The sequence below is a fragment of the Clostridium sp. NkU-1 genome (assembly GCA_001312405.1).
On sequence record BBDR01000004.1, the window covers coordinates 57,453 to 113,237 of the forward strand.

Annotated in this window: 64 protein-coding genes and 14 pseudogenes (2 of these 78 running past the window's edge); 72 read left to right on the top strand and 6 right to left on the bottom strand. The window is 46.8% G+C overall.

Annotation, left to right across the window (positions count from 1 at the left end; all coding sequences use genetic code 11):
* The 20 genes and pseudogenes from JCM10519_RS27680 to JCM10519_RS27705 all read left to right on the top strand — a co-directional run.
* Nucleotides 1-177, top strand: the 3' portion of a protein-coding gene (locus JCM10519_RS27680) for a GGDEF domain-containing protein (RefSeq protein ID WP_347843682.1). Its footprint begins 33 nt before the window's first position; the window shows 177 of its 210 coding nt (coding positions 34-210); its start codon lies beyond the left edge, outside the window; its stop codon occupies nt 175-177.
* A 52-nt stretch (nt 178-229) separates the two neighbouring features.
* Nucleotides 230-520: a hypothetical protein gene (locus JCM10519_RS07935; RefSeq protein ID WP_054738504.1), complete on the top strand. Its 291-nt coding sequence runs from the start codon at nt 230-232 to the stop codon at nt 518-520.
* Nucleotides 521-633: 113 nt separating this feature from the next.
* Nucleotides 634-993: an HD domain-containing phosphohydrolase gene (locus tag JCM10519_RS07940; RefSeq protein WP_054738505.1), complete on the top strand. Its 360-nt coding sequence runs from the start codon at nt 634-636 to the stop codon at nt 991-993.
* A gap of 213 nt (nt 994-1,206) precedes the next feature.
* The gene (locus JCM10519_RS07945) at nt 1,207-1,476 is read left to right on the top strand and encodes a hypothetical protein (protein WP_054738506.1); all 270 of its coding nucleotides are present in this window, start codon (nt 1,207-1,209) and stop codon (nt 1,474-1,476) included.
* Between the two features lie 56 nt (nt 1,477-1,532).
* Complete coding sequence (locus JCM10519_RS07950) at nt 1,533-2,918, top strand: methyl-accepting chemotaxis protein (RefSeq protein ID WP_054738507.1); 1,386 nt, start codon at nt 1,533-1,535, stop codon at nt 2,916-2,918.
* The gene (locus JCM10519_RS07955; RefSeq protein WP_054738510.1) at nt 2,911-3,156 is read left to right on the top strand and encodes a hypothetical protein; all 246 of its coding nucleotides are present in this window, start codon (nt 2,911-2,913) and stop codon (nt 3,154-3,156) included. The genes JCM10519_RS07950 and JCM10519_RS07955 overlap by 8 nt, the downstream gene beginning before the upstream one ends.
* A 422-nt stretch (nt 3,157-3,578) precedes the next feature.
* Nucleotides 3,579-4,238, top strand: coding sequence for an ABC transporter permease subunit (locus JCM10519_RS07960; protein WP_054738512.1), 660 nt, complete (start codon nt 3,579-3,581; stop codon nt 4,236-4,238).
* Nucleotides 4,219-4,898, top strand: a pseudogene (locus JCM10519_RS07965) (amino acid ABC transporter permease). Before JCM10519_RS07960 ends, JCM10519_RS07965 begins: the two are co-directional and overlap by 20 nt.
* 5 nt (nt 4,899-4,903) lie before the next feature.
* A pseudogene (locus JCM10519_RS07970) lies at nt 4,904-5,657 on the top strand (amino acid ABC transporter ATP-binding protein).
* A 29-nt stretch (nt 5,658-5,686) separates the two neighbouring features.
* On the top strand, nt 5,687-6,556 hold the full coding sequence (locus JCM10519_RS07975) for a cysteine ABC transporter substrate-binding protein (RefSeq protein ID WP_347843525.1): 870 nt from the start codon (nt 5,687-5,689) through the stop codon (nt 6,554-6,556).
* A 235-nt stretch (nt 6,557-6,791) separates the two neighbouring features.
* Complete coding sequence (locus JCM10519_RS07980; protein WP_347843526.1) at nt 6,792-7,415, top strand: class I SAM-dependent methyltransferase; 624 nt, start codon at nt 6,792-6,794, stop codon at nt 7,413-7,415.
* Nucleotides 7,416-7,654: 239 nt separating this feature from the next.
* Entirely contained in the window at nt 7,655-8,062 is a 408-nt protein-coding gene (locus tag JCM10519_RS07985) for a VOC family protein (protein ID WP_054738513.1), read from the top strand.
* A gap of 278 nt (nt 8,063-8,340) precedes the next feature.
* Nucleotides 8,341-8,991: an extracellular solute-binding protein gene (locus tag JCM10519_RS27685; protein ID WP_347843527.1), complete on the top strand. Its 651-nt coding sequence runs from the start codon at nt 8,341-8,343 to the stop codon at nt 8,989-8,991.
* Nucleotides 8,988-9,461 carry an extracellular solute-binding protein gene (locus JCM10519_RS27690; RefSeq protein ID WP_347843528.1) on the top strand — a complete coding sequence of 158 codons (474 nt, stop codon included), beginning with the start codon at nt 8,988-8,990 and terminating at the stop codon, nt 9,459-9,461. Before JCM10519_RS27685 ends, JCM10519_RS27690 begins: the two co-directional genes overlap by 4 nt.
* A gap of 194 nt (nt 9,462-9,655) precedes the next feature.
* A complete protein-coding gene (locus JCM10519_RS07995; RefSeq protein ID WP_347843529.1) occupies nt 9,656-10,657 on the top strand; it encodes an ABC transporter ATP-binding protein in 1,002 nt (333 codons plus the stop codon).
* Nucleotides 10,651-10,893 (top strand): hypothetical protein, encoded by a 243-nt coding sequence (locus JCM10519_RS27695; RefSeq protein WP_347843530.1) that lies wholly within the window; start codon nt 10,651-10,653, stop codon nt 10,891-10,893. Before JCM10519_RS07995 ends, JCM10519_RS27695 begins: the two co-directional genes overlap by 7 nt.
* A gap of 138 nt (nt 10,894-11,031) precedes the next feature.
* Nucleotides 11,032-12,303, top strand: coding sequence for an iron ABC transporter permease (locus JCM10519_RS08000; protein ID WP_347843531.1), 1,272 nt, complete (start codon nt 11,032-11,034; stop codon nt 12,301-12,303).
* Nucleotides 12,304-12,622: 319 nt separating this feature from the next.
* Entirely contained in the window at nt 12,623-12,835 is a 213-nt protein-coding gene (locus JCM10519_RS27700; protein WP_347843532.1) for a hypothetical protein, read from the top strand.
* Nucleotides 12,789-13,991 carry a phosphoglucomutase/phosphomannomutase family protein gene (locus tag JCM10519_RS08005; RefSeq protein ID WP_347843683.1) on the top strand — a complete coding sequence of 401 codons (1,203 nt, stop codon included), beginning with the start codon at nt 12,789-12,791 and terminating at the stop codon, nt 13,989-13,991. The genes JCM10519_RS27700 and JCM10519_RS08005 overlap by 47 nt, the downstream gene beginning before the upstream one ends.
* Before the next feature lie 210 nt (nt 13,992-14,201).
* Nucleotides 14,202-14,348 carry a hypothetical protein gene (locus tag JCM10519_RS27705; protein WP_347843533.1) on the top strand — a complete coding sequence of 49 codons (147 nt, stop codon included), beginning with the start codon at nt 14,202-14,204 and terminating at the stop codon, nt 14,346-14,348.
* On the opposite strand, the gene JCM10519_RS27710 is transcribed toward JCM10519_RS27705, so the two are convergent.
* Nucleotides 14,345-14,830, bottom strand: a complete 486-nt coding sequence (locus tag JCM10519_RS27710) for a hypothetical protein (protein WP_347843534.1) — start codon at nt 14,828-14,830, stop codon at nt 14,345-14,347. The two genes, JCM10519_RS27705 and JCM10519_RS27710, sit on opposite strands and share 4 nt — an antisense overlap.
* A gap of 133 nt (nt 14,831-14,963) precedes the next feature.
* On the opposite strand from JCM10519_RS27710, the gene JCM10519_RS08015 reads away from it, so the two are divergent.
* The 7 genes from JCM10519_RS08015 (at nt 14,964) to JCM10519_RS08035 (ending at nt 20,265) form a co-directional block, all read left to right on the top strand.
* Nucleotides 14,964-16,028, top strand: a complete 1,065-nt coding sequence (locus JCM10519_RS08015) for an extracellular solute-binding protein (RefSeq protein WP_054738515.1) — start codon at nt 14,964-14,966, stop codon at nt 16,026-16,028.
* The gene (locus tag JCM10519_RS27715; RefSeq protein ID WP_347843535.1) at nt 16,025-17,035 is read left to right on the top strand and encodes a hypothetical protein; all 1,011 of its coding nucleotides are present in this window, start codon (nt 16,025-16,027) and stop codon (nt 17,033-17,035) included. Before JCM10519_RS08015 ends, JCM10519_RS27715 begins: the two co-directional genes overlap by 4 nt.
* A 31-nt stretch (nt 17,036-17,066) precedes the next feature.
* Nucleotides 17,067-17,744 (top strand): histidine kinase, encoded by a 678-nt coding sequence (locus tag JCM10519_RS27720; protein WP_347843536.1) that lies wholly within the window; start codon nt 17,067-17,069, stop codon nt 17,742-17,744.
* Nucleotides 17,737-18,369, top strand: a complete 633-nt coding sequence (locus JCM10519_RS08025) for a response regulator (protein ID WP_347843537.1) — start codon at nt 17,737-17,739, stop codon at nt 18,367-18,369. Before JCM10519_RS27720 ends, JCM10519_RS08025 begins: the two co-directional genes overlap by 8 nt.
* On the top strand, nt 18,356-18,499 hold the full coding sequence (locus JCM10519_RS27725; RefSeq protein WP_347843538.1) for an AraC family transcriptional regulator: 144 nt from the start codon (nt 18,356-18,358) through the stop codon (nt 18,497-18,499). The genes JCM10519_RS08025 and JCM10519_RS27725 overlap by 14 nt, the downstream gene beginning before the upstream one ends.
* A gap of 105 nt (nt 18,500-18,604) precedes the next feature.
* Nucleotides 18,605-18,979 carry a desulfoferrodoxin family protein gene (locus JCM10519_RS08030; protein WP_054738517.1) on the top strand — a complete coding sequence of 125 codons (375 nt, stop codon included), beginning with the start codon at nt 18,605-18,607 and terminating at the stop codon, nt 18,977-18,979.
* A gap of 128 nt (nt 18,980-19,107) precedes the next feature.
* Nucleotides 19,108-20,265, top strand: coding sequence for a DUF4317 family protein (locus tag JCM10519_RS08035; RefSeq protein ID WP_054738520.1), 1,158 nt, complete (start codon nt 19,108-19,110; stop codon nt 20,263-20,265).
* Nucleotides 20,266-20,299: 34 nt separating this feature from the next.
* On the opposite strand, the gene JCM10519_RS08040 is transcribed toward JCM10519_RS08035, so the two are convergent.
* Nucleotides 20,300-21,430, bottom strand: coding sequence for an acyltransferase family protein (locus JCM10519_RS08040; protein ID WP_054738521.1), 1,131 nt, complete (start codon nt 21,428-21,430; stop codon nt 20,300-20,302).
* 378 nt (nt 21,431-21,808) lie between these two features.
* Between JCM10519_RS08040 and JCM10519_RS27730 the strand changes: the two genes are divergently transcribed.
* From JCM10519_RS27730 to JCM10519_RS08135, 24 genes and pseudogenes are all read left to right on the top strand, one after another.
* Nucleotides 21,809-22,168 carry a restriction endonuclease FokI recognition domain-containing protein gene (locus tag JCM10519_RS27730; protein ID WP_347843539.1) on the top strand — a complete coding sequence of 120 codons (360 nt, stop codon included), beginning with the start codon at nt 21,809-21,811 and terminating at the stop codon, nt 22,166-22,168.
* Nucleotides 22,074-22,532 (top strand): restriction endonuclease FokI catalytic domain-containing protein, encoded by a 459-nt coding sequence (locus JCM10519_RS27735; RefSeq protein ID WP_347843540.1) that lies wholly within the window; start codon nt 22,074-22,076, stop codon nt 22,530-22,532. Before JCM10519_RS27730 ends, JCM10519_RS27735 begins: the two co-directional genes overlap by 95 nt.
* A gap of 71 nt (nt 22,533-22,603) precedes the next feature.
* Nucleotides 22,604-22,801, top strand: coding sequence for a hypothetical protein (locus tag JCM10519_RS27740; protein ID WP_347843684.1), 198 nt, complete (start codon nt 22,604-22,606; stop codon nt 22,799-22,801).
* A 26-nt stretch (nt 22,802-22,827) separates the two neighbouring features.
* Nucleotides 22,828-23,465 (top strand): annotated as a pseudogene (locus JCM10519_RS27745) (restriction endonuclease FokI C-terminal domain-containing protein).
* 20 nt (nt 23,466-23,485) lie between these two features.
* Nucleotides 23,486-24,154: a helix-turn-helix domain-containing protein gene (locus tag JCM10519_RS08050; RefSeq protein WP_054738523.1), complete on the top strand. Its 669-nt coding sequence runs from the start codon at nt 23,486-23,488 to the stop codon at nt 24,152-24,154.
* 111 nt (nt 24,155-24,265) lie between these two features.
* Nucleotides 24,266-25,904: pseudogene (gene sulP / locus JCM10519_RS08055) on the top strand (sulfate permease).
* A gap of 494 nt (nt 25,905-26,398) precedes the next feature.
* Nucleotides 26,399-26,554: a hypothetical protein gene (locus JCM10519_RS27750; protein ID WP_347843541.1), complete on the top strand. Its 156-nt coding sequence runs from the start codon at nt 26,399-26,401 to the stop codon at nt 26,552-26,554.
* 6 nt (nt 26,555-26,560) lie between these two features.
* Nucleotides 26,561-26,815 carry a DUF2292 domain-containing protein gene (locus JCM10519_RS08060; protein WP_054738525.1) on the top strand — a complete coding sequence of 85 codons (255 nt, stop codon included), beginning with the start codon at nt 26,561-26,563 and terminating at the stop codon, nt 26,813-26,815.
* Between the two features lies 1 nt (nt 26,816).
* Nucleotides 26,817-27,689 (top strand): radical SAM protein, encoded by an 873-nt coding sequence (locus JCM10519_RS08065; RefSeq protein ID WP_054738527.1) that lies wholly within the window; start codon nt 26,817-26,819, stop codon nt 27,687-27,689.
* Nucleotides 27,690-27,712: 23 nt separating this feature from the next.
* Complete coding sequence (locus JCM10519_RS08070) at nt 27,713-28,072, top strand: NifB/NifX family molybdenum-iron cluster-binding protein (protein ID WP_054738529.1); 360 nt, start codon at nt 27,713-27,715, stop codon at nt 28,070-28,072.
* Nucleotides 28,073-28,198: 126 nt separating this feature from the next.
* Nucleotides 28,199-29,047, top strand: a complete 849-nt coding sequence (gene nifH / locus JCM10519_RS08075) for a nitrogenase iron protein (RefSeq protein ID WP_054738531.1) — start codon at nt 28,199-28,201, stop codon at nt 29,045-29,047.
* Nucleotides 29,048-29,080: 33 nt separating this feature from the next.
* Nucleotides 29,081-30,069: pseudogene (locus JCM10519_RS08080) on the top strand (cysteine synthase family protein).
* Between the two features lie 20 nt (nt 30,070-30,089).
* Nucleotides 30,090-31,582: pseudogene (locus tag JCM10519_RS08085) on the top strand (nitrogenase component 1).
* Nucleotides 31,551-32,282 (top strand): nitrogenase component 1, encoded by a 732-nt coding sequence (locus tag JCM10519_RS08090; RefSeq protein ID WP_347843542.1) that lies wholly within the window; start codon nt 31,551-31,553, stop codon nt 32,280-32,282. Before JCM10519_RS08085 ends, JCM10519_RS08090 begins: the two are co-directional and overlap by 32 nt.
* Nucleotides 32,236-32,673 (top strand): hypothetical protein, encoded by a 438-nt coding sequence (locus JCM10519_RS27755; RefSeq protein WP_347843543.1) that lies wholly within the window; start codon nt 32,236-32,238, stop codon nt 32,671-32,673. The genes JCM10519_RS08090 and JCM10519_RS27755 overlap by 47 nt, the downstream gene beginning before the upstream one ends.
* A gap of 198 nt (nt 32,674-32,871) precedes the next feature.
* Entirely contained in the window at nt 32,872-33,282 is a 411-nt protein-coding gene (locus tag JCM10519_RS08100; protein WP_054738533.1) for a NifB/NifX family molybdenum-iron cluster-binding protein, read from the top strand.
* A gap of 139 nt (nt 33,283-33,421) precedes the next feature.
* Nucleotides 33,422-34,144, top strand: coding sequence for a transporter substrate-binding domain-containing protein (locus JCM10519_RS08105; protein ID WP_054738535.1), 723 nt, complete (start codon nt 33,422-33,424; stop codon nt 34,142-34,144).
* Nucleotides 34,141-35,169: an ABC transporter permease subunit gene (locus tag JCM10519_RS08110; RefSeq protein ID WP_054738537.1), complete on the top strand. Its 1,029-nt coding sequence runs from the start codon at nt 34,141-34,143 to the stop codon at nt 35,167-35,169. The genes JCM10519_RS08105 and JCM10519_RS08110 overlap by 4 nt, the downstream gene beginning before the upstream one ends.
* The gene (locus tag JCM10519_RS08115) at nt 35,151-35,570 is read left to right on the top strand and encodes an ABC transporter permease subunit (RefSeq protein ID WP_054738539.1); all 420 of its coding nucleotides are present in this window, start codon (nt 35,151-35,153) and stop codon (nt 35,568-35,570) included. Before JCM10519_RS08110 ends, JCM10519_RS08115 begins: the two co-directional genes overlap by 19 nt.
* Nucleotides 35,563-36,318: pseudogene (locus tag JCM10519_RS08120) on the top strand (amino acid ABC transporter ATP-binding protein). The gene JCM10519_RS08115 and the pseudogene JCM10519_RS08120 overlap by 8 nt, the downstream one beginning before the upstream one ends.
* A gap of 191 nt (nt 36,319-36,509) precedes the next feature.
* On the top strand, nt 36,510-37,586 hold the full coding sequence (locus JCM10519_RS08125) for an ABC transporter substrate-binding protein (protein WP_054738541.1): 1,077 nt from the start codon (nt 36,510-36,512) through the stop codon (nt 37,584-37,586).
* A 16-nt stretch (nt 37,587-37,602) separates the two neighbouring features.
* On the top strand, nt 37,603-38,208 hold the full coding sequence (locus tag JCM10519_RS27760) for a hypothetical protein (protein WP_347843544.1): 606 nt from the start codon (nt 37,603-37,605) through the stop codon (nt 38,206-38,208).
* Nucleotides 38,154-38,594 (top strand): ABC transporter permease subunit, encoded by a 441-nt coding sequence (locus JCM10519_RS27765; protein ID WP_347843685.1) that lies wholly within the window; start codon nt 38,154-38,156, stop codon nt 38,592-38,594. Before JCM10519_RS27760 ends, JCM10519_RS27765 begins: the two co-directional genes overlap by 55 nt.
* Nucleotides 38,594-39,357: pseudogene (locus tag JCM10519_RS08135) on the top strand (ABC transporter ATP-binding protein). The gene JCM10519_RS27765 and the pseudogene JCM10519_RS08135 overlap by 1 nt, the downstream one beginning before the upstream one ends.
* 162 nt (nt 39,358-39,519) lie before the next feature.
* On the opposite strand, the pseudogene pdaA reads toward JCM10519_RS08135, so the two are convergent.
* Both pdaA and arcC read right to left on the bottom strand, forming a co-directional pair.
* Nucleotides 39,520-40,297, bottom strand: a pseudogene (gene pdaA, locus JCM10519_RS08140) (delta-lactam-biosynthetic de-N-acetylase).
* Between the two features lie 136 nt (nt 40,298-40,433).
* Nucleotides 40,434-41,372: a carbamate kinase gene (gene arcC / locus JCM10519_RS08145; protein WP_054738544.1), complete on the bottom strand. Its 939-nt coding sequence runs from the start codon at nt 41,370-41,372 to the stop codon at nt 40,434-40,436.
* Nucleotides 41,373-42,035: 663 nt separating this feature from the next.
* Here arcC and JCM10519_RS08150 point away from each other — a divergent pair.
* Entirely contained in the window at nt 42,036-42,548 is a 513-nt protein-coding gene (locus tag JCM10519_RS08150) for a CPBP family glutamic-type intramembrane protease (protein WP_054738545.1), read from the top strand.
* Nucleotides 42,545-43,565 (top strand): annotated as a pseudogene (locus JCM10519_RS08155) (glycosyltransferase family 2 protein). Before JCM10519_RS08150 ends, JCM10519_RS08155 begins: the two are co-directional and overlap by 4 nt.
* A gap of 68 nt (nt 43,566-43,633) precedes the next feature.
* Here JCM10519_RS08155 and JCM10519_RS27770 read toward each other — a convergent pair.
* Nucleotides 43,634-44,041 carry a phosphatase PAP2 family protein gene (locus JCM10519_RS27770; RefSeq protein WP_347843545.1) on the bottom strand — a complete coding sequence of 136 codons (408 nt, stop codon included), beginning with the start codon at nt 44,039-44,041 and terminating at the stop codon, nt 43,634-43,636.
* Nucleotides 44,042-44,542: 501 nt separating this feature from the next.
* On the opposite strand from JCM10519_RS27770, the gene JCM10519_RS08165 reads away from it, so the two are divergent.
* The 5 genes from JCM10519_RS08165 (at nt 44,543) to JCM10519_RS08175 (ending at nt 47,241) form a co-directional block, all read left to right on the top strand.
* Nucleotides 44,543-45,022, top strand: a complete 480-nt coding sequence (locus JCM10519_RS08165; RefSeq protein ID WP_054738547.1) for a small multi-drug export protein — start codon at nt 44,543-44,545, stop codon at nt 45,020-45,022.
* Between the two features lie 136 nt (nt 45,023-45,158).
* Nucleotides 45,159-45,752: an NUDIX domain-containing protein gene (locus JCM10519_RS08170; RefSeq protein WP_347843546.1), complete on the top strand. Its 594-nt coding sequence runs from the start codon at nt 45,159-45,161 to the stop codon at nt 45,750-45,752.
* A 174-nt stretch (nt 45,753-45,926) separates the two neighbouring features.
* The gene (locus JCM10519_RS27775; protein WP_347843547.1) at nt 45,927-46,370 is read left to right on the top strand and encodes a hypothetical protein; all 444 of its coding nucleotides are present in this window, start codon (nt 45,927-45,929) and stop codon (nt 46,368-46,370) included.
* Nucleotides 46,355-46,477, top strand: a complete 123-nt coding sequence (locus tag JCM10519_RS27780; RefSeq protein WP_347843548.1) for a hypothetical protein — start codon at nt 46,355-46,357, stop codon at nt 46,475-46,477. The genes JCM10519_RS27775 and JCM10519_RS27780 overlap by 16 nt, the downstream gene beginning before the upstream one ends.
* Nucleotides 46,471-47,241, top strand: a complete 771-nt coding sequence (locus tag JCM10519_RS08175; protein ID WP_347843549.1) for a hypothetical protein — start codon at nt 46,471-46,473, stop codon at nt 47,239-47,241. Before JCM10519_RS27780 ends, JCM10519_RS08175 begins: the two co-directional genes overlap by 7 nt.
* Nucleotides 47,242-47,287: 46 nt before the next feature.
* On the opposite strand, the gene JCM10519_RS08180 is transcribed toward JCM10519_RS08175, so the two are convergent.
* Nucleotides 47,288-47,563, bottom strand: coding sequence for a helix-turn-helix domain-containing protein (locus JCM10519_RS08180; RefSeq protein WP_054738549.1), 276 nt, complete (start codon nt 47,561-47,563; stop codon nt 47,288-47,290).
* 390 nt (nt 47,564-47,953) lie between these two features.
* Here JCM10519_RS08180 and JCM10519_RS27785 point away from each other — a divergent pair, with 390 nt between their 5' ends.
* The 14 genes and pseudogenes from JCM10519_RS27785 to JCM10519_RS08220 all read left to right on the top strand — a co-directional run.
* On the top strand, nt 47,954-48,358 hold the full coding sequence (locus JCM10519_RS27785; RefSeq protein ID WP_347843550.1) for a metallophosphoesterase: 405 nt from the start codon (nt 47,954-47,956) through the stop codon (nt 48,356-48,358).
* Complete coding sequence (locus JCM10519_RS27790; protein ID WP_347843551.1) at nt 48,346-48,714, top strand: hypothetical protein; 369 nt, start codon at nt 48,346-48,348, stop codon at nt 48,712-48,714. Before JCM10519_RS27785 ends, JCM10519_RS27790 begins: the two co-directional genes overlap by 13 nt.
* A gap of 181 nt (nt 48,715-48,895) precedes the next feature.
* Nucleotides 48,896-49,796: pseudogene (locus tag JCM10519_RS08190) on the top strand (segregation/condensation protein A).
* A complete protein-coding gene (gene scpB, locus JCM10519_RS08195) occupies nt 49,789-50,436 on the top strand; it encodes an SMC-Scp complex subunit ScpB (protein ID WP_054738551.1) in 648 nt (215 codons plus the stop codon). Before JCM10519_RS08190 ends, scpB begins: the two are co-directional and overlap by 8 nt.
* A gap of 12 nt (nt 50,437-50,448) precedes the next feature.
* Nucleotides 50,449-50,885: pseudogene (locus JCM10519_RS08200) on the top strand (dUTP diphosphatase).
* A gap of 37 nt (nt 50,886-50,922) precedes the next feature.
* Nucleotides 50,923-51,117: a hypothetical protein gene (locus JCM10519_RS27795; RefSeq protein WP_347843552.1), complete on the top strand. Its 195-nt coding sequence runs from the start codon at nt 50,923-50,925 to the stop codon at nt 51,115-51,117.
* Between the two features lie 11 nt (nt 51,118-51,128).
* Nucleotides 51,129-51,410, top strand: coding sequence for a hypothetical protein (locus JCM10519_RS27800; protein ID WP_347843553.1), 282 nt, complete (start codon nt 51,129-51,131; stop codon nt 51,408-51,410).
* Complete coding sequence (locus tag JCM10519_RS27805) at nt 51,407-51,700, top strand: hypothetical protein (RefSeq protein WP_347843554.1); 294 nt, start codon at nt 51,407-51,409, stop codon at nt 51,698-51,700. Before JCM10519_RS27800 ends, JCM10519_RS27805 begins: the two co-directional genes overlap by 4 nt.
* Before the next feature lie 13 nt (nt 51,701-51,713).
* Nucleotides 51,714-52,984: pseudogene (gene hflX, locus JCM10519_RS08210) on the top strand (GTPase HflX).
* A gap of 159 nt (nt 52,985-53,143) precedes the next feature.
* Complete coding sequence (locus tag JCM10519_RS27810; protein WP_347843555.1) at nt 53,144-53,281, top strand: hypothetical protein; 138 nt, start codon at nt 53,144-53,146, stop codon at nt 53,279-53,281.
* 31 nt (nt 53,282-53,312) lie between these two features.
* Nucleotides 53,313-54,431: a ribonucleoside triphosphate reductase gene (locus JCM10519_RS27815; protein ID WP_347843686.1), complete on the top strand. Its 1,119-nt coding sequence runs from the start codon at nt 53,313-53,315 to the stop codon at nt 54,429-54,431.
* An 8-nt stretch (nt 54,432-54,439) separates the two neighbouring features.
* Nucleotides 54,440-55,423: pseudogene (gene nrdD / locus JCM10519_RS27820) on the top strand (anaerobic ribonucleoside-triphosphate reductase).
* Entirely contained in the window at nt 55,381-55,530 is a 150-nt protein-coding gene (locus tag JCM10519_RS27825) for a thioredoxin family protein (RefSeq protein WP_347843687.1), read from the top strand. The pseudogene nrdD and the gene JCM10519_RS27825 overlap by 43 nt, the downstream one beginning before the upstream one ends.
* Nucleotides 55,531-55,744: 214 nt before the next feature.
* Nucleotides 55,745-55,785 carry the start of a sodium-dependent transporter gene (locus JCM10519_RS08220; protein ID WP_054738553.1) on the top strand. It continues 1,327 nt past the right edge of the window, so the window shows 41 of its 1,368 coding nt (coding positions 1-41); its start codon is at nt 55,745-55,747; the stop codon falls past the right edge of the window.

Consider the following 55,785-nt stretch of genomic DNA (forward strand, 5'->3'; position numbering starts at 1 on the left):
GGACTGGTAAACCGAAGGTGTTTTGAGAAGGAGATGAAGCAGGCGGATACCCAGCAGAACCATCCGGTTTCCCTGATATTTCTCGATTTAAACGGATTAAAGCTCATCAATGATACCTTTGGGCATACGGCCGGAGATGAATTCATTGTTAAAGTCGCTCAGGTCTTAAAAAAATAACTGCCGGGAAAGTGATGTTGCCGCACGGATCGGCGGAGATGAATTTACAGTTTTGCTTCCGCGCACTACCAGGGAAGAGGCAGAGACCATCGCTGCACGGATAAAAGATCAGGTTGCCGGGGAAAAGGTCAGCATGGTATCATGCAGCGTTGCAGTGGGAATTGCTGCAAAGGTCAGGCACTGGCAGAAGATTGAACAGATACTGGAGGCAGCTGAGAACGAGATGTATAAGGAAAAGAGCATTTCTTCCATAAACTTTGGAATTCATGCGATTAATGGCATCATCACCTCTCTTCATATGAAAAGCCCCTGGGAGAAAAAAACACTCGGAAGAAGTCAGTAAGCTGTGCGAAAAGATCGGTACAGCCATGGGGCTTCCTGAAACTGATCTCAAGAAGCTGCGGGATGGGGCATATCTTCACGACATCGGCAAGATCACCCTAAGCGAGTCGATTCTTGAAAAAAACTCCGGAGCAGCTGAATGAAGTTGAAAATGAGATGATAAGGCAGCATCCTGCTATCGGATACCGTATCCTGAATCTGTCCCAGGAAACCCTGGACCTTGCTGGCGGGGTGTACGGGCACCACGAATGCTGGGATGGTTCCGGGTATCCTAAGGGCTTAAAAGGGGAGGAAATCCCGCTTAATTCACGTATTTTAGCTGTTGCAGAAGTGTATGAGCGGATCTTAAACAGGGAAAAGGACCGGAGAGTGGGAAAGAAAAAGGCACTGCAGGCCATTTCAATGGGTTCCGGACAAAAATATGATCCGGCTATTGCTGAGTTATTCATTCGTATTATGAGGGAGAAAAGGTAATACCACTTTTGCGTATAGTTGTTCATCCCCATAATTTGTGCTATAATGCCTGCAGTATAGCATCCATCCGTAAAAAATCCAGTATGATGATTTATGATACTACAGTTTGAACGGTACTGTATTAGATTTTCTATATACGAAAGAGAAATGCCTGTACAAAGATATTCAAAATTCAGGATTTCAAAATTGCAATTTTGAGGAGGCACAAAAAACATGAAATACTTAAGAAACAAGCTTTTACTTTTTATCTCTTTGCTGCTGATTTTTACGGTCATATTCCTGACCACCATTTCTTCTATTCTTTATTACCGAAGCTCCATGGATGAGGCAAAACAGAATTCGTCTTACCTGGCAGCGGCATATCAGCAGGGAATTGATTCTGTATTAAATATTTACCGCAGCGAATTAAAGGTAACTGCATCAAAGAGTTTCTTAACTGATGGAAGAACATCAGATTTAGAAAAAAAAGCGTCTGCTGGATGAGGAAGCAGAAGTTTCAGGTTTTCATTACATAACAGTAGCAGATGCACAGGGAACCAATGACAAAGGTGACAAGATTGCAGATCAGGACTTTTTTTAAGGAGGCCCAAAAAGGAGTTGTCTATGTTTCCAATCCATTTTTAAATGAGGACCAGAAGCTGAGTCTTTACATGGCAGCTCCCATTGCTGACACCGGAAAAGTTTTGTATGGATCTCTTCCATATGAAGCCATCAGCGCTGAATTGACAAAGATCAAAATCGGTGAAAGCGGGTATGCCTTTGTTATCGATAAGAATGGTGCGACTGTCATTCACCCTAATAATGATGACGTATCCAATCCAAGAGATTATTTTGAACTGGCAAAAAAGGATTCATCCTATGCTCCTACAGCTAAAATTTTCAAGGAAATGACTTCCGGCAAGACCGGAACCGGTTTCAGCTATTATAACGGACAGCGCCGCCTGGTGGGATATACTCCCTTAAACGGACCGGAAGGCTGGTCGGTTGCAGTCACCACGCCTTTGGTACAGATAGAAAAAAACATGAGTTATACTCTGGTGATGTGTGTGATCGCAGGTCTGGCACTGCTTTTGGCGGCGATTGCTGTTACCAGAATATTCTCCAAAAAGATCACCGAACCGATTTTGGATGCTACCTACAGGATCGAACGGCTGGCAAGGGGGGAGCTTGACGAGGACGTTGAACCGGTAAAAGGAAAAGATGAAAGCGCACGGCTTATCATGGCGCTGCAGAACACGATCCATGGACTTCGGTCTTATATCATGGATATTTCAAATGTGCTGAACTCCGTGGCTGCCAAAGATCTGACCGTAAGAAGTGCCGTACAGTATCAGGGTGATTTTATTCCGATCCAGACAGCCATAGATCAGATTTTAGATTCTTTAAACAGTACGCTTTGGAATATTGCCCAGTCAACGGATCAGGTACGCGCCAGTTCCGCCCAGGTTGCCCTTGGCGGACAGAATCTGGCTGAAAATTCTGCGGAACAGGCGGCGACCACAGAGAGCCTGACCAATTCTCTGGAGTTGGTATCCCATCACATTCAGGAGAACGCGGAGCATTCCCTTTCTATGAAGAGCATGACGGAGTCAGCACTTCTTGAGACTCAGCATGGAGATGAGGAAATGCAGAGACTGCAGCAGTCCATGGCAAGCATTGATGATTCAGCCAAAAAGATCCAGGGAATTATCCATATCATTGATGATATTGCTTTCCAGACCAATATTCTGGCATTAAATGCAGCGGTAGAGGCGGCCCGTGCCGGTGAGGCAGGAAAAGGCTTCTCGGTGGTAGCTGACGAAGTCCGGGAACTGGCTTCCAAAAGTGCGGATGCAGCAAAGCAGACTACAGATTTAATTCACAGTACCATTGAGTCTGTAATACAAGGAAAAAAAGAACACAGAGCAGACTGCCGATGTGTTTAAAAAGATCGTAGAACAGACTAGTTCCGTTAATACGCTGGTGTCAAAGATATCCGAATCATTGAAGAGCCAGGCCAACAGTGTTTCTGAACTGGGAGATGGAATGCAGAAGATTTCCATGGTCACCCAGGCCAACTCAGCGACTGCAGAGGAAAGTGCGGCGACCAGTGAAGAGCTTTTAAGCCAGATGCAGACGTTAAAAGAAATGGTTATGGAGTTCCAGTTAACGCAGTCGGTCTGATGTTGCAATGATAAGCATACTTTAAGGGACAAATGCTTTCAGATGGAAAGAAAGGGGATAGAGGTATCAGGGTAAAAAAAGAAGTTAAAAAAAGATTGACAAATAGTCAAGATAACAGTATATTAAACATATAGGTTTAGTATGAATAAGGAGAAACAGAAAAAAATGAATACGAGCTGCAAGAGAAACATGAATCATATGATGAAATGTTGTTGCTGTAGATGCTTCCTGGGAACAGATACGGTTTATTTGCGTGCGCGTCTTGGTTTCTGAATTCCAATTGTTATCTTGTGACACTGAGAAAATAAATGGAAGGGAGCAGGTATATGCGTATACCTGCTCCTTTTTGCATTTATTAATAGAAAAGGGAGGAAGTAAATTGATGAACCATATAAGAAAGAAGGAGGGGGAAAAGAAAAATCATGGATTTTGAATTTATCCGTGCCTATACGCCGCTGTATGCAGAGGCGGCGGGTATGACACTTCGAATATCTTTTCTGGGAATCCTGCTGTCAGCAGCCATTGGACTTTTGTGCAGCCTGGTCAAGATTTTTAAGATACCGGTGTTAAGAAGTATTGTGAATGGCTATATTGAGGTATCCAGGAATACGCCTCTTTTGATCCAGTTGTTCTTTTTATACTTCGGACTTCCTAAAATCGGTGTTGTTTTAAGCTCTGAAAGCTGCGCCGTAACAGGGCTGGCATTTTTAGGAGGAAGCTACATGGCGGAAGCATTCCGCACGGGAATTGAACAGGTACCGGTCATCCAGTCAGAATCAGGTCTCAGCCTGGGTCTTACAAAATGGCAGGTATTCCGGCATATCATCCTTCCTCAGGCGGTCACTACCTCAGTTCCTGTATTTTGTGCCAACATCATATTTCTGATAAAAGAAACATCGGTGTTCAGTGCGGTGGCCCTGGCTGACTTAATGTTTGTGGCAAAGGATCTGATAGGAATATATTATAAAACAGATGAGGCCCTCCTGATGCTGGTGGCGGCATACTTAATCATTCTGCTGCCAATATCCTTACTCTGTTCCTGGCTAGAAAGGAGGGTCCGCTATGCAGAATTTGGGAATTAGGATACTGTTTGAGGGAAATAATTTTTTTTACGGCTGTTTGGCGGACTCCTGGTATCTCTCAGGATTGCGGTCATATCCATGGTTTTATCCGTGGGACTTGGAATAGTCCTTGGAATGGTGATGACCAGCAGGAAACGGCCGGTTAAGCTTTTCACAAGGCTTTATCTGGAGACGGTCCGGATCATGCCTCAGCTGGTTCTTTTATTCCTCGTTTACTTTGGGGCTGCAAAGCATTTGAACGTGAATTTTTCCGGGCAAATGGCTGCGGTCATTGTATTCACCTTTTGGGGGACGGCTGAAATGGGAGATCTGGTGCGAAGCGCTCTGGAATCCATTCCGGTCCATCAGTATCAAAGCGGCTTTGGCCTTGGCATGACGGAGCTTCAAGTGTACCGGTATATTGTGATTCCCCAGACCATAAGGAGGCTGCTGCCGTCAGTCATGAATCTTTTGACGAGAATGATCAAAACCACGTCTCTTGTTGTACTGATCGGCGTGATTGAGGTGGTCAAGGTTGGAAAACAGATCATTGATGCCTCCAGATACACGGTCCCTGATGCGGCCCTCTGGGTATATGGAGTGATTTTCATCCTGTACTTTGTAATCTGTTACCCGTTTTCCAGGGCAGCTGCCCTGCTAGATAAAAAATTAAAGGATTGATAAAAATGAGCCAGGAAATGATTTTAAAGACAGAGAATCTCAGGAAGTCCTATGAAAACGGGCAACCGGTTTTAAAGGATATTTCTTTTACCTTGGAAAAAGGAGAGGTAGTGGTGGTCGTAGGACCTTCCGGCTGCGGAAAGAGCACCTTTTTACGATGTCTCAACATGCTGGAGCCCATTGATTCCGGTACGATTCAGTTTAAGGACCGGATCATTGACAGGAGCAAGCGGGATGTTTATGAAATAAGACAGAAGATCGGCATGGTATTCCAGAGCTACGATTTATTCCCCCATAAGACCATTCTGGGGAATATTCTTCTGGCCCCTTTAAAGGTGCAGAAAAGAGATAAAAAAAGAGGTGGAAAAGGAAGCAGAGCAGCTTCTGGCCCGGGTAGGGCTTCTGGATAAAAAGGCTTCTTACCCAAGGCAGCTGTCCGGCGGACAGAAGCAAAGAGTGGCTATTGTAAGGGCGCTTATCATGCATCCGGAAATCCTGCTCTTAGATGAGATTACGGCAGCCCTGGACCCGGAGATGGTGCGGGAGGTTTTACAGGTGGTGCTGGAGCTGGCAAAGGAAGGAATGACCATGGTCATCGTTACTCATGAAATGGAATTTGCCAGGGCAGTGGCTGACCGTGTCCTGTTCATGGATCAGGGCGTGGTAGTGGAAGAGAGCCTGCCGGGAGAGTTTTTTACCTCTCCGCGGACCGAGCGTGCAAAGCAGTTTTTAAATACGTTTCATTATGAAGCGTTATAAAATAAAAAAAATAAAAGGAGGATGTAATTATGAAAAAGAAATTACTGGGAGCATTATTAGGCATTACCATGGCGGCAGGTCTTTTAGCAGGCTGCGGCCAGGCAAAGGACAATGGAGGAAACACAGGAGGGGCAGTTGCAAAGGCAAGAACCTTATCTGAAATCAAGGATGCCGGAACCATTAAGATCGGCGTATTCAGCGATAAGAATCCATTTGGATATGTGGATTCCAACGGAAAAATCCAGGGCTATGATGTGTATTTTGCAAAGCGCCTGGCAAAGGATTTATTTGGAAGTGAGGATAAGGTTGAATTTGTATACGTAGAGGCTGCCAGCCGGGTGGAATATTTAAAGTCAGCCAAGGTGGATGTGATTCTTGCTAATTTCACTGTTACAGATGAGAGAAAGGAGCAGGTGGATTTTGCACTTCCATATATGAAGGTGGCTCTTGGCGTGGTATCCCCTGATGCCGCTTTGATTACTGATGTGACACAGTTAAAGGATAAGACCCTGATTGTGGTAAAGGGTACTACGGCGGAAACTTATTTTTCAGAAAACCATCCGGAAGTCAAGCTGTTAAAGTTTGATGAGTATCAGGAAGCCTATGACGCACTTCTGGACGGAAGAGGAGATGCTTTCTCCACCGATAACACAGAGGTTCTAGCCTGGGCCATTCAGAACAAGGGATTTACCGTAGGAATCGAATCCATCGGAAATCTGGATACCATTGCTCCGGCCGTTCAGAAAGGAAACAAAGAGCTTTTAGACTGGATCAATAGCGAGATCGAAACTCTTGGCAAGGAAGAGTTCTTCCACAAGGATTTTGAGGAAACCTTAAAGCCTGTGTATGGAGATGAAATTGATCCGGAAAATCTGGTGGTGGAAGGCGGTCAGGTTTAGGAAACAGGATCTGAGAAAAAAACATCAACAGCCGTCTTAAAATAACTTAATGAGAAAAATAACCGGCAGGGCGTATTGACGTCCTGCCTTTTTCAATCCATAATAGCAATATTATATAACAGTGTTATAAAAGGGGAAGGAATGAGTGATCAAATAAATGATACACGTCTGGCTATTTTTGTGGCAGGAGAGCATGGCTGGAGCGTCTAAGGGGAAAATGGAGGAGGTATATTAAATGAAATCGGAATTAAATTCTCAAACAATACAAAACACCATGCTTTTACCGCTGTGGGGCCGCGCCACGGCCAGTGCGAAAAACCTTGAAATATTAAATGATAAAGAAGCCATAGAAATTATCAAAAACTGCGATTATGATTTCAGCAACATTGCAAAAACCTTCGGTGAATTCGGTGGAATCTGTTATATCGTCCGTGCCAGGAAAATTGATGATACAATCCGTAAATTCATCCGAAAACATCCCCGTGCTTCTATTGTAAATATCGGGGCGGGGCTGGATACTACCTTTTCCAGGGTGGATAACGGAAGTATCAACTGGTATAATCTTGACCTGCCTGATGCCATTGCTTTCCGGCAGAAATTCCTTCCGGATTCCCCCCGTAACACAAGCATTGCCAAATCCCTGTTTGACACTTCCTGGTTTGATGATGTTATTTTTAACCGCCGGGACGGCATTTTATTTGTGTCGGCCGGAGTTTTTTATTATTTCAGGGAAGAGCAGCTAAAAGAAATCTTTGAAGCGATGGCTCACCGTTTTCCCGGAGGAGAAATTTATTTTGATGCGGAATCAAGGCAGGCGGTTAAGAAGTCGAACCGTATGGTTGAAAAAAACCGGGAATAAAGGCGCTATAATGCATTTTTACGTCAATGATATAAAAGATCTGGAACATTGGTCCCCCGATATCCAGGCCGTTGCCTGTGAAAAATACTTTAAGGGCATACCGGTTAACAGGCAGTGGAGCTTTGGTATCCGCTTTATGATGAAAATCATGGACCGGATAAATATGATGAAATTCATACACCTGCGTTTTTCAAAATAATTAATCATGGCCCTAAAACGGACAGGAGGAGCGGATCCAGGTGAAAACCAGCCATATTATATATAAAGTAGATGACTTATACCAGGCAGTAAAAGGATTTAAGAACAAGGGATTTGAAGTGGAGTATGGGGCGAGGAAAAACCCATATAATGCGATTATTTATTTTTCCGAAGGTCCTTATCTGGAGCTGCTTGCTTCAACAGGAATGCCGAGGTTTATGAAGAGTATGTTACGCATATTTGGAAAAAGCAAATTGGTAAACCTCCTGAATTACTGGGATAACCATAAACGGGGCCCGTGGGGAGCCGCACTTGAAAACTATAAAGAAGATTTAAGGGAAGAGCTGATACCTATTATCAAGGAACTATGTGACGATCCTGTATTGACTCTGTTTAAGGGAAACGGAATCAAGGATCTGGAATTTGAATATGCAGTAAAAGAAATTTAAAGATGTTTATCAGGTATTACCGAAATAACTTTTTCATTTTCAGGCCGCCATTCTTTGGCGGCCTGATTGTTTTGGAACAAGATGCTCTGGAAATTATGCATTATGTACATGTATATTTGAAATTAGAATAAAAAATAGTGAAAAAGTTCAGAATGACAAAAGAAATGTAAGGATATTAAATGGAAAAATGCACATTAAAACCTTATAATTAGGTCATAGGAATTAAAGATTTCCATATAAGCGTGAACTAAAATAATTTTATAAAGGAGAGGTTATTTATGAAAAAGAGGTTATTAACAGCTTCACTGGCAGCACTGGCAGCATTGAGCTTATCCGCCTGCAGCGGCGGCGGAAAGCCTGCGGAAACTACAGCAGCTCCCCAGACTACTGCAGAGACGGCGGCATCTGACGAAGCAAAGGCAGAGGAGTCCAAGGACGGAGCCGAGGCAGCAGCAAAAGCACCGGAGGATTACAAAGGTACCGTTGTCGTATATTCTCCTCATGATGCAGACCCGCTCAATGCAGGCGTGAACTTATTCATGGAGAAGTACCCCAATGTGAAGGTGGAGGTCGTGGCGGCAGGTACAGGAGAGCTGTGCAACCGTATTGCAGCCGAGTCCGCAAATCCCATCGCAGATGTATTGTGGGGCGGCGGCGCCGACTCTCTGGCAGCGTTTAAGGAATATTTCGCTCCCTATGTATGTGCCAATGACGAATTCATCGGCGATGCTTATAAGGATTCCGGGGACATGTGGATCGGAGAAAGCCCTCTGCCTATGGTTATTTTCTACAACAAGGATTTGATTCAAAAGGATGGCCTTGCAATTCCCGAGACATGGGAGGATTTGACAAAGCCTGAATGGAAAGGCAAGATCGCATACTGCCTGCCCTCCAAGTCCGGCTCAGCTACACTCAGTTATGTACCATGATCCTTGGCCATGGCGGCAAGGAAGCCGGCTGGGATTTCATTAAGAAATTATATGACAATCTGGACGGCAAGATTGTAGACTCTTCCGGCAAGTGCCACAAGATGGTTGCAGACGGCGAGTTCTACGCAGGCCTGACTCTGGAGAAATCCGCAGTCCAGTATAAGGAGGATCCGTCCGTTGGGTTCGTATATCCCAAAGACGGAACCAGCGCAGTACCAGATGGCGTGGCTCTTGTAAAGGGCGGCCCTAACGAGGAAAACGCAAAACTGTTTATTGATTTTGTTACATCAAAGGAATGCCAGACAGAGCAGAGTAAGAACTGGGGACGCCGTCCGGTAAGAAGCGACATGGAAGTAGGAGAAGGAATGGCGAAGCTGCAGGATATCGTGCTGGTGGATTATGATTTTGACTGGGCGGCAAATGAAAAGGAAGCCATTATTGAGAAATTCAACGACATTATGGTCGATTAATAAAAGGATAGGAATACATTCTGACAAAAAAAGACTGTCCCGGCCCCTTAGGGACAGGACGGTCTTTTCTGTAAGGTGCAAAAAAGACAGCCGATGGGATAAGGAGGAGCAAAACATATGAGCCATGCAGTAATTATTAAACAGGCCGTGAAAAAGTACGGTGATTTTACAGCCTGAATGGGGTGGATTTAGAGATGAAGCCGGGGGAATTTTTCACATTGCTTGGTCCCTCCGGATGCGGCAAGACGACTCTGCTTCGCATGATCGCAGGATTCAATTCTGTGGATGGCGGGGAGATCTGCTTTGATGACAGGGTAATCAACAACTTAGATGCCCACAAGAGGGATATTGGCATGGTGTTCCAGAACTACGCCATCTTTCCCCATCTGACCGTGGCGGAGAATGTGGCTTACGGCCTGAAAGCAAAAAAATATCCCAAAGACCAGATTTCAGGTAAGGTGGAAGAGGCCCTGGACTTAGTGCAGATCAGAAACCTAAAAGACAGAAAGCCAAATGAGCTGTCCGGCGGCCAGCAGCAGCGGGTGGCTCTTGCAAGGGCATTTGTTATTGAGCCAGGAGTGCTTCTCATGGATGAGCCATTATCCAACCTGGATGCAAAGCTCAGAGTACAGATGAGAACAGTTATCAAAAAGCTGCAAAGACGGCTTGGGATCACCACCATTTATGTTACCCACGATCAGGAGGAGGCTCTGGCTATTTCTGACCGGATCGCAGTCATGAAGGAAGGCAACATCATGCAGGTAGGCTCGCCGGAAGAGATTTACAAAAAGCCGGAGAACACCTTTGTGGCCGGATTCATCGGCGTATCAAACTTCATTGACTGTGAGGTGGATGGAGGCGTCCCGGACAAAGCTGTTTTAAATATCAAGGATGAATGCAGTTTGACCTGCAGGCTGAAATCCGCCTACAAGGGTAAGGGAATCATTTCCGCAAGGCCGGAGCAGCTGTTCTTCGATGAAAAGGAAGGACTGACCGGCCGGATCGTCATTTCCACGTTCCTGGGAGATTTCATTGAGTATGAGATCCAGTTGAATAATGGCCAGACCATTCAGCTAAATGAATACACAAAGGATGCAAGGGACCTCCGGCCAGACGGACAGGAGGTGCGGGTGAACTTTGATATCAGTGCGGCAGGCGTATACGATGCCCAGACCCAGGAGGTGATATCATGGTAAAGAAAGGCTGGAAGCCGGATTTCTGGTTTTGGGTGAAGGTAGCGGTGGTAGGCTTTATGCTGCTGTTTCTGATTTATCCATTCTGCACCCTGATCACCCGAAGCTTTTTCTCCGGCAAGGTGGAAGGCTTTACTCTTGAAAACTACATCCGGTTCTTCACGAAAAAGTATTATTATTCCTCTCTTGGGCGAAGCTGTTCGTCTCCATTGTCACCACAGCCACGACTCTGGCCGTAGGGGTGCCCATGGCCTATCTGATGTCCAGATACAATGTTTTTGGAAAACGTTTTATCCATATATTCATCATTATGAGCCTTATGAGCCCTCCGTTTATCGGCGCTTACAGCTGGATCATGCTGTTCGGGCGCGCCGGCTTTGTCACACAGTTTTTTTGCAGGTATGGGAATCCATCTTCCGAGTATTTATGGAAAGCTTGGCATTATTCTTGTTTTTACGTTCAAGCTGTTTCCCTATGTGTACTTATATACGTCAGGGGCAATGGGAAGCATTGATTCAAGCCTTGAGGAGGCGGCGGAAAATCTGGGAAGCAATAAGCTGCGCAGGCTTTTGACCATCACCATACCGGTCATCCTGCCGTCCATCGCAGCGGGAGCCATTATGGTATTCATGACAAGCCTTGCGGACTTTGGCACGCCCATGCTTATCGGCGAAGGTTATATGGTCCTTCCTGTTCTGGTATATAACGAATACATGAGTGAGATCGGTGGAAATGCTCATTTAGCCAGCGCTCTGTCCGTGATTGTGGTGCTCTGTTCCACTACGGTGCTTTTGGTGCAGAAATATTTTGTGACCAGAAAAAATTATGTCATGACAGCCATGAGACCGCCTAAGGAAGAAAAACTTCACGGACTGAAACGCTTTCTGGTAACATTGCCGGTTCTGCTGGTGACCTTTATCGGAATTCTTCCCCAGATCGTGGTGGTGGTCAGCAGCTTTGTAAAAAGCGATTTTACAGGGTTTAAAAAAGGCTTTAGCATAGAAAGCTATGTGACGATTTTTAACAGGCTGTGGACCAATATCCGGAATACCTTCGTATTCTCTGCATCAGCCATTGTATTTATTATCCTGCTGGGCATGCTGATATCCTACATTGTAGTACGCCAGAGAGGGATAGCAGGACAGCTGATGGATCTTCTCATTATGTTCCCCTTTGTCATTCCGGGCGCGGTATTGGGCATCAGCCTGATTGTGGCCTTTAATAAACAGCCCATGATCCTTACAGGTACTGCCGCTATTATGATTATTGCCTTTGTAGTCAGGAAGCTGCCCTATACGGTGCGGTCGGGAAGCGCATTCCTGCAGCAGATGGATCCCAGTGTGGAGGAAGCCTCCATCAGCCTGGGGGTATCCCCCATGAAAACCTTTGCCAAGGTGACGGCAAGGCTTATGGCCCCGGGCATCCTCTCAGGAGCCATTTTAAGCTGGATCACCTGTATCAATGAGCTGTCTTCCAGTGTTATGCTTTACGGCGGCAAGACAAGTACCATATCCGTGGCCATCTATACGGAGGTTGTCCGAAACAGCTATGGTACGGCGGCAGCACTGGCCTCCATATTGACTGTCAGTACGGTCATATCCCTGCTTATTTTCTTAAAGGTAAGCAAGGGGAAGGTTTCGGTTGTATGACATTCACGAAAGCAATGAGCAGTGCGAAATAGACAGAAAAAGATTTTCGTTGTGCTCGCACATAAGAAAATCTTTTTCTGCTCTTTTTTATAGGGCGAATGCCCGTGAGCTGGTAAAACCGCAGGTTTTACCAGCTGCACTGCGGACATATAGCATAATAATCCGCCCAAGGTTTTTAGTGGAAAGCTTTGGGCATTTTCAGAAAACAGGGAGGGATACAAAGGATGGTAACATTTGGTACCGGTGGCTGGAGAGCCATCATCGGAGAGGAGTTTACAAAGGAAAATATCCAGAAGCTGGCTCTTGCCTTAGTCTTAAGATGAAAGCAGAAAAAAAAGAAGGAGAAGGAATCGTCATAGGCTATGACAGGCGTTTCCTGTCCAAGGAAGCGGTCATATGGGCCTGTGAGATATTTGGAAAACAGGGAATCAAGGTGTTTTTTTATAAACCGCAGTTCCCCCACGCCTCTTATCATGTTTTATGTGATGAAACACCGTTTAAGCTACGGCATGATGGTAACGGCCAGCCATAATCCGGCCATTTATAATGGAATCAAGGTGTTTACTTATGGAGGGCGTGATGCGGATGAGGGACAGACCGGTAATATTGAGAAATATCTTTTAGAAGCGGAGAAGATATACCAGCCAAACGATGAGGAGGCTGGACAGATGCCGCCAGCCTCGTATTTTCAGCTTGTGAAAAAAAGAGTGGTGGAGGAAATCAACCCCTTAAACGAATATCTGGACAATATCATATCCGTCATTGACATGGATGCCATACGCTCCCGGGATTTCCGGGTTGCCATTGACCCCATGTACGGAGTGAGCCTTACGGCCTTAAGCACCATCCTTTCCGTTGCCAGGTGTACCATTGAAACCATCAACGACCAGCATGACACTTTGTTTGGGGGAAAAATGCCTGCGCCTACGGAGCAGACCTTGCGGAGCTTGCAAAATTATGTGCTGGACCGGTACTGCGATATCGGAATCGCCACGGATGGGGATGCGGACAGGCTGGGAGTCATTGACGATCAGGGCCGTTACCTCCATGCCAACAACATTCTGGTAATGCTGTATTATTATCTTCTGAAATACAAGGGCTGGAGAGGACCGGTGGTCCGAAGCCTTTCCACCACCCATGTGCTGGACCGGGTAGCGGAGAGCTTTGGACAGAAATGTTATGAGGTACCCGTTGGATTTAAGTTTGTATCCGCAAAAATGCAGGAGACGGATGCCATCATCGGCGGAGAGTCTTCAGGCGGCTTGACGGTTAAGGGGCATATTCACGGCAAGGATGGAATTTATGCTGCCTCCCTTCTGGTAGAAATGATGGCAGTATCCGGGAAAAAGCTGTCTGAGATTGCAGCAGACATCCGCAGGGAGTACGGGGCAATCCATATGACGGAGCGGGATTACCATTTTACAGCCGAGGAAAAGGAGAGAATCGACCGGATTCTTATGATTGACCGGAAGCTTCCCCAACTGCCTTTTGAGATTGAAAAGATCTCCTATGAGGATGGCTGCAAGGTTTACTTTAAAAACGGCGGCTGGGTGATCGCAAGATTCTCAGGTACGGAACCGCTGCTGCGGATCTTCTGTGAGATGAAGGCAGAGGCAGATTCTGTAAGCGTGTGCAGTTTGTTTGAGGAATATCTGGGACTGCAGCAGCCCTCTGCGCTTTCCTTATAAAGTATCAAAGCGGATATAGGTGCGGTCATCAAAGCTGTCATTTCCCTTGACCAGCCCTTTTGTGCCCATGTTTTCCCGAAAGCAGAGGGGGTCATTTTTTATGAGCTCCCTAAGGGCAGCCTCACTTTCTGCCAGAGTTTCCTTAAGGGCGGGATAACCGTCACTTGCCAGAACTATCTGTGAGTGAGGGGGGACGGGCAGGATGATGACATGACCCGGGTGAATGGGAAAACCGTTCAATACGTCATATCCGTAGGGAGAATCCTCATTGGCGAAAAGGAGCTGGCGGCACAGGAGGGGAAGGATATATTCCCGTCCGGTGTCGTGATCGGAAAGAGAGGCTTCAGTACGGCCTAAAAGCAGCTCCGTCTGAATATAAAGGCTTCTGACCTGGGATAGGAGCTGTCAATGGCTTTGCCGTACTGGTGATGGATGCCGTTAATGATACACTGGCAGTCACCAAAGGCCCATACCTCTCTGCGGCAAAGGCTGTACAGGATGATGACTGCCTGCAGGCGTTCTTCCGGCTTCTCCTTAAGGAGGGAACGGCGCGCAGGGCAGACCCGGGCCAGGGATTCGTTTAAATAGTCCATGGCGCCGGCTCCGTCAATGTCGGGGGGCATGGCACTTAAGGCATCTGACAGCACTTCTTTTGCATAGCATCCGCTGGTCATGTTTCCAGTGCCTTCCCCCAGGTCTTCGGGCCAGGTAAGGACTCCCTTGCTTGTCACTCCGTCGATTACGGCGATAAAGTTTTCATTTATAAACAGCCCATCCTCACACAGGCTGCTTTCCCTGTGCTTTGGAATAATGGATTGTTCTATGATATGTACGGCCATGGAAGGCACCTCCAATTATTTATTAGGTAAAGTTTACCATAAATAAGGTCTTCTGCCCATGGAAAAACGAGCATATTTTTGATATAATAAATAAAATGAAGCCATATTTCAGACAGGAGAGGAGGAGGCGTCCATGAGACTCACTAACAGCACCAGGGGAAAAAGGCCTGCGGTCTGCGCTCTGTCTCTTATTTGCTGCGTCCTGCTGTCTTCCTGCCAGCCGGAAACGGGAGGGCCGCCCACGCTTTCCCAGGCTGATCTGGTGGTTTACACGGTCCAGGAGAAAGGGATCTGTGAGCCTGTGGTCAAGGAGTTCGAGGAGCGCACAGGCTTGAATGTAAAGGTAGAAGCCGGGTCTTTGGAGGAGCTTTTAAAGACTTTAGAGGACAGCGGCGGTCCCTACGGCGATGACGGAGAAACATGGGATGTGGTATTTGGAGTGGGAACCAAGACTCTGGAAGAGAAAAAGGAATACTGGCAGGCTTACGAAAGTCCTGAAATCCCATACATAGCCGGGGCATTCCGGTGCAGCGATCACAAATGGACCAGCTTTTCTGCCTGTCCCTTAGTCATCATGTACAACACCAATGTGGTGACGTACCGGGAGGTGCCAGCTGGCTGGGCCAGCTTGCTGGAGCCAAGATGGAAAGGCCGGGTAGCCTTTATGGATCCAGGCATGTCGGATATCTATTCCTCAGCTCTGGCTGCGGCTGTTTATACGTACCGGGGAGAAGGAGACTATTTGAAGCTGCTGGCAGATAACCTGGAATACAGCAGCCTTTCCAGTTTATCAGAGGTGAATTCCGGAATTCTGGATGGCAGGTATTCCCTGGGAGTCACCATAGAAGGAGCAGCCCAGGCCCTGCGTTCCTGTGGTGCGGATGTGGACTACATATACCCGAAAGAAGGGACCACGGTGCTGCCCGATGGCACTGCCATTGTAAACGGCTGCCCCCGCCCGGAGGCTGCCAGACAGTTTTTGGATTTCACGGTCAGCAAGGATGCCCAGAAAATCCTTGTTTCGGATTTAAACAGGCGGTCCGTGCGGCTGGACGTAGCCCCTCTGCCCGGACTTTCCCCTGTCAGCAGGCTTTCTACCATTGACATGGATTTAAAGGAGCTGTCCCGGGAAAAAGAGGAAATTCTGAAACAATGGAACGGGATCCTGTCCCTGCATAAAAGGAGGGCCGGAGAATGAAATGGTACGGCCGGTTTTCTTTCAAAACACGGGTGTTTTTGGGATGCCTGCTGGTAGCTCTTGTACCTCTGACCTTTTCAAGCGTGGTAGTGACCAGGCTTTTTACTGTTTCCATCAACCGGCAGATGGCGGTGGAGGGGAACCGTCAGCTGGACGAGGTAAGCACAAAGCTGACCCAGCTGTTTGAAAACTGTGAGAAGGCCTGCCAGGCTTTTACAGCAGACGGTACAGCAGCCAGGGTGATGATCGACAAGGATGCCATTGAGAAGCAGAAGGATCTGTACCTGTCTTTATATCAGGCGGTTCAGGAAATATACAGCAGTGCCCAGTTCAGCATTTATGATTCTGGAGGAAAGCTTCGTTTTACAACGGATACTGGTTCCAAAACCAGTTCTCTTCCCGTCCATTGGGGGCTTTTAAGAAAGGTCCAGGGGGTGAAGGGGATCACCTATTACAGGACCGATCCCTATCTTCTGGGAACGGATAAAAATATCCTGATGCAGGGAGCCTATTCCCTGGAAAATTCCCGGGGAGCCAGGACTGGGTATGTGGTTCTGGATTTTTCCCGGGAGAATTTTGACAATCTGTTAAATGGCTTCTATTCCTCAGGAGATACGTTACTGCTGCTGGATTCCCACCAGAGACCCATATACTGCTCAAGGCCGGAGTATGGGGAAGAGGAGATGGGCGATATCATTCTCCATGGAATAACGGGACAGGAGGGAGAAAAAGGGAGGGGAGTATATACCAGGTATTTGTGGACCAGGGAACCCTCTCATGGAATCTATGTCCTCTTAAGACGCTCCGCACCAATCAGTGCCGGTGCCATCCATACCATGAGGACGGTAAGTTTTCTTTTATCCGCTCTGGGGCTGATCCTCTGTCTGCTGATTTCCGGCGCTCTCTCCAGAGGAATTGCCCAGCCGGTGAGCCAGCTTGATAAGGCGATGGCAAAGGTGAAAAAAAGGGGATTTATCCATCCGCATTCATACAAACCGGCAGGATGAGCTGGGAAGGCTGACAGAAAGCTTTAACCAGATGACAGGGGATTTGCAGAAATACTTAGAGGATACGGTTCAGAAGCAGAAGGATTTAAATAAGACCACCATTAAACTGTATCAGACCCAGTTAAATCCTCATTTTCTCTATAATACCCTGGATACTATTAAATGGAATGCCAGGATTAACCAGATTCCGGAAATCGCCATATTGGCGGAGAATCTTGCGGTGATCCTGCGGAGAAGCATTTCCAGCCGCCCTTTCATCACCTTGAGGGAGGAGCTGGAAACCATTGAAAGCTATATACAGATCCAAAAAATCCGTTTTACAGGACGTTTCCTTTATGAAACCGAGATACCTGACCAGCTTGAGGACTGCATGGTGCCTAAAATGTTTTTGCAGCCATTGGTGGAAAACGCCATCATCCATGGGCTTTATGGATGCGAGAACGGATACATCTGCATTTTTGCAGATGAGAAAGATGGAGTGCTAAGCATTTCCATCACGGATGACGGGTGCGGGATGGACAGGGAAATGGTGGACTGGATCAACAGTGACAATCCTTTCAAAAGGGATGGGCACCTGGGACTTTACAATGTGATCCGCATACTGAAAATTTATTACGGGCAGGAATACGGGATCAGGGCGGAGGTAACAAAGGAGGGAACTACCATTGCCTTAAGGCTGCCGGTCCAGAGGGAGGTGACGGATGTATAAAGTCATAGTTGTGGAAGATGAGACAATGGTCCGCCGGGGAATCATTTTGACCATCAACTGGGCGGCTCTGGACTGTGTCATAGCGGGTGAGGCTGCCAACGGGGAGGAAGGTGCCTGTCTGGCGGAACGGCTATCCCCGGATATTATCGTGACGGATGTGAAAATGCCCCGCATGGACGGGGTAGAGATGATCACCAAACTGCGGGAAGAAGGGTGTGCAGCCAGGTTCATTATCCTGACTGCTTACGGGGATTTTAAGTATGCACAAAGCGCATTGCGCTTAGGGGTCAGTGATTACCTCTTAAAGCCCTTAAAGGATGGAGATCTGGAGCAGGCCATCCTTCATATCAGGAGCCAGATCGAGAAAGGCACGGAAAAAGAGAGTGAGGCTGCGGCACCGGTACTCCGTTTTCATGCAGACAAGAAATCCAAAAACAAATATGTGGCTGAGGCCATCCGGTATATCCGGATGCATTATCAGGAGAACATCACCATCAGCACGGTGGCGGAATATCTGGAAATCAGCGAAGGATATTTAAGCCGCGTGTTAAAAAAAGGAAACGGATTATACATTTACCAGCTATCTCACCTTTTACCGGATGCAGGTAGCCATGTCCCTGCTTAAAGACTGCCGGGTCAAGGTTTATGAAGTGGCGGACCAGGTAGGATATTCGGACACAGCCTATTTCAGTGCACAGTTTAAAAAGCTTTTGGGAGTTTCGCCTTCGGAATACCAGGAAAGATGCGGTAAGTGAAAAGGGCATTGCCTGTAAGCTGGAATCTATTGTAAATTATTGGTATTTATGGTATACTGAGAATATAATTCAATAAAGATTCAAAAGACGAAGGAGGTTATTGCTATGAAATTTTTAAAGTGTAACCGTTGCGGTAATATTGTGGCGGTTGTAGAAGAAAAAGGCGGTACAATTACGTGTTGCGGAGAAAATATGCACGAATTGGCAGCCAATACAACAGATGCTGCAACTGAGAAGCACGTTCCGGTTATTGAGATTGACGGACAGCATGTAAAAGTTACTGTTGGTTCCGTTGAACACCCAATGCTTCCTGAACATTTCATTGGTTGGATCGCATTAGAGACCAAGCAGGGCAACCAGAGAAAGGTATTGAACCCGGGAGATAAACCGGTGGCTGAATTCATGCTTTGCGACGGGGATAAAGTAGTTGCTGCATACGAATACTGTAATCTTCATGGATTATGGAAAGCTGATAAATAAGAAAATTGAAAAGCTCACTGGCCTGATGGTCTGTGAGCTTTTTTTCGTAATACCAATTCTTGACTTCTGGCTGATTTGCACTAGTATTAAATTTGCAGTTTTACTTTAGAATAGGAGAAGACCGTAGAATGAACAAGAAAGAAGCCAATGAAATAAAGAAACTTTTTACTCCGGCCAACTGTGCCATCAGCCGTATCTGCGGCTGCTATGTGGACGCGGAAAAGAACAAGAGAACGGAACTTAAGGAAGCATTTTTATCCCTCCCAGAGGAAGAAGCATTTAAATATTTCACCATCTTTAGAAGCGGCCTGTCAGGAACCATTGGCAAGAACATGGTCAATATGGAATTTCCCTTACATACGGAAGCAGAAGGCGGAACCCAGAATTTTCTGCTGAAGCTCCGGGACAGCCAGTTAAAGGATGATGCCCTGATTGAGGAATTCTATGACAGGTTAATTGCCAGTTACGACTACGGGGAGAATTATTACATCATCCTCATCCATTGCGCCTATGATATTCCCGCAAGGAGTTCCGATGGCCTGGAAATGGAAGATGCCTCTGATTTTGTGTATGAATTCATTCAGTGCTCCATTTGCCCGGTGAAGCTGTCAAAGGCGGGGCTTTGCTACAATTCAGAGGCTAATGTCATCGAAAACCGCAACAGGGACTGGATCGTGGAGGCTCCTGATACCGGCTTTTTATTTCCGGCCTTCACAGACAGGAATACGGATATCCACAGCCTTTTATACTATGCCAAAAACCCGGAGCAGATGCCGGAACGCCTGATTGACGAACTGCTTGGCTGTGTGATACCGATGTCCGCCAAGAGCCAGAAGGAGACGTTCCAGGCCATTGTAGAGGAAACCCTGGGAGATAACTGCGATTTTGAAACGGTTAAGAGCCTTCACGAAAATTTAAATGAGATTCTTGAAGAAACAAAGGATGAGCCGGCTCCCTTTACCCTGGACAAGTACCAGATGAAAAGACTGTTGGAGAACAATGGAGCCAGTCAGGAGAAGCTGGAGGAATTTGAGCAGCGTTACAGCGAAGACGAAGAAAGGTCTGTGCCTCCCTTTATCGCTTCCAATGTAATCAATACCAAAAGCTTTGAGATCAAGACACCGGACGTGAGTATAAAGGTAGCTTCTGATAAGACCCATCTGGTAGAAAACCGGATGATCGACGGCAGGCCATGTATTGTCATCGGCATCAGTGAGCATGTGGAAATCAACGGAATCACGGTAAGGCCCATAGCAGCAGAAAGGACAATGGAGCCGGAAGAGTAAAGCTCACCGGCTCCTTAATGGATGGACCAGACTTTTAAAAAAGTGTCTGGACGCAAAGGACTACGGTCTGGTCAAAGAGAAAGGCCGCCGCGGCAGACAGGACCAGAACCAGGATAAAGGAAAGCAGGGTGCTGCCTGCCATGCCAAAGGAAAGCCAGTCCATACCTGACCGCTCCCTGACATAATAAAGCACGGCCCAGTGAACCAGCAGGATGGAATAGCTGTGCCGGATCAGGAAGTTCATCACGATCCCTGGTTTTGGAAGCCGGTTTTCCAGGGAACGAAGCATAAGAAAAACTGAGGCCCCCAGAAGGGTCATGGCAGGAGCGCCTTCTGCCAATAAAATGGCCTTATAATCAGGCCGCAGGGCAGTGCAGAGGATGGTAAACAGGAAAGAGACCATGCCAAGTCCCCACCAGGCTTTCCTGTATTTCATGGAAATGGGCTGGGCAAAGTAATAGCCAAGCAAAAACACTCCTTCCCATGGACTGATCATAAGGTCAAAGTTTAAGGGCAGGCCCATGACAGGCAGGTAAACTGCCAGACAGCGGAAGAGGAGGATCAGGACCGCCAGTCCGTGAAGCATGGAGTCGGTCAGGTACTTTAAAAGAATGCTGAAAAAGGGAGCCAGGATATAGAGGGATAAAATAACATAGATTACCCATAAATGAGGCGCCCAGTCAATAGGGCCTGCCGCCATATCCCTTAAGGCTTTAAAGATTCCGTTCATAAAGCCGGAATTAAAATACTGGCAGGAGAGCAGGACATAAATGGAGTAGTAACAAAAAAAGGGAAGGGCCACCTGAAGGAACCGCTTATAATAAAAGGCAGTCAGGCCCTCCTTTTGCCCTCTCAGGATCAATGCACCGCTGTTCATGATAAACAGGGTGTTGCAGACCAGAAGAATAGAGGAAAGGGACTGCACCCCTGCCCAGGTTTTGCTCCCGGCCGTAAGCCCGGCTGCGGAGAAATCAAGGCAGTGGACTAGAATAACGAAAAGGGCGGCAATAAGACGGACATAATCCAGGTAGAGGATCCTGCTTTTTCCGCCATCATTTCCTAAAAACAGATGTTTGAAATAATCTCTGTCCTTAAGCTGCCGCCTGATATGAATGCAGCAGGAAATTGCAATAAAAGCAAGTATTGTCATCTGTAACTTTCCCATATTTTCTGTTCCTTTCCGGTCCTTTTAATCTCTAAAGACAACAAGTTAATATTAAAGCACGCTTAACCCTGGGGACTGCCCGCGTGGGCTGAGCCCCGCAGCTTTGCAGGAATTTGACTGAAGTTTTTACCATTATATCACAGGAATCTGTTCATCACAAACCAAACTCTTTGTCCGTTCCCTGGAAAATTACGTGGTCAATCCCTGGCGGCTATGGTATACTTAAGAAAATACCTTACGGGTATCCCTTTCTGCCCAATGAACATGGGCTGGAAAAAGAAAAATGCAGAGAGGAAATGACAGTGGCAGATCGGACATTTGGCTGGGTACAGGAGGCCTATACCCTGGAAAATCTAAAAAAATGTGGTATCCGCGTTTGTGCCGGATTCAGAGATCAACAGGATCCTGCGCATGGATAAGATCCCCAGGCTCATATCGGAAAAAGACGGAAGAGAAGAGTTTATACGGGAATTAAGCGGCAGGGAAATTTCCATCCCCTATACCCATTTGAAGGGAAAAGGGACGCCTGCAGGCTATACAAGGAGCAATGCCCCTTGTTCCGGGATCATTCAGGCCGTCCTGCCGGGGCAGCGAAAGGAATACCAAAGCGACTGGCCGGCAGATTCTTTTTTTGAGATGGGCAGTGAGCATCGGTTTTCTTCATTACAGCCGGAAAGAGGATATCTGTTCCCTGTCCCCCCTGGGACAACAGTACGCCAATGCGCCTGCAGGCAGTGAGGAGGAGGCTTTCGCATTAAGGGCCGCCCTTCTTTCCTATCCGCCCGTGTGCAGAGTCCTGTCCCTGTTAGGAGAAGAAGGGCATCTGACAAAGTTTGAGATAGGTGCAAGGCTTGGCTTTATCGGAGAGGCAGGCTTTACCTCCATTCCCCAGTACATGATCCTCCAGGGGCTGGCGGAAGCAGAAACCAGGGAAGAGAGGACAAAGCTTCTCCAGGATACGGAAGGCACAAGCGATAAATACGTCCGGACTATTTGCAGCTGGCTCCTACAGATGGGCTGGATCAACAAGGTGGCAAAGGAGGTAACTGCTGCCATTGGAGGAAAAACCTGCGCCGGAACATTCCCCAGTCTTACCAGCTGACATTAAAGGGAAGGACCGTATTAAAGCATGTAACAGGCGTTTCAAGATTCCCCAGGATTCCCAAGCGGGTGATGTGGGATATGCTGGCTACCAAGGTGGCTGACCGGGAATATCTCCGCAACCGCAGGACCCATATCATAAAATATCTGGAAGGAGCCTACCGCTCCCCATTGCAGGTAAAGGAATATTTAAAAGGCATGGGCATGGAAGAGGAGGAGGAGACCATTCTCGATGACATCCGAAGCTTGAAAATATTGGGCTTCAAGTGAAAAAGACCGGAAACACCTATCGGATCATGGAGGAAATAACCGGCCTTGAGCTGCCTTATGAAAGCCATGGACCGGTGCCGGTAAAATCAGAGGTATCCCTGTGCAAGGATTATTTAAGATCCCATTTGATCCATGTGGACCACAGGTATCTGATCCTTTTGGATCTTGGATTTGACGGCAATTCAGACAGGGATTATGAGATACAGACAGCCCAGCTTTTAACAGCTGAACTGGACTTTAAGGGAGCCAGGCTTGGGGACACCAGGAAGCCGGATGTGTGCGTATATTATGGGGAAGATGGCTGATCATTGATAATAAGGCTTATGGAAAAGGGTATTCCCTTCCCATCAAGCAGGCCGATGAGATGTACCGCTACATAGAGGAAAATAAGGAGCGGAATGAGAAACTTAATCCAAACAAGTGGTGGGAGATCTTTGATAAAGGTGTGATACGCTATCGCTTTGCTTTTGTTTCCGGGGCGTTTACCGGAGGATTCAGGGAAAGGCTTGAGAATATCCGGATGCGTTCCGGGATCTGCGGAGCTGCAGTCAATTCCATGAATCTTCTTTTGATGGCAGAAGAACTGAAATCAGGAAGACTGGGCTACAGTGAGTGCTTTAAGCTTTTTGACTGCAATGATGAGATTGGGTTTCAACGTTCTTAGGCACATGGAGGTTTGATGTTATGGTGTTGGGAGAGTACCTTCCTTTTTGGAATAAGCTGACAGAGAGACAGAGAATGCTCTTAAAAGAAAAAGCCAGGGAAGCCAGGTTTGAAAAGGGTATGCTGGTCCATGGCGGGGCTGACGGCTGCAGCGGGCTTTTGCTTGTGACCCAAGGGCAGCTTAGGGTTTTTATGATATCGGATGAGGGGCGGGAGCTGACGCTTTACCGTCTGCTTGAGCGGGATATCTGCCTTTTTTCCGGCCCTTGTATGGTTAAAAACATTCAATTTGATGTTACGGTGGAAGCGGAGCAGGATTCCGTGGTCTCAGTGATCCCGCCGGAGGTCTACAAGACGTTAATGGAGCAGTCAGCAGTTGTCTCTAACTTTACCAATGAGCTGATGGCTTCCCGTTTTACCGATGTCATGTGGCTCATGGACCAGGTCTTAAATAAGAAAATGGATGGCCGCCTGGCCGCCTTTCTTCTGGAAGAGGGGAGACTTACGGGTTCCGGGGAGCTTTCCATTACCCACGAGCAGATCGCCCATCATCTGGGAACGGCAAGAGAAGTGGTGACCCGCCTTTTACGGCTGTTCCAGGCGGACCGCCTGGTTAAACTCACCAGGGGAAGTGTGGAGCTTCTTGATGAGAAGGGTTTAGAGCTTCTGGCAGCGGACAGCCTGAGATAGGAATCCTTGTATTATTTGAAGAACATGGGAAATTCACTTGCATTCTTTTCTTTTCACAGTTATATTATAAAAAGTTTGTGAAAAATTTATAATATAAAAGGATCGGGAAAAATGAAGGATATGATACCTCAGTTTTTTTTATCAATGAAGCACTATACAAGAGAGCAGTTTATGAAGGATATTATTTCCGGGATTATTGTGGCAATCATTGCCCTGCCTCTCTCTATCGCGCTTGCCCTGGCTTCCGGCGTAACCCCGGAGCAGGGACTTTATACGGCCATTGTCGCAGGCTTTGTGATCTCATTTTTAGGCGGCAGTAAGGTGCAGATTGCAGGGCCTACGGCTGCATTTGCTTCTATTGTAGCAGGTATTGTCTTAAAAAACGGGCTTGACGGTCTGGCGACGGCAACCGTAATGGCCGGAATTATCCTGGTTATCATGGGATTTTTACGGCTGGGAAGCCTGATACGTTTTATTCCCTATACCATTACAACCGGATTTACCGCCGGCATTGCGGTGACTATTTTTATCGGCCAGATAAAGGATTTCCTCGGGCTTACCTTTGAAAAGGCTCCGGTGGAGACCATGGAAAAGCTGGAGCAGGTGGTACATTCCATCGGAACCCTTAATCCCATGGCATTGGCAATAGGAATGACCGCTCTTTCGGTACTTATCATCTGGCCAAGATATTTTAAGAAGGTACCCCCATCCTTAGTTGCAGTCATTCTTACTGCGGTTCTGGTAAAGGTACTGGATCTTCCGGTACATACCATTGGTGATCTGTATACCATTTCCCCCAGTCTTCCATCTCTGCATGTTCCCAGGCTGTCCCTTGACATGATGGGGAAGGTCATGCCCGATGCAGTGACCATTGCGGTGTTAGCTGCCATTGAATCATTGCTGTCCTGCGTCGTGGCAGACGGAATGATAGGCAGCAGGCACAACTCCAACATGGAACTGATTGCCCAGGGACTGGGCAATACCTTCTCTGCACTGTTTGGAGGAATCCCGGCCACAGGCGCCATTGCGCGGACGGCCGCCAACGTGAAAAACGGGGGAAGGACTCCTGTGGCGGGAATGGTTCATGCAGTTCTTCTGCTGTTGATCCTTGTATTTCTCATGCCATATGCAGCCCTTATCCCTATGCCGGCCATTGCAGCAATTCTGTTTATGGTTGCTTATAATATGAGCGAGTGGAGAGAATTTGTTTCAATTGTAAAAACCTCCCCTAAAAGTGACTGGTCCGTGCTTTTGGTCGCTTTTATCCTGACCGTGGTATTTGATCTGGTGGTGGCCATCGGCGTTGGCCTGATATTTGCTTCTCTGCTGTTCATGAAGCGTATGGCGGATGTGGCCGAGGTAAACGGCTGGAAGTATCTGGAGGACGAAGAGGAGAATGAAGGAGACCGCATTGACTTAAAGCCTGTTCCAGGGCATGTGGCCGTATTTGAAATCAATGGTCCAATGTTTTTTGGAGCTGCAGATAAGATATCCAAGGTGGTCTTAGAAGACGGAAAGAGAGTGCTGATACTCCGCATGCGGAGCGTTCCGGCCATGGATACAACTGCCTTAAAAAGCTTAAGAAAGCTTTACAACAGTTTAAAAAAGAAAGAACATCACACTGATGTTATCCCATGTAAACGAACAGCCTATGTCAATGATGGAACGGGCGGGATTCGTAGATGATATGGGACGGGAGAATATTGCAGGATGCATTGATGAGGCTTTGATGCGCGCCTCCGTACTATAAAAATACCGGCAAGCCGGAAAACAGGCCATAAGGGTCAGAGAAAAAGAATGCTCTGATTTCTTACGGCCTGTTTATTTTCTGCCAGCCACTTTATTCCCTTCTTAAGACCGGTCAATCCTCAGCCTTTTTGCATGGGCGCCGGCCTGGGACGGGGGAATAATGGAGATAATAATGGACAAGCCGTTAAAAAGATATCATAAAAATATTAAAAAGATGTTGACATCCCAAAAAGATAATATTATAATCAATACATATTAAACCTATAAAGATAATAGGGTATTGAAGAAAGGATGTCATTCATATGATAAACACAATGTTTTCTGCATGGAATAACCATTTTACAAGCTTTGAAAAGATGGATAGCTGTTGTTGTAAAACTGTGCCCATGTATATGAATACAGCTTATTTTTGTATGTATTAGAATACCTGGATCCGTGAAAACTGGAGTTTTACAGGTACTGTAATAGTACCTGTTTTTTTATAAGCGGAAATCAATGATAAAGTCCAAGGTTATGCCATTGGATCAATCCATAAGGACAGGAAGATCCAGGAAATACGAAAAGAATGAAAATACATATAAAAAGAACCACCTGAGAAAAAGAAACCGGGCCGGGGAAAGAGATACGGTTTTGGAGGCGATCCATAAGTGAGAGAAGGTGATTCCAATATCCTATTCAAGTGCTTCTGATCCTGAAAAAGAATACATCAAGCTGATCCATGAAATGGCCAGCCATGTAAAGTATGGTTCCATTACCATAACGATTCAGGATGGAAAAATAGTACAGATCGAAAAAATAGAAAAAAATCAGATTAAAGAGCTGACTGGACAACCGGAGGTTCTGATAAGCAGAAATGCGTATCAGGGAAGGTTGTCTTTTTTTTGTATCCTAATTGTAAGAAAGAAAGTGTGAAATGGCAAATACATATCAAAATCTGCAGAAGTCACATCCATGCTTTGGAGGAAATAAAAACAACGTGGGCCGGATCCATCTTCCGGTAAGCCCTGGCTGCAATATTTCCTGTAAGTTCTGCGACAGAAGAATTAACGATGACGAAGAAAGGCCGGGAGTGACCTCAAAGGTGCTCACCCCTTTGCAGGCACTTAAGGTTCTTGAAAAGGCTCTTGCCCTTTGTCCGGAGATCACGGTGGCAGGCATTGCAGGTCCAGGTGATACCTTGGCTACGGATTACGCCCTTGAGACGTTCCGCCTGGTAAAGAAACACCATCCGGAGCTGATCAAATGCATGAGCACCAACGGGCTCCTTCTCTATGAAAGGGCGGATGAGATCATTGAAATCGGAGTGGAATCCGTGACCGTTACGGTGAATGCGGTGGACCCGGAAATCGAGGCAGAGTTAAACCGGTGGATTCTGTACCATGGAAAAATTTATGAGGGAGTACAGGCGGCTGAGATCCTGATAGAAAACCAGTTAAAGGGAATCAAAAAGATAGCGGATGCAGGGATCACGGTGAAAGTGAATACTGTGCTGGTGCCAAACATAAACGGAGGTCATATTGAGGATATTGCAAAGGCCGTAAAAGAGGCAGGCGCAAGGATCTACAACATCATTCCCCTGATTCCCCAGGCAGACCTTTCCCATGAAACAGCCCCTGTATGTCAGGAAATCGACGAGGCCAGGATTCTGGCAGGAAAGCACATCGATGTTTTCCGCCACTGCCAGCACTGCCGTGCCGATGCTGTGGGCATGCTTGGGGGAAAGGATTACGGAGATTTCATATACCAGAGAAGGATCGCAGGAAGTGATACCTTTTCCCATGGGTAAAGGAAAAGAGGATTGGAAATGCCATGAAATATAAGATAGCAGTCGCTTCAACAGACGGAAAGGTAGTAAACCAGCATTTTGGCAGAGCCGAAGTTTTTTACATCGTAGCAGCCGACAGCCGGGATATGACATTCACATATGAGGAAAGCCGTAAAACAGTTCCTCTATGCAAGGGACAGGAGCATGATGAAACACAGTTAAAAGCCCTGGCAGTCCTGCTGGAAGATTGTGATTATGTCCTGGTCAGCCGGATCGGAGCCGGTGCGGGGGCTGCCCTGGAACAAAACCACATAGAGGCCTTTGAACTGCCGGGATATATTGAGGATTCCATCCGGAGGCTTCTTATTTACACGGAGGTACGAAGGTTATTAAATGAAGCTTAGAAAGAATCCATGACCATGGACCAAAATGATTTTTACATGGTCTATGAGAGCGGCAGAAAAGCCTGACTTTAATTAAAGACTTATACGATAATTTATGGTGAGAATCAGAAAGAGAGGATTTTAACAATGGGACAGATCAGACAGATTGCTATTTACGGGAAGGGAGGAATCGGAAAATCCACCACAACCCAAAACCTGACAGCAGGGCTGGTGGAGCTTGGGAAAAAGGTCATGGTTGTGGGGTGCGATCCAAAGGCGGATTCCACCAGGCTGCTGCTGGGCGGTCTGGCGCAGAAAACGGTTCTTGATACTTTGCGTGAAGAGGGGGACAGTGTAGAACTGGACCGCATTATGAAGGAAGGTTATAAGGGAACCAGGTGTGTGGAATCAGGAGGCCCGGAGCCGGGAGTAGGCTGTGCCGGCAGAGGCATCATCACTTCCATTGGACTTCTTGAGAATCTGGGTGCCTATACCGATGACCTTGATTATGTGTTTTATGATGTATTGGGAGATGTGGTCTGCGGAGGATTTGCCATGCCCATCCGGGAAGGAAAGGCCAAAGAAATCTACATTGTGGCAAGCGGGGAGATGATGGCCCTGTATGCGGCAAATAACATTGCAAAAGGCATCAAACGGTATGCAAAGACCGGAGGAGTGCGGCTTGGGGGAATCATCTGCAACAGCCGGAACGTGGACCGGGAGCTGGATCTGCTCCGCGCCTTTTCAAAAGAGCTTGGGACCAAGCTTCTCTACTTCGTTCCAAGGGATAACATTGTGCAGCATGCGGAGATCAACCGCAAAACAGTTATTGAATACAAACCCGATTCCAGCCAGGCAGATGAATACCGGAATCTTGCGCAGGCAGTCATTGACAATCAGGATTTCACCATTCCCACGCCCATGGACCAGGAACGGCTGGAAGAAATTCTTTTTGAATTCGGGCTCATGAACATCAACGACGATTATAAGATCTAAGGCACAAAGGGTGCTGGAACAAGGAGGGCATGAATGAGTAATATTCATAAATCAATCACGGAACTTATAGGAAAAACGCCTCTTTTGGAGCTGGAAAATTATGCAAAAAAACACGCTCTGGAAGCGAAGATCATCGCAAAGCTTGAGTATTTTAATCCCAACCAGAGCGTAAAAGACAGGATCGCACTGGCCATGATCAATGATGCAGAAAAAAAGGGACTTCTAAAGCAGGGGTATACCATTGTGGAAACCACCAGCGGAAATACGGGGATCGGCCTTGCGGCAATCGCGGCAGCCAGGGGATATTCCTTCCGGGTATATGTCCAGGACAATGTCAGTGAGGAACGGTTTAAGAACATCAGAGCTTTTGGAGGAGAAGCCATCAGATTTTCCCAGGTGCCGGAGGTCCAGGCGGTGCTGGAGGAAACAGGCGGGGATTTTGTGGCGGCAGTTAAGACTCTGAAGGAGAAGGTGCTGTCAAAGGAAAAAAACATCTTTTTTGTCAATCAGATCGAAAATCCGGCAAATCCTTCCGTTCATGAAGCGACCACAGGGCCGGAGATCTGGGCGGATACGGATGGAGAGGTGGATATTCTGGTGGCCTGCGTCGGCACGGGGGAACCGTATCGGGGGCGGGAAAGTACTTAAAAAGCAGAAATAAAAATATTAAGATCATAGCCATACAGCCGGGGCCGGGTTCCCTGCCCAATGAGACCGATCCATTGCCCCCGGATATCACAGGGATCCATCCCTTTGAAGGAGTGCCAGCAGAACGGGTTCCTCTTACCATGGATCGAAGCATTTATGATGAAAAATACGAGGTGGAAACCTATCAGGCTTATGAAGCTGCAAAGGAAGTGGCAAGAACGGACGGGATATTAGTGGGAACCTCCTCAGGAGCCGCTATTTTCGCGGCAGTCCAGGTGGCAAAAAGAGCTGAAAACAAAGGGAAGAATATTGTAGTTGTTTTAGCGGATACCGGTCTTAGGTACCTGTCCACAAAGCTTTTTGAAGAAGCTTAGTCAAAGTTCGGAGGTTAAACATGGCGATTAATTTATCAAATTCCAATCTGGCTACCAGGGAGACCCGGTTAGGTTCCATAACCGGATATGTAGGAGACTTACATGATCTCGCCAGCCAGAGCAAGTGCGGCAGCTTAAAGGGCTGCGGACGCTGTTTTTCCCAGTCAAGCACCTGCCTTTCCGGCTGTGCCCTCAGCCAGCTGGGAGGGATCCGGGATGTGGCGGTCATCCACCACGGCCCTCCGGGTGTTCGGCCACGGCCGGCTCTCAGTACATTGTTACCAATCAGGTGGCTGCTAAAAGGGGAGTCGTAAACAAATCCGTGTACATCGGCACGGACATGAATGAGAATGATACTATTTTCGGCTCTACAGAAGCCCTGGCGGATATCATTGTGGAGGTTAACCGGCGTTACCAGCCAAAGGCAATTTTTGTCAGCAGCTCCTGTGCCACGGGGATCATCGGAGAGGACATTGACAGCGTGGTGGATGATGTGAAGGATCAGATTCAGGTACCTGTCATAGCCGTTCACTGCGAAGGTTTTAAATCACGGATTTGGGCGACTGGGTTTGATATATCCGATCATGCGGTATTAAGCGGAATCGTAAAGCTCCCCAGCAGAAAAGAAAAACCATTAATTTTAAAAATTTTTTTCGAAAGCGCCAGAAATGAAATCATTGAAATGTTTAAGAATTTTGATTTAGAACCCATTTTTTTATATGCCAACGCAACGGTGGAAGAACTGGAACGTTTATCAGAATCCGTTGCGACAACGTGCATCTGCGGAGTTCTTGGAAATTATCTGGGCAATGGCTTAGAAGAGCACTACGGCGTTCCCTATATCCGGACCGTCAATCCCTTAGGGATAGTCGGATTTGAGACCTGGCTTCGGGAAATCGGAAGGGTGTCCGGCAAGCAGCCGGAGGTGGAGAAATACATAGAAGAACAGAGAAAGATCTATATTCCCCAGATTGAAGCGGTGAAGAAAGAATTAAAGGGATTAAAAGCGGTTCTCGGAATGGGACCGGGCTATACCTTTGAGGTGACGAGAGTTTTAAACGAGCTGGGAATCCAAGTGGTTTGGGCGCTGTCATGGCATTATGACAAGAAATACGAAAACGGGGATGTTCCTCCCGCCATGAGTTATCTTCTTGACAATGACATCAATTTTGAAACTAGCGTGGCGGACCAGCAGAACTTTGAGGTGATGAACATCTTAAACAAATACCGTCCTGATTTATACCTTTCCCGCCATCCCGGCTCTACGGTATGGGCCATTAAACAGGGGACGCCGGCGGTCTATGTGGCGGACGAATACATGATATTCGGATATAAGCATACGCTGGAGTTCGCTCATACGGTTTTAGATACCATACGGAACCGGAGCTTTGAACAAAATCTGGCAAAAAGAGTGAAGCTGCCTTACACGGACTGGTGGTATAAGCAGGATGTGGGAAGCTTTTTAGAGGAGGGGATTGCTGATGGCGAAGATATTAGACAAACAGAGGTATAAATGCGCCATGAGCGCCATGCAGACTGTTCAGGCGATTGAACGGGCCATTCCGGTCCTCCATTCCGGGCCGGGCTGTGCCCAGAAGCTTTCCAATTCCTCCGGCAGCTCCGGATATTTTTCTCCCAATATCTATCCCTGTACCAGCATCAACGAAAAGGATGTTGTATTCGGAGGCGTTAAAAAGCTGGAATCAACCATCAGACATTCCCTGGATGTCATTGATGCCGATTTATATGTGGTATTGACCGGCTGTATCCCGGAGATCGTGGGCGACAACACCGAGGAAGTGGTGGAGGGGTTCCAGGATGCCGATAAACCGGTTATCTATGCCTCTACCGCAGGCTTTAAGGGAAACAACTACAAGGGCCATGAACAGGTGGTGGAGGCAATCATTGACCAGCTTTTGGAACAGTCAGATATCCGGGTGAAAAATCTGGTCAATATATGGGCCGATGTGCCTTATCAGGATGAATTCTGGCTGGGAAATTTAAGAGAGCTTGAAAATCTGGTCAGAGAGCTTGGCCTTACGCCCAATACCATATTTGGCTATCAAAGGGGATTAAGTAACGTAAAGAGGATCCCGGAAGCGGAATTTAACCTGCTGGTGTCTCCGTGGGTCGGGCTTAATAACATGAAGAGCATGGAGAAGAAGCTTGGAATCCCTTATCTTCACTATCCCACCCTCCATAGGGGCTTTTGAAACCAGTAAATTCCTTCGGGAAGTAGGCGGGTTCGCAGGAGTGCCGGAGGAAAAGATCGAAAGCCTTATAGCAGAGAAAGAGTCTTATTATTACTATTACATCGAACGCTATGCGGATCTGTTCCTGGAGACCAGAGTCATGTCAAAGCAGTTTACGGTTGTGTCTGATGCCCAATATGCCCTTGGCATTACAAAGTTCCTGGTCAATGACCTGGGTTTGTTTCCGGCAAAGCAGTTCATAACGGATGATACTCCAAGAGAATTCCGGAATAAGGTACGGTCCTTTTTTAAGGAGCTGAATTTTGGCATAGAAGCAGAGGTGGACTTTGAGACTGATGGCTATAAGATCCACAATGAGATCAAAGCCCATGATTATCATGGATATCCCTGATCCTTGGAGGTTATTGGGAGAAAGAGGTTGCGAAACAGACTGATGCCCATTTCCTTAATGTATCCTGGCCGGTCAATGAAAGGCTGGTCATGAACAGCTATTATGCAGGATATGACGGTGGCCTGAAGCTGATCGAAGACATCTATTCCGTTGCCAGAACAAGATTCAATTAACAGGCAGGTTCATGGAGGGAGTGTTATGCCATATAAAATTGCAGTTGCATCTTCTGACGGTGTGAATATTGACATGAATTTTGGGGCGGCCCATGAATTTTACATCTATGAAGTGGGAGAAAGAGGGGAGTACGTCCTTTTGGAAATAAGAGAAGCCGTAAATGCAGCCGGAAAGCCTTCCTCCTGCCAGGACGGGTGCAAAGGAAGGAGCTGCGAAGGCTTACAGGAAAACCATCACGGGGTGGATTTCATAGCAGACTGCCGTTGTGTGATCTGTAAAAGGATCGGCTTCCACATCCAGAAACAGCTGGAGAAAAAGGCGGTCAGTTCCTTTGATGTGGAAGGGAAAATTAAGAACACATTGGAGAAAATCACAGGGTATTTTTACCGGGTGGATCACCATCAGACACTTCGGGGGCTGGCGAATAAACCATAAAAAGAAAAGGAAGGGAAAAAAATAATGAATCAATGGATAAGAAAGCTGGCTTTGGAAGCGGTTCTGACAGCATTGGGGGCGGCAATGCTGACAGGATGCGGAAAAAAAGACGGCAGCAGCAGACAGCGGTGTCACAAAAGTGGTGGTAGGAACCGGCAATGCCTATGCGCCTTATTGCTATCTGGATGAGAAAGGGGAGCTTGCCGGGTATGAATATGAGGTCTTAAAGGCAGTAGATGAGTTGCTTCCCCAGTATGAATTTGAATATCAGACCTCTGATTTTGCCAATGTGCTGATTTCCCTTGATGCGGGCAAGATTGATCTTGCAGCCCATCAATACGAGTATAACAAGGAAAGAGATGAAAAATATCTGTTTGGAAAAGAACCGTATACCACCTATGTGACCTATCTGGCCGTAGCAGGTGACCGTACGGATATCCAGTCCCTGAATGATCTTAATGGCCGGAAAGTAAAAAGCTCCACCGGGTCCAATTCCGTGTACATCCTGGAAAATTATAATAAAGACCATCCGGATAATCCCATAAAGATTGATTATGTGAACAATTCAACCGATGAAGAAACTGTAACAGGACTTGTAAACGGAGTCTGGGATGCCACCATCCTGACAAAGCGGGATGCGGAAAAGCTGAATAAAAACTATGGAGACGGCAGGGAAGTCATAAAGGTGACGGGAGAGCCAATCCAGTCCTCTTCCACGTATTTTTTTATTTGCAAAAGGCAATACCAGGCTGCAGGAGGCAGTGGATGGAGCGGTAAAACAATTAAGGGAAAGCGGAAGGCTTGCACAGATATCAAAGGATGTAATCGGCGGGAATTATACGGAAAGCGAGTAATGGTATGAATAAACTGTTTGGCTGGGAGCGGTTCCTTGAAAATATCCCTAAAATTCTTCCGTATTTATCAGTGACCCTTTGGATTGTGGTTTATGCCACAGTATTCGGAGTGATTCTTGCCGCTTTCATTGTTCTGGCAGAGCTAAAAAAGATACCGGTCTTAAATCCGTTTCTAAAGGTTTATGTCTCATTCATGAGAGGAACCCCCATGCTGGTGCAGCTGATGATGATTTATTACGGGGTACCGGCCCTTATTGATCCTGTTTTTGGCACCAACTTAAACCGGGGATGGAGTGCGGTGACTTTTGCTTATATCACCTTTATCCTGAATCAGGGAGCGTTTCTTTCTGCCATATTTTACGGTGCAGTCACATCCATCCCCTATGGTCAGACAGAGGCAGGGTTAAGTGTAGGGCTTACGGAGTTTCAGACCTTTGGAAGGATCCTTCTGCCCCAGATGGTAAGGATCGCCCTGCCTCCCTTTGGCTCTGATCTGGTGGGCCTGTTCCAAAATTCCTCTCTTGTATTTCTTATCGGCGTTACCGATATCATGGGAAGGGCCAAATCCATTGGTGCGGCCACAAAACACGTACTGGAAGCCTATGTGTTTGTGGTAATGATCTATATTGTTATTAGTTTAACGGTCCGGCTTCTTTTTTTATTACCTGAATATAAAACTGGAGTATGGAAGAGAAAGGACAGGGACTGGAAAAGAGGGAAAAGGATGAATTTCAATGCAGCTCATTTTTATGAAAGCTTTCTATACGGAATCAGGTATTTTCCCAATACCCTGAGGCTTGTGTTCATTCCATTAGCCATAGGCCTGGCTCTTGGAACGGTAACCGCGCTGGTCAGGGTCTATAAGGTGCCTGTTCTTAATAAGTTCCTTGGGGTATTTGTTACGGTGTATCAGGGAGTTCCCATTGTGGTGGCTTTGATGATATATAACCTGATTTTCATGCTCAAATTCAATGATCTGGCAAGGTTTTTACATATTAAAAAAATGCCGCTGACGTGGATAATATCTGGGTAGGCATTTTTGCCCTCAGTCTTACTGCAATCTGCTCCATATCAGAGGCGGTCCGGGGTGCGCTGTTATCCATTGACAAGGGACAGGATGAAGCCGGGTATTCCATAGGGCTTACAAAAGTCCAGACTATCAGGAGGATCATCATCCCCCAGATGATACCGGCGGCGATCCCGACCCTGATCAATCATGTGGTCGGTCTGATCAAGCATCATCCGTTGTCATGGCCATTGGAATCGTGGAAATTGTGGCAGGAGCCACCATTCCAAGCTCCCGGACCTATTCATTTTTTTGAAGGGTATATGGCGGCCGCAGTCATATACTGGGCATTTACCATTGTGATCGAATGCCTGGCAAAGGTTTTAAGACGCCATACAGGTAAGTTCAGGAGGAATCCCTATGATTGAAGTAAAGCATGTTAAAAAGACCTTTGGAAAGCAGCAGGTCCTAAAGGATGTATCTGTGGAGGTAGAAGATGGCCAGGTGGTCGTGCTCCTGGGTCCCAGCGGATCGGGAAAAACCACATTGCTGCGGTGTATTAATTTCCTGGAAAATGCGGACAGCGGCCAGCTTGCCATCGGGGATACCCGCGTGGACCTAAAAAAAGGCGACCAAAAAGCAAATTCTGGAGATAAGAAGAAAAACAGCTTTTGTTTTTCAGAATTATAATCTTTTTGCCAATAAAACGGCATTGGAAAATGTGATGGAAGGCTTGTCACGGCAAGGCGCATTCCAAGGGAGGAAGCGAGAAAACGGGGAGAAGAAGCCTTGACTGGGTGGGGTTACGGGAGAAGTATCATTGCTATCCTTCCCAGCTTTCCGGCGGACAGCAGCAGCGGGTCGGCATTGCCAGAGCCTTTGTCTTAAATCCGGAAGTGATTTTATTCGATGAACCAACCTCCGCCCTGGATCCGGAGCTGGTGGGGGAAACCCTTGATATCATTAAGAAGGTGGCGGGAAGAGGAATTACCATGATTGTGGTAACGCATGAAATGTCCTTTGCCCAGGATGTAGCAAATAAAGTGATCTTTATGGATGAAGGGGTTGTTGTGGAGGAGGGAAGACCGGAACAGATTTTTTTCAAATCCAAAAGAGGAGAGAACCAGACAATTTTTATCCAGGATCATTTCCTTGGAGTCCAACTATTCCATATAGCGGATATTACAGAGAAATAACACGTTGACAGATATCAGCGGGAAGCTGCCTGCAGCGTAAGAATGGGCTTTGAAGCTCCTGATTGTCAACTCGCCGCAATGGCACATGGCGAACTGGAAGTTGACGAAGAGCATATCGCAGACCTTGAACAGGCCTTTGCAAAATAATAAATAAAAAGGAGATTATCAGCTATGAAATTTCGTAAAATGTTTGGAGTAATTGCTTTGCTGCTTACTTTAACCTTCGCTTTCACCGCCTGCTCTTCCAAAACGGAACCCGCCGACGGTAATGCCGCCGATACCGGTAATACAAGCGCCGCCTATAAATATGGGAAGCTCGACCTTGTGGGCAAGGATGGCGCATTGTGCGGCGCACCTACCTACATTGCAAAAGCAAAAGGATTCTTTGCAGAAGAGGGATTTGACGTGACACTCATCAGTGCGGATACGGAAACCCGTAAGACTTTGTTGAACAATGGCCAGCTTCCGCTGGTCAACGGCGACTTCCAGTTCTTCCCCTCCATTGAAAACGGCGTGAACGTGTCAGTTGTTGACGGTCTTCACAACGGGTGCATCAAATTTTTGGTAAAGGCTGATTCTCAATTGGTTGAAGCCGTGGAAAAAGAAGGCGCGAAAGCGCTGAAAGGCTTAAAAATCGGCGTGGATGAAGTCGGCGGCACACCCCATCAGGTGGCAAGTGTGTGGCTTGAACAGGCCGGAGTATCGGCAAAAGCGGAAGACGGGGAAGTCACATTCCTGCCGTTTTCAGATGGTAACCTTGAAATTGAGGCGCTCAAAAACGGAGACATCGACGTTGCCGCCCTTTGGGATCCCTTCGGTTCGGTTCAAGAAAAGACCGGCAGCTATATGGTTATTTTTGACCTTTCCACTGACCCTGTATTTGCGGGCAAATACTGCTGCTTCCTGTACGCATCCAATAAAGTGCTGAAAGAGGAACCTGAAAAGGTTGCGGCTCTGCTTCGTGCTTACCACAAGGCTCAGGAATGGATAGCGGAAAACCCTGCTGAAACGGCGGCAATTATCAGCGATGAAAAATACTCCTCAATTGAGGATAAGGAACTTGCGGCGGCTTTGATCGAGCACTATGAGTATCCGTCAAAACACGACCACGACAACAGTACCCGCGATGTTGCCGCTGATGTGGAGTATTTTGCGGAGCAGCTTTATGACATTGGCTATCTGACAACGGCTCCGGCTGATTTTATCAAGACGGCATACCAGAAAGTGGATTTAACACTGGGTCAGTAAAGGAGAATGACGAGCGATGATAAAACAAAATATCAGGTTCGCAGGTGCTGTGCTGCTTTCAATAAGCGGTTTCCTTACCGCAATACTCGCCAACCTGCTTGTCCGCCAGGTTGCGGATGTAAAGATTAACAGCTATACTATGTTCGGACGCACGGTGGATATAAACGAAGCCTACCGCTTTGTATTGTTTGTGTTGATTGTCCTATATGCCGGTTTGTGCGTTTATGCTTTCTTTCGTAAGGACAGCAGGGTGAAGTACCTTAAACGGGCACCCTTTCGATTGGCCTGCGGTATTGCTTTGACAGTTTGGGATATTATCGGCACGAAATATCTTCTTTTGCCACAGCCATTCTTTCCTGGACCGGCAAGGATAATTGAGCCGTTCTTAATGGAGCCGGATTTCATTTTTGAGAACACGTTATATTCCCTGCGGTTGTTTGTGATTGGTTTCGGGATAGGCGTGTTTGCGGGGGTTGCCACAGGCATCCTCATTGGCTGGTTTCCCAAAGTCTATTACTGGTTTATCCGGTACTTAAGATCACGGGGGTCATACCTGCCGTGGCCTGGATGCCCTTTGCCCTCACGCTGTTCCCTACTCCCTTTGCGGGCGCGGTATTCCTGATAGTAATTTGCGCCTGGTTCCCTGTAGCAAGCCTTACGGCACAGGGGATTCAGTCGACCCCCAAGGTGCAGTTTGAAGTAATGCGTACGCTTGGGGCGAAAACGCCATATCTGGTATTTTGCGTTGCTATTCCCCACGCAATGCCCAGCATTTTTACGGGTATCGGCACGGCCAATGCTTTTGCCTTTACAACGCTTGTTCTTGCGGAGATGATGGGGCAGCCGGGGGGCCTGGGTTACTATATCAATGTGTCTAAGGTGTGGAGCGCATACTATAAGGTGTTCGCCGCGATTCTCGTGATGGCGGTCATGTTCAGCATTATTATGGAGATTATTGGTCTGATTCAGCGGTATGTTCTGCGCTGGCAAAGGGGGTTGCTGCGATAATGGGAGAAACAATACTTGAAATTACCGGCATAAACCGTACCTATATCGACGATAAGGACAATTCTGTAGAGGTGCTAAAGGATATTAACCTGACACTGGAACGGGGGAATTCGTTTCCATCATCGGCGCCTCAGGCTGCGGAAAAACAACCTTACTCCGCCTTATTGCCGGACTGGATAAGCCGGAAAGAGGTGAGATACTGCTTGGCGGTGCGTTAGTACGCGAACCTCAGCCGCAAAGCGGCTATGTATTCCAACAGGGAACGCTCCTTCCCTGGCTGACGGTTGAGAAAAACATTCAGGGAGTGCGGAAAGAAAACAAAGAGCGTGTGCCGCACTATATCGGCCTTATTGGAATGTAGGGGTTCGAGAAATCCTATCCCCATCAAATAAGCGGCGGCATGGCACAGCGCGTAGCGATAGCACGGGCATTAATCAATAATCCCGAAGTTCTTTTGCTCGATGAACCCATGGGTGCGCTTGACAGCTTCACACGGGCGGATTTGCAAGATAAACTCCTTGAACTTCGCAAGGAAAATAATACCACAATGCTGCTGGTGACCCACGATATTGACGAGGCCATTTATCTCTCTGACCGCGTGGTAATTATGACGCCGCGTCCCGGCAAAATCAGCGAGATACTGGATATTCATCTGCCTCATCCAAGGCATCGTGGCAGTGTGGAATTCCTGTCAAAGAGGCGCGATATATTGGAAAAACTGCAGCTGGCAAGCGCACAGCCGCAGCCGGAATACACGATATAAGGAGAATTCCATAAAGGACTCCTTTACCACAATGAGAACCTTACGGGGAAAATGAGCGTTGAAGGTGGCCTTTAAGACCACCATTCAACGCTCATTTTTATGCTGTCTCAGGGCCGAACTTTTTGCCATAACCCTTATACCGTAGTAGTGGAGATGGCCCATCTATTCAGCCACAAGCTGATCCAGGGATTTGAACTGATAGCCCATTTCCTCCCATTTGGTCAGCAATTCATCAAGAATCTGGGCGTTGGTGCTTGAGGTGCTGTGCAGCAGCACAACGGCGCCGGGATGGATCCTGCCTAAAAGCTTTTTAAAGGCTTCCTCCTTTGAGGGCTGCTTATCCTGATACCAGTCAACGTAGGCAAGGCTCCAGAAAAAGGTTTTGTAGCCCATATCACTTGCCATTTTTAAATTGGCTTCACTGTATTTTCCTTGAGGCGGGCGGTAGTATTGTCTCATGGGCTGTCCGGTGGTCTGTTCAAAAAGGACCTCTAAATCCTTAAGCTCTTTTTCAAATGCTTCTTTTGAAGACATCTTGGACATATCCGGATGATGGTAGGTATGATTGCCGACGGTATGGCCTTCCTCAACCATCCGCTTTACCAGCTCCGGAGCAGTTTCTATGTAATTTCCTACCACAAAAAAGGTAGCCGGGGCATTGTGCTTCTTTAATGCATCAAGTATTGCTGGGGTATTTCCGTTTTCGTATCCGGCATCAAAGGTCAGATAAAGAACTTTATCCGGGGTTTTTTTCCGCATAATAGGCATTGAATTTTTTTAAATAGTCCATGGTAGCATTGGCTACCGGCGGCTGCCCTTCCTGCTGGAAGCTCAGCCCCCAGTTTCCATCTGCAGCAGTCTCTACTGCTTTGTGGTGATCCACCAGCATGGCGCCAAGGTGACCGGCCAGAAAGGCACAGAGGAAAAGCAGGAATACCATAACTGCCTTCTTTCCTGTTTCAGATGGGATAGAAAGCTTTCTGATTTTTCTGCAATCTTAAATTTTGCAAATTTCATATATAAAGCTCCGTTATATTACATTTGTTTCAATATATGAAGCTTCTGCCTGTCCATATTCAAAAAGGTTGCATTACCGTACCTGCTTTTCCTTCCAGGCTTGCTTTCGCTTTTTCAAGAGAGGTAATGATTGCCTTCCGGTTTTCTCCATGCCGGAGAAAATCCAGGGAGGCTTCAATCTTCGGAAGCATGGAGCCTGATTCAAACTGTCCTTCCTGAATATAGCTCTCTGCTTCTTCCCGGCTCATCTGGCTGATGGGCCGTTCATCAGGCATTCCGAAATTCAGGGTGACATTGTCAACATTTGTAAGGATCATGAGCACATCGGCATCGATTTCCTTTGCCAAAAGCCCGGCAGCCCGGTCCTTTTCAATGACTGCACTGGCGCCCTTTAAGCGGTATCCCTGTTCCATAACCGGAATGCCGCCGCCTCCGCAGGCGATGACGATCTGGTCTGCATCCATAACGGCCTTAATGATGTCGATCTCCACAATGGATACAGGCTTTGGAGACGCCACGACCCGGCGAAAGCCCTTGCCAGGCACTTCTTCCACATAGTTCCCCTTTTCTTCTTCCTCTTTTGCGTCTTCAGCCGACATAAAGCGTCCCACAGGCTTCATGGGGGTGTAGAAAGCCTCATCATAAGGGTTTACCAGCATCTGAGTCAAAATGGTGGCTGCAGATTTGCAGATACCACGCTTTACCAGCTCAGCCCGGATGCCGTTTTGCAGATCATAGCCAATGTAGCCCTGGCTCATGGCAGAGCATACGGACATGGGCGCAGAAGTATAGCCGTCGTGAAGTTTTCCGAATTCATTCATTGCTGTGTGGATCATGCCCACCTGCGGGGCATTGCTGTGGGTGACCGCCACCTGCCAGCCGGCTTCAATAAAATCCGCGATGACCCTGGCTGTTTCTGCAACCGCTTTTTTCTGTTCCGGAAGATTTGTTCCCAAAGCATGATGTCCCAAAGCCAGGACAATACGTTTTTTTGCCATATCAGTTACCTCTCAGTTCCGTATAGTTTGATCAAAAAGTATAAAGATATTATATTATCAGACAATAAAAAAATCAACAGATTTCAAAAGATAGACAACCTGGAAAGGGAGCAGAGCGTTTCTTTAGAAAGAATTAAAAAAAGTTTTGCTAGATATCCTACAATCAGATGGTATAATATACACGAAAGCAATGAGCAGTGCGAAACAGGACAGGAGAAGATTTTCGTTGTGCCTGCACATAAGAATCTTGTCATGGACTGTTTCATAGGGCGAAAGCCCGTGAGCTGGTAAAACCGCAGGTTTTACCAGCTCCACTGCGGACCAGTGGATCAAAGGTACAATAACGCAACCTTTACCGCCCTACAGTCTCCCCCCTCTCATTACTTTCATGATATAATGTTCAGGAAGATCCCCAAAATGAAAGGACACCATGTTTATGATATCAATCATCCTGCATCTGATCCTTCCCATGTTTTTTTATACAGCCATGACAACCACCTTATTTCTATACTTAAACTTAGCCCCCTTGGAAGCCACCGCCTTATCCGCTTTTAGCCTCGCCCGTACTTTACTATTTCTATTCCGCAGACCAGAGACGCCGCGGATACCTTCTGTCTCAGGACTTAAGCTTCACGGCTGCCTGGCTATATAATAATATCTGGAGTGGCTTTATGCATATTTGGAAACTATATAGTAGAAGTATTAGGACTCACTGAAAAGTCCATATCCTATAAAGAGGCGGAAAATACTCTCTATTCAGCAGCCTTTCCCCTTCAGCTTCTGGCTTCCGGTCTTTTGATCCCTCTTGCAGAGGAGATCATTTTCCGGGGACTGGGTTTTGCCCCACTGAGGGACAAGCTTCCTTTTTGGTTATCCGCCGTACTGTCTGCGGCACTATTTGGGCTTTACCATGGAAATCTTCCACAGGGAGTTTATGCTTTTCTTATTGGACTGGCTGTTGCCTGGCTATACGAGGTTTCGGGGACATTACTGGCCCCCTGCCTATTTCACATATCAGCCAATTTACTGTCGCTCTGTGTAATGAATACGGGGCGTTTCAATACTTTGTTTCGTGCAGACCGAAAGCCGGTTCTGGCGGCCGTATCAGCGGTGGTGTCTGTTATTTGTGCGATCCGGATTTATCAGAAAAACAATTTTAAGGAGGATATTTTGTGAAGCTTTTATCTGTAGCAATACCATGTTACAACTCTGAGGCCTATATGAGGCACTGTATTGATTCCCTGCTGCCGGGAGGTGAGGAGGTCGAGATTCTCATTGTGAATGACGGATCCACCAAGGATCATACGGCAGAAATCGCAGACGAATATGAAAGAAAATACCCGGAAATCTGCCGGGCAATCCATCAGGAGAACGGCGGTCATGGCGCGGCAGTCAATGCCGGATTAAAAAATGCCACCGGAATTTATTTTAAAGTAGTGGACAGCGATGACTGGGTAGACGAGGCGGCTTTACTGGAAATTCTGGACACCTTGCGGCGATTTGTCTATGGAGAAAACACTTTGGATATGCTGGTCAGCAATTTCGTCTATGAAAAGCAGGGGGCAAACCGGAAAAAAAGTCATGAATTACCGCACAGCCCTTCCAAAGAATGAGATATTCAGCTGGGAGGACGTTAAGGTGTTCCTGCTGGGGCATTATATTCTCATGCATTCGGTGATTTATCGGACAGAGCTTCTAAAGCAATGCGGACTGGAACTTCCAAGGCACACATTTTACGTGGATAATATATTTGTGTACCAGCCTCTGCCTCACGTTAAGACCATGTATTATTTAGATGTGAATTTTTACCGGTACTTTATCGGAAGAGATGACCAGTCAGTAAACGAATCCATCATGATCGGCCGCATTGACCAGCAGATCAAGGTGACAAAGCTGATGCTGGGATATTACGATGTGATGAAGATCAAGCAGCGTAAGCTGCGTCATTACATGGTGCGGTACCTGGAGATCATGATGACCATATCCTCAATCCTTGCCATCAAGTCTGAAAATGATGAAAATATGGAGAAGAAAAAGGAACTGTGGCAGCACTTACGCAAGCAGAATTTACCGCTGTTTCTAAGGCTTAGATTTGGCTTTATGGGGCAGGGGGTTAATCTCCCCGGAAAGAACGGAAGGAAATTTCCTATTGCGATCTATAAAATGACCCAGAAATTTTTCGGTTTTAATTAGAATAATTCCTGGCAGTAAAAAACAAATATCCCCTGGCCATTTAAAAGAATGGCTCAGGGGATTTGTTGTCAGCTGATAGCCTTTTCGGAAACCTTTTCTCTGGTCGGCACATAGGAGTCAGAGTATACAAAGTGATACATGACATAAGCCATAACCAGGGAACCAAGACCGTCAAAGGCAGAATGCTGTTTTAAGAAAACAGTTGCAAGGCAGATGGAAATCATCAGCACCAGGGAACCGGTTCTTATAAGCCGGTATTTCCGTAAGCGTTCGCTGTGAAGGACTGCAATGTGAACGCAAACAGAGTTATAAACATGGATGCTTGGGAATACATTGGTACAAGTATCCGCGGAATAAAGAATTGCCACAATAGCCGAGCAGATATTCTTTCCCGGATCAATCACAGGGCGGAAATCCGTACCGTTGGGGAATACGGTGCAGATCACCAGACTAATGGTCATCCCTGTAAACAGCATGGTGCACAGCCTGTAATAATCTTTTACGTTGGTAATAAAAAAAATACAAAATAGCAGCTGCTATATATGCAAACCATAAAAGATATGGAATAATGAAATATTCATTAAAAGGAATCAGGTCGTCTAAAGCAACATGCATGATATAGTAATGGTTTGTCACCGTCTTTTCCAGGTAAAGAAACCATGGAATATAGATAAAGGCGTAACTGAGAATCCAGACATGCCTGTACCTGTGAAACAGATTTTTCATATAATTCTTCCTTCTCCGTTCTGGCGGTTGGTATCATGATTATCAACTTTGGAGGATTATATCACACTCGTTTTGTCAGTACAATAGTATTTCACAAATGTTAATATTTATTTCAGAGAAGATTAAGCTTAGGACTTGTTTTAACTGCCGGTTCCCCCTGTGGAAAATATAATCTTTTTATAAAATGGTTGATAGACGGACAATCTTTGTGTATAGTATAAAGGCAGACTTTTACACGAAAGGAATGGAATATGTTACAACAATATATGACCGTTTTCTTTATCTCCATGGTTCCGCTGATAGAGCTTCGCGGAGCAATTCCATATTCTACGGTGGTGGGGCTTCCGCTTTTCCAGTCTTATATCGTTGCAATTCTTGGAAATATGCTTCCGGTACCTATTATTTACCTGTTTGCGAGAAAGGTTCTCGAATGGGGAGCGGATAAGCCGGTGATCGGCGGCTTTTTTTCATGGTGCCTGGATAAAGGAAAACGAGGCGGAGAAAAACTGCAGGCGAAAGCTGGACAGGGGTTGTTTATTGCGCTTTTGTTATTTGTGGGAGTTCCCCTTCCGGGAACCGGTGCCTGGACCGGCACCTTGGCAGCCAGCCTGCTTGATATTGATTTTAAATCCAGTATTTTAGCCGTGATGGGAGGCGTCTTAGTGGCAGGGGTTATTATGGGACTTGCCAGCGCAGGAGTTTTAGGGGCGCTTCAGTCCGTGATTTTCTAAAATTCTGGTAGGAAGAAGGGCAGAATGGAACAAAGGAATCAAGAGGGATTAACAGAAAAAGAGTTTCTTTTGCAGTACCACCCGGGGAATTATGAACGCCCGTCGGTGACCGTGGATATGCTGATTTTTACGGTGGATGAGGAGGAGATGGAAACAGAAATCCTGCTCATTAAGCGAAAAAAATCATCCCAGCATCGGACAGTGGGCAATTCCGGGAGGTTTTGTAAATGTAGATGAATCCCTGGAGGCCGCAGCAGCCAGAGAGCTTGAAGAGGAGACTGGCTTAAAAGGCATTTGCCTGGAACAGCTTTATACATGGGGGAACGTGAAGCGTGATCCCAGAACAAGAGTCATCTCAGTATCCTATATGGCCGCAGTGCCGAAGGACCAGCTGACACCAAAGGCCGGAGATGACGCCGCAGAAGCCCGTTGGTTCCAGGTAAAGAAAAAGAAGCTTTCTGAACTGGAAAATGGAGCCACCTATGCACTTACCGTTGAAAATGAAGAAGAACATATTTTTATGAGTTACCGGGTTACGGAAACTTATGAGCGTCAGGGTATGATGTGGAAAAAGGAGACGGAGACCGATCTTTTACCGGCCATTGACGTGCTGGATCAGGAAAAGCTGGCATTTGACCATGCTGAGATCTTAAACGTGGCAATGGACAGGCTGGAAGAATTAGAAAAAGAATACAGAGAGCAGATTTTTTTAGCAGATTACACCGCCTGAGCAGGGCGGTGTTTTATTATTTGACCGAATCAAGCGGCGATAGCTGCTATTTGGTTATGAGCAAGCAGGGCCGCGGGTTGCGAATATCCGCATGACTTTGTTAAAGTTTGTAAGAAAATTTTAATCGGAAAATTCTGGATTTTATGCTATACTGTTGTAAGAAATCATACTAGTATGCAGAAAATTACAGGAGATGACAGGATATGGCAAAAAAAATCGTGCAGGCTGTGGAGCCTGGTAATCAGTATCAGCATTCTTGCGTCAATACCATCATACGGAGAAATGCCCATAATACAGCCGTTTCCGGGAGCTGGGGGTCAGACAGGGGCGGTAAGCGGACCCTCGGGCAGTACGGACGGTGAGACCGGGCCGGGAATCAACAACGGAGCCGGCACAGGAAGTGCTCAGACGGGAGATACCCCAAATGCCGGGGGAACGTTGCCTGCGGACATAAAACAGCCGGAAATTCAGTCAGAAGGCGCGGTTCTTATGGACGCGTCTACAGGAACCCTGCTTTATTCAAAAAAATGGGGAAACAAGATATTATCCTGCCAGTATTACAAAGCTTATGACAGCCCTTCTTGTTGCAGAAAAAAAGTAATTTGTCAGAGACTGTGACCTTTTCAAAAGCTGCCACTACAAACCTGGAATCAGGCGCAGTAACCCTGGGTCTTACAGAAGGAGACAAGCTGACAGTGGAGCAGAGCCTCTACGGCTTATGCTAAAGTCTGCCAATGAAGTGGCCAATGGTCTGGCAGAGCACGTTTCAGGAAGTGTCAGCGCTTTTTCTGCTCTGATGAATGCCAGGGCAAAGGAACTTGGCTGCACAGGAACCAATTTTGTCAATCCCAATGGACTTAACAGCTCCAGCCATTATACCACACCTCACGATATGGCCCTCATTGCCAGGGCGGCATACCAGAATGAAACCGTACGAAAGGTGTCCTCCACCTTAACTTTCCAGATCCCGGCCACAAAGAAGGCTTCGGCCAGAACGGTGACCATGGGCCATAAAATGATTAATCCGGGAGATTCCAGATATTATCCGGGAGTGATCGGAGGAAAGACAGGCTATACTTCCCTGGCCGGCAATACACTGGTCACCTGCGTGGAAAAGAACGGAGTCCGGCTGATTGCGGTCATCATGAAAAGTAAATCCACGCATTATGAGGATACAAAATCCCTTTTGGATTATGGTTTTGCCTTAAAGGCAGCGGGAGGGATGACAGCACAGACTTCTTCCCAGGGCTGGGTCCAGGAAGGTTCTAAATGGTATTATAGAAAACAGGATGGAACGAAAGCTGTCAATGAGTGGCTGAAAATAGACGGGGTTTACTACTGGTTTGGCACAGACTCAGTCATGGCGGCAAGCCGCTGGGTGGAGAGCAGTGGAAAATGGTATTATTTAGGGGCCAATGGAGCCATGCTTAAGGATACCATTACGCCCGACGGATACCGTCTGGATTCTTCCGGCGCCTGGATCCGGTAGAAAGATGGGATTTTTGGCATAGAAAAAGAGCCTATAGGCTCTTTTTCTATGCCAAATCCTTTGGTGGAACATTGTCCTGTTCAGCTTTCGGTTCGCTTTCTTTCGGCAAGGCTACTTCGCTTATATCGGCCCGGTACTCCATGATTTCTTCCACGTCGCAGTCCAGAATTCTGCAGAGCATATCTATGGTATGAGTGGAAACGAAGTTATTTTTCTTAAGCCGTCCGATTTGCCCTGCACTTACCTTGCAGTATTTGATCAAATGATACTGGCTGATGTTTTTCTTTTTCATGGTTTCCCACAGTCTGTCATAAACGATCATAATTTATCACCTCTGGCTTAATTAAACCTTGATTATCCAGTATTGCATATTATCCATAAGTGGTTTATATTATGGAAAGGAGGAATATACCAATGAAAAAAAAGATATTTAGCGCAATTTTTTTATTTTATTTGCTTTTTTGCTCTCTGCAAATCCATCTACCGCCTTGCGTTTACAGTACCGCCGGCTCCGGGAGCTCCAGGTTACCAGGAATATTTATGCGGTACCATAGTCATGAGCATTGGCATCGGGCTCATGGTAATTTTACCCAATCTCATCATTGAATATCTGGTGGGTAACTGGACCTCTTAGACTTGACTCAGGCAGGCCCTTCATTGTATGATGAACAGACAGCAAGAAAAAGACTGATGGAAGAAGAGGAAGATTCAGATGGGGATTACTGCCGTAGCTTTTTGCGCCGCAGTAGGCGCAGGCTTGTATTTGCGTTCTGAATATGAAAAAGAACAGCTTTCCGTGGAGAGAACTGTTTTGGAAAGCGCTAAGATAAGAACGGATCGTACCATTGTGTTCCTTTCTGATCTTCACGAGCACCGGTTCGGCGACGGCAATGAAAGGCTTCTGGCCGCTGTGGATGAGGCGGCACCTGACCTTGTGCTTGTGGGCGGCGATATGATCATCAGCAAGGGCAGAGCGGATACTGCCGTTTCATTGGAGCTTATGGAAAAGCTGGCAGGAAAGTACCCCGTCATTTGCGGCAATGGCAATCATGAGAACCGGCTGCTTTGGGAACGCAAGGTATATGGTGAGCATACGAAGCTTATGTGGGCAGCTTAAAAAAGCTTGGAATCAAAACTCTGGATAACCGGACAGAATTATATGGGCAGGATATAGCTGTTACCGGGATTGATCTGGAGGCAGGGGCTTACCGGAAATTTCGTCCGGAGGGCTTAACTGGGGAGGAGATAGAACAAAAGGTGGGCAAGGCATCTAAGGAGCGGTTTCAGATTCTGCTTTGCCATTCTCCTCTTTATTTTTCCCCATGCAGAAGCTGGGGGGCAGATTTGACCCTATCCGGCCACTTTCATGGAGGGACCATAAGGCTCCCATATCTTGGAGGGGTCATGACGCTCAATACCAGTTTTTCCTTCCGTACTGTGCCGGTGAGTTTCGGTCAGATGGAAAAGATATGATCGTGAGCAGGGGGCTTGGAACCCATTCCATAAACATCCGCTTAAACAACAAGCCTCAGGTGGTGGTTGTGGATTTAAAAAGGAAATAGTAAATAGCTTTTGGGCCTGCCGTATATTTACAGATGAAGAAGGATTTGATATACTGATCAAAGGCATGTTTTAATCTGCCTTGGAGGATTTTATGGGAATCTCTTATAAACTGGATAATTTCGAGGGGCCGCTGGATTTGCTGCTTCATCTGATCGACAAGAATAAGGTGAATATCTACGACATTCCCATCGCGACGATTACGGAGCAGTATCTGGACTATGTAAATCACATGGAAACAGAGGATTTAAACATTGTCAGTGAATTTCTGGTCATGGCCGCGACCCTCATTGATATAAAGGCGCGCATGCTGCTTCCCAGGGAAACCAACGAGGAAGGCGAGGAGGAAGACCCCAGGCCGAACTTGTGCACGTCTTTTGGAATACAAATATTATAAATACATGTCTTTGGAGCTTAAGGACCGGGAAGTTGGGGCGGAACGACTGCTGTACAAATCCCCTTCCATTCCTCCGGAAGTGGCAAAGTACGAGCCTCCGGTGGATTTGGACAAGCTGCTTGACGGGCTTACCCTGGCAAAGCTCCAGGAGATTTTCCGGGCGGTCACAAAACGGAAGTCTGACCGTGTGGATCCTATCCGAAGCCGGTTTGGCAACATCCGGAGGGAATCCATAAGCCTGGAGGATAAGATAAAATCGGTCATGGATTATGCCAGAGTGCACCGGAAATTCTCTTTCCGCGGGCTGCTTGAGAGGCAGCCGGACCGGACCCTTGTTGTTGTGACATTTTTAGCGCTTCTGGAGCTCATGAAGATCGGCAAGATCACGCTGACCCAGGAGCATTTGTTTGATGATATGTTCATTGAAACCCTGGAGCCGGAAGGGGAGGAAGGGGAACTGGATTTGTCGGAACTTCAGGAGGAACCTCCTTCCGAGGATACCTTTATGCCCGGAGAACAGGGCGGGAAAGAGGAAACCCCTTCCAGGGATACCTTTATGCCCAGAAAGCAGGGCAGGAAAGAGGAAAGTGATGGATAAGGAAGTTCTTTTGGCAGACGGGCAAAAGAAGAGCACAAAAGAAGAAAAGGTGTGGGAAGCCGTGATTGAGGCGGTTCTTTTTACCATGGGCAATTCCGTTGAACTTAAGGCTCTGGCAGCTGCCATCGGCCAGGATGAGGCCACGGCAAAGGAGGCGGTTCTCCGTTTGATGAAGCGCTATGATACGGGGAAAAGAGGGCTGCAGATTCTTGAACTGGAAAACTGCTACCAGATGTGTACCCGGTCTGAGTATTACGAAAACCTGATCCGTGTGGCATCTGCACCTAAAAAACAGGTTCTTACTGATGTGGTTTTAGAAACCCTGTCCATCATAGCCTACAAGCAGCCTGTAACAAAGCTTGAAATAGAGAAGATCCGGGGCGTCAAATCGGATCATGCGGTCAATAAACTGGTGGAATATAACCTGGTATATGAAGTGGGGCGCTTAGATGCCCCTGGACGTCCGGCATTATTTGCCACCACAGAGGAATTTTTAAGAAGATTCGGTATCGGATCCACCCAGAATCTTCCGGTTGCTGACCCTGTTGTGGCGGCTGAGATACGGATGGAAGTGGAAGAAGAGCTTTCTGAAAGCGGTGATCTGATTCCGGCAGAAGATAAAAAAGATGATAACATTTAGGAGGAAAAAAAGGTGACACAAGCCATTAGAATAAAATATTTTACTGATAAAATCGAACGTTTACGCTACATAGACGGTAAATCCGACTGGATTGACCTGCGGGCGGCACAGGAAGTGGGGATAAAGGCCGGCGAGTTCAAACTGATCCTTTGGGGATTGCCATGGAGCTTCCTGCCGGGTTTGAAGCCCATGTGGTTCCAAGAAGCAGCACGTTTAAAAATTACGGTGTGATCCAGACCAACAGCATGGGAATCATTGATGAAACATACTGCGGTGATAATGACCAGTGGTTTTTCCCGGCCTATGCGCTCCGGGATACGGTGATTCATGTAAATGACCGCATCTGCCAGTTCCGTATTATGGAGCATCAGCCTGCCTTATGCTTTGAAGAAGTGGAACTTTTAGGGCATGAGGACCGTGGAGGCCATGGAAGCACGGGAAAACAATAAATTCTTGAATTGAACTTCCTTAAAAGGAGATAATAGCATGAGAAGAAAGACAGGTTACGGGGCTGCTATCCTTGGACTTGCACTGGCAGTTGCCATAGCAGCAGGCGGCTGCGGGAAAAAGGAAAACAAATATTCTTACCGGGCCGCGGGAATCGAAGCTCTTGACCAGGGCAATTATGACAGTGCCGTGGAAGCTTTGACAAGGCCATCAATTCCTCCAAAGGACTGGTAGGAAAGTTTGATGTGGATGTGTTAAAGTACAGGGCAGAAGCCGAATACCTGGCAGGAGATTATTCTTCCGCTGCAGACACCTATGGCATACTCATAAAGATAGACCGTGAGCGGCCGGAATATTTAAATCTGCGTTCCGTTTCCAGGGCAGGAGCCGGAGATTTAAACGGTGCCATAGAAGACTATAAGCGAAGTGCTGAACTGGATACAGAAAAGAAAGCGCCGGGCAGGCTGAAAGCCTTGCTGGCGGCAGGAGCAGCCATGGAAAAGGCGGGAACGGCTTCTGATGCATGAGTCTCTATGAAGAGGCCATTAATGGCGGGGAAGAAAGCGCCCAGCTTTATAACCGGATGGGTTTATGTAAGATGGCCGGAGAGGACTGGGATGGAGCGGCTGAATACTTTAATAAGGGACTTTCAGCAGCCGACAGTTCAGAGGTTCCGGAGCTTTTGTTTAACCAGGCTGTTGCCAAGGAACGTAAAGGTGAATTTAAAACAGCCCTGGATCTGATGCAGCAGTATGTCTCAGCCCACGGCCCTGATGAGGAAGCGGAGCGGGAGATCACATTTTTAAAGACAAGATAGGTTGGAACGATTGATGGCAGAGCTGATTGAGTTAAAGGAAGTAGAAGAACGGGTGATCCTGGTGGCAGTCAGTACCGGGGATGAGAATGACGCGCAGGCGTCTCTTGATGAACTGGAAGAGCTGGTGAAAACGGCAGGAGCCGTTACTGTGGATAAGGTAATCCAGAACCGGGAGAGGATCCATCCGGGGACTTATATGGGAAAGGGAAAGATTGAGGAAATAAAGGACCGCATCTGGGAGCTTGATGCAACCGGAATTGTCTGCGATGATGAATTGTCTCCGGCCCAGCTTCGTAATCTGGAAGAGGCCCTGGATACGAAGATCATGGACCGGACCATGGTGATTCTGGATATTTTTGCTTCCAGGGCCACGACCAGAGAAGGCAAAATCCAGGTAGAACTGGCTCAGTTAAAGTACCGGTCAGCCCGCTTAGTGGGTCTTAGAAGCTCCTTGTCCCGTTTGGAGGAGGAATCGGCACCCGGGGGCCTGGAGAGAAAAAGCTGGAAATGGACCGCCGTCTGATACATGACAGGATCGGAATGTTAAAGGCTGATTTAGAGGATGTGAAGCGTCACAGAGAAGTTGTCAGGCAGCAGAGGGATAAAAACCATGTACCGACCGCCGCCATTGTTGGCTATACCAATGCCGGGAAATCCACCCTGTTAAACAGGCTTACAGATGCCGGGATACTGGCTGAGGATAAGCTGTTTGCCACCCTTGATCCCACAACCAGGAATTTAAGCCTGCCAGGTGGTCAGCAGCTCCTTTTAACGGACACCGTAGGATTTATCAGAAAGCTTCCCCATCATTTGATCGAAGCATTTAAAAGTACCTTGGAAGAAGCCAAATACAGCGATATCATTCTTCATGTGGTGGATTGCTCCAATCCTCAGATGGATATGCAGATGTATGTTGTATACGAGACTTTGAGGGAGCTTGGTGTTTGTGATAAGATAATGGTTACGGTGTTTAATAAGATTGATGCAGCAGAGGGCGGAACGATCCTTAAGGACATTTCTTCAGACCATCAGGTGCGGATATCCGCTAAAACAGGAGAAGGACTGGATGAACTTTTAAATCTTTTAGAAACCATTCTCAGAAACCAGAAAGTGTATCTGGAAAAGGTTTATTCCTATATGGAAGCAGGGAAGATCCAGCTGATCCGCAAATACGGCCAGCTGTTAAAGGAAGAGTATCAGGAAGACGGAATTCTGGTGAATGCCTATGTGCCATCGGAGCTGTTTGCCTCTCTGGCAAACAATGCCGATGTTGTTGACGAATAAAAACACAATATGTGGATTGGTGTTAAAAAACCAAACTACATATTGTGTTTTTTTCTTTTCTTCTGGTATAATATACCTGTGAGAAGCCGGTTCTGGCTTCCTGCAAAAGGTGCCGCTTTTGGCACCGTCTATTTAGTTATAGAAAAATTATAAGGGGTTTTGCAGAGGAACGCCCTGCTTACCGGGCAGGAAAGTGGAAAGGAGTTTAGTTATATGATCCAGGTGGTAAAGAGAGATGGGGAAAGTGCTGAATTCAGTCTGAATAAAATCACGGAAGCGATTAAAAAAAGCATTTAAGGCCACTCAAAAGGAGTTTAATAATGAAATACTGGAATTGCTGTCTCTTCGGGTAACTGCGGATTTTCAGGGAAAGATGTCAGGAGGAGAAGTTACGGTAGAACAGATTCAGGACAGTGTGGAACACGTTCTTGAGCAGGCAGGATATACCGATGTGGCGAAGGCTTATATTTTATACAGGAAACAGAGAGAAAAAATACGGAATATGAAGGATACCATTCTGGATTACAAGGCTGTGGTAAACAGCTACGTAAAGGTAGAGGATTGGCGTGTCAAGGAAAATTCCACTGTCACCTATTCCGTCGGAGGACTGATATTAAGTAACTCCGGTGCGGTTACGGCTAATTACTGGCTGTCTGAAATTTATGACCAGGAGATTGCAAATGCCCACAGGAATGCGGATGTCCATATTCACGATTTATCCATGCTTACCGGTTACTGTGCCGGCTGGTCCTTAAAGCAGCTCCTTTTAGAGGGGCTTGGCGGAATACCGGGAAAGATCACTTCTTCCCCTGCAAAGCATTTATCCGTACTTTGCAACCAGATGGTCAATTTCCTGGGAATCATGCAGAATGAATGGGCAGGAGCACAGGCCTTTTCCTCTTTTGATACTTATCTGGCTCCTTTTGTAAAGGCTGATCAATTATCCTACCGGGAAGTGAAGAAATGCATTGAATCCTTTATTTATGGTGTGAATACGCCAAGCCGCTGGGGAACACAGGCTCCGTTCTCCAATATTACCCTGGACTGGACCGTTCCGGCCGATATGGCGGAGCTTAATGCCATTGTTGGAGGAAAAGAGGCGGACTTTAAATATAAGGACTGCAAGGCTGAGATGGATATGATCAATAAGGCCTTTATTGAAACCATGATAGAGGGAGACGCCAATGGGCGGGGCTTCCAGTATCCCATTCCTACTTACTCCATTACCAGGGATTTTGACTGGTCCAATACGGAGAACAACCGGCTGCTGTTTGAAATGACCTCTAAATACGGAACCCCTTATTTCTCCAACTATATTAACAGCGATATGGAACCAAGCGATGTAAGGAGCATGTGCTGCCGTTTGCGCCTGGATTTAAGGGAGCTTAGGAGAAAGACCGGAGGCTTCTTTGGTTCCGGTGAAAGTACCGGTTCTGTGGCGTTGTGACCATCAACATGCCAAGAATTGCTTATCTTTCCCAGAATAAAGCCGATTTTTACAAGCGTCTGGATCATATGATGGATATTTCTGCCCGGTCATTAAAAACCAAGCGTGAAGTCATAACAAAGCTTTTGAATCAGGGGCTTTATCCTTATACGAAACGTTATCTGGGCAGCTTTGAAAATCATTTTTCCACCATCGGCCTGATCGGAATGAATGAAGTTGCTTAAATGCCAAATGGCTGGGGCAGGATCTGACAAGTGAAAAAAACAAGACAGTTTACAAAGGATGTGTTAAATCACATGCGGGAAAGGCTGTCAGATTACCAGGAAATGTACGGAGACCTCTATAACCTTGAGGCAACTCCTGCAGAGTCCACCACATACCGGCTGGCAAAGCATGACAAGAAGCATTATCCGGATATCATAACAGCCGGAAATCCGGGGGATACCCCTTATTATACCAACAGCTCCCACCTTCCTGTGGACTATACGGCAGATGTTTTTGATGCCCTTGAAATTCAGGATGAGCTGCAGACCCTTTATACATCAGGAACCGTATTCCATGCATTTCTGGGTGAGAAGCTTCCTGACTGGGAAGCAGCAGCAAAGCTGGTGCACACCATTGCTGAGAATTTCAAGCTGCCTTATTATACATTGTCGCCAACCTATTCCATTTGTTCGGAGCACGGATATCTTTCCGGTGAACATAAGGTATGCCCGGTCTGCGGAAAAAAAGCTGAGGTATACAGCCGGATCACCGGCTACTACCGTCCGGTGCAGAACTGGAATGAGGGAAAGACCCAGGAATATAAGAACCGGACAGCCTACGATCCTTTCCACTCTGTACTTAAAAAAGGAGCTTTAAGGGAAAACGGGGATAAGGCAGCGGTGAAGAAAGCGGAGATCCCGGCCGGACCTATCTCTTTACAACAAAAACCTGCCCTAATTGCCGGATCGCAAAACAGTTTTTACAAAATATGGATTATGAGGTGGTAGATGCCGAGGAAAATGCAGAGCTTGCCACAAAGTTTGGGATCATGCAGGCGCCTACTCTGGTGGTCATAAAGAACGGCCAGGTAAAAAAAGATCACAAATGCCTCTGAAATCAGGAAATTTGCGGAAGACAGGACTAACTGAAATGGCTTCATTCCTCTGCCGGTCCGTCATTAAGATATGGTAGTCAGTGAAAAGATTCTATGCTATAATGGCATGGAATCTTTTTCCGTTTCAAAAAAGAGGGGGTGGCGGAATATGAAAATGACCGGCCCTGTTTGGAATGATTGAAGATAACATGTGACTGAAGAGGAGCTTAGAAAGATGGGAAGAGAAAAGTTTTCATCTCGCCTGGGATTTATACT

Coding starts and splice junctions, on each gene's coding strand:
- JCM10519_RS07980 (WP_347843526.1), top strand. CDS start 6,792: ATGAAATCGGAATTAAATTCTCAAACAATACAAAACACCATGCTTTTA.
- JCM10519_RS27765 (WP_347843685.1), top strand. CDS start 38,154: ATGCCCTTTGCCCTCACGCTGTTCCCTACTCCCTTTGCGGGCGCGGTA.
- JCM10519_RS08170 (WP_347843546.1), top strand. CDS start 45,159: ATGAGGAGGAGATGGAAACAGAAATCCTGCTCATTAAGCGAAAAAAAT.
- JCM10519_RS27690 (WP_347843528.1), top strand. CDS start 8,988: ATGATCCTTGGCCATGGCGGCAAGGAAGCCGGCTGGGATTTCATTAAG.
- JCM10519_RS07995 (WP_347843529.1), top strand. CDS start 9,656: ATGAAGCCGGGGGAATTTTTCACATTGCTTGGTCCCTCCGGATGCGGC.
- JCM10519_RS07945 (WP_054738506.1), top strand. CDS start 1,207: ATGAAATACTTAAGAAACAAGCTTTTACTTTTTATCTCTTTGCTGCTG.
- arcC (WP_054738544.1), bottom strand. CDS start 41,372: ATGGCAAAAAAACGTATTGTCCTGGCTTTGGGACATCATGCTTTGGGA.
- JCM10519_RS27760 (WP_347843544.1), top strand. CDS start 37,603: ATGATAAAACAAAATATCAGGTTCGCAGGTGCTGTGCTGCTTTCAATA.
- JCM10519_RS08110 (WP_054738537.1), top strand. CDS start 34,141: ATGAATAAACTGTTTGGCTGGGAGCGGTTCCTTGAAAATATCCCTAAA.
- JCM10519_RS08180 (WP_054738549.1), bottom strand. CDS start 47,563: ATGATCGTTTATGACAGACTGTGGGAAACCATGAAAAAGAAAAACATC.
- JCM10519_RS27720 (WP_347843536.1), top strand. CDS start 17,067: ATGACAGGGGATTTGCAGAAATACTTAGAGGATACGGTTCAGAAGCAG.
- JCM10519_RS08175 (WP_347843549.1), top strand. CDS start 46,471: ATGCTAAAGTCTGCCAATGAAGTGGCCAATGGTCTGGCAGAGCACGTT.
- JCM10519_RS08165 (WP_054738547.1), top strand. CDS start 44,543: ATGTTACAACAATATATGACCGTTTTCTTTATCTCCATGGTTCCGCTG.
- JCM10519_RS27700 (WP_347843532.1), top strand. CDS start 12,623: ATGAAAGCAGAAAAAAAAGAAGGAGAAGGAATCGTCATAGGCTATGAC.
- JCM10519_RS08035 (WP_054738520.1), top strand. CDS start 19,108: ATGAACAAGAAAGAAGCCAATGAAATAAAGAAACTTTTTACTCCGGCC.
- JCM10519_RS27770 (WP_347843545.1), bottom strand. CDS start 44,041: ATGCTGTTTACAGGGATGACCATTAGTCTGGTGATCTGCACCGTATTC.
- JCM10519_RS27750 (WP_347843541.1), top strand. CDS start 26,399: ATGATAAAGTCCAAGGTTATGCCATTGGATCAATCCATAAGGACAGGA.
- JCM10519_RS27725 (WP_347843538.1), top strand. CDS start 18,356: ATGTCCCTGCTTAAAGACTGCCGGGTCAAGGTTTATGAAGTGGCGGAC.
- JCM10519_RS27715 (WP_347843535.1), top strand. CDS start 16,025: ATGAAATGGTACGGCCGGTTTTCTTTCAAAACACGGGTGTTTTTGGGA.
- JCM10519_RS08005 (WP_347843683.1), top strand. CDS start 12,789: ATGAAACACCGTTTAAGCTACGGCATGATGGTAACGGCCAGCCATAAT.
- JCM10519_RS08125 (WP_054738541.1), top strand. CDS start 36,510: ATGAAATTTCGTAAAATGTTTGGAGTAATTGCTTTGCTGCTTACTTTA.
- JCM10519_RS07950 (WP_054738507.1), top strand. CDS start 1,533: ATGACAAAGGTGACAAGATTGCAGATCAGGACTTTTTTTAAGGAGGCC.
- JCM10519_RS27685 (WP_347843527.1), top strand. CDS start 8,341: ATGAAAAAGAGGTTATTAACAGCTTCACTGGCAGCACTGGCAGCATTG.
- JCM10519_RS27785 (WP_347843550.1), top strand. CDS start 47,954: ATGGGGATTACTGCCGTAGCTTTTTGCGCCGCAGTAGGCGCAGGCTTG.
- JCM10519_RS08070 (WP_054738529.1), top strand. CDS start 27,713: ATGAAATATAAGATAGCAGTCGCTTCAACAGACGGAAAGGTAGTAAAC.
- JCM10519_RS08015 (WP_054738515.1), top strand. CDS start 14,964: ATGAGACTCACTAACAGCACCAGGGGAAAAAGGCCTGCGGTCTGCGCT.
- JCM10519_RS08090 (WP_347843542.1), top strand. CDS start 31,551: ATGGCGAAGATATTAGACAAACAGAGGTATAAATGCGCCATGAGCGCC.
- JCM10519_RS08040 (WP_054738521.1), bottom strand. CDS start 21,430: ATGGGAAAGTTACAGATGACAATACTTGCTTTTATTGCAATTTCCTGC.
- JCM10519_RS08025 (WP_347843537.1), top strand. CDS start 17,737: ATGTATAAAGTCATAGTTGTGGAAGATGAGACAATGGTCCGCCGGGGA.
- JCM10519_RS08050 (WP_054738523.1), top strand. CDS start 23,486: ATGGTGTTGGGAGAGTACCTTCCTTTTTGGAATAAGCTGACAGAGAGA.
- JCM10519_RS08100 (WP_054738533.1), top strand. CDS start 32,872: ATGCCATATAAAATTGCAGTTGCATCTTCTGACGGTGTGAATATTGAC.
- scpB (WP_054738551.1), top strand. CDS start 49,789: ATGGATAAGGAAGTTCTTTTGGCAGACGGGCAAAAGAAGAGCACAAAA.
- JCM10519_RS08030 (WP_054738517.1), top strand. CDS start 18,605: ATGAAATTTTTAAAGTGTAACCGTTGCGGTAATATTGTGGCGGTTGTA.
- JCM10519_RS27695 (WP_347843530.1), top strand. CDS start 10,651: ATGGTAAAGAAAGGCTGGAAGCCGGATTTCTGGTTTTGGGTGAAGGTA.
- JCM10519_RS27795 (WP_347843552.1), top strand. CDS start 50,923: ATGAGAAGAAAGACAGGTTACGGGGCTGCTATCCTTGGACTTGCACTG.
- JCM10519_RS27710 (WP_347843534.1), bottom strand. CDS start 14,830: ATGGCCGTACATATCATAGAACAATCCATTATTCCAAAGCACAGGGAA.
- JCM10519_RS27705 (WP_347843533.1), top strand. CDS start 14,202: ATGACCCGGGTGAATGGGAAAACCGTTCAATACGTCATATCCGTAGGG.
- nifH (WP_054738531.1), top strand. CDS start 28,199: ATGGGACAGATCAGACAGATTGCTATTTACGGGAAGGGAGGAATCGGA.
- JCM10519_RS27775 (WP_347843547.1), top strand. CDS start 45,927: ATGCAGAAAATTACAGGAGATGACAGGATATGGCAAAAAAAATCGTGC.
- JCM10519_RS27740 (WP_347843684.1), top strand. CDS start 22,604: ATGTGGGATATGCTGGCTACCAAGGTGGCTGACCGGGAATATCTCCGC.
- JCM10519_RS27805 (WP_347843554.1), top strand. CDS start 51,407: ATGAGTCTCTATGAAGAGGCCATTAATGGCGGGGAAGAAAGCGCCCAG.
- JCM10519_RS08065 (WP_054738527.1), top strand. CDS start 26,817: ATGGCAAATACATATCAAAATCTGCAGAAGTCACATCCATGCTTTGGA.
- JCM10519_RS07975 (WP_347843525.1), top strand. CDS start 5,687: ATGAAAAAGAAATTACTGGGAGCATTATTAGGCATTACCATGGCGGCA.
- JCM10519_RS07960 (WP_054738512.1), top strand. CDS start 3,579: ATGGATTTTGAATTTATCCGTGCCTATACGCCGCTGTATGCAGAGGCG.